At 71.5% G+C, this 55742-nt stretch carries 55 protein-coding genes (2 of these 55 only partly in view); 28 read left to right on the top strand and 27 right to left on the bottom strand.

Going from position 1 to position 55742, the window contains the following annotated elements; genetic code table 11:
* From ABD220_RS11815 to ABD220_RS11785, 7 genes are all read right to left on the bottom strand, one after another.
* Window positions 1-3401: the 5' portion of an Eco57I restriction-modification methylase domain-containing protein gene (locus tag ABD220_RS11815; protein ID WP_344122809.1), read on the bottom strand. 1369 nt of this gene lie to the left of the window's left edge; 3401 of the gene's 4770 nt are visible here — the first part of the coding sequence; the start codon lies at window positions 3399-3401; the stop codon falls past the left edge of the window.
* Between the two features lie 3 nt (window positions 3402-3404).
* Window positions 3405-6296: a helicase-related protein gene (locus ABD220_RS11810; RefSeq protein WP_344122807.1), complete on the bottom strand. Its 2892-nt coding sequence runs from the start codon at window positions 6294-6296 to the stop codon at window positions 3405-3407.
* A gap of 92 nt (window positions 6297-6388) precedes the next feature.
* Window positions 6389-8470 carry a GmrSD restriction endonuclease domain-containing protein gene (locus ABD220_RS11805; RefSeq protein ID WP_344122805.1) on the bottom strand — a complete coding sequence of 694 codons (2082 nt, stop codon included), beginning with the start codon at window positions 8468-8470 and terminating at the stop codon, window positions 6389-6391.
* A 422-nt stretch (window positions 8471-8892) separates the two neighbouring features.
* Window positions 8893-9609, bottom strand: coding sequence for a hypothetical protein (locus ABD220_RS11800; protein WP_344122804.1), 717 nt, complete (start codon window positions 9607-9609; stop codon window positions 8893-8895).
* A 50-nt stretch (window positions 9610-9659) separates the two neighbouring features.
* Window positions 9660-9947 carry a hypothetical protein gene (locus tag ABD220_RS11795; RefSeq protein ID WP_344122802.1) on the bottom strand — a complete coding sequence of 96 codons (288 nt, stop codon included), beginning with the start codon at window positions 9945-9947 and terminating at the stop codon, window positions 9660-9662.
* A gap of 8 nt (window positions 9948-9955) precedes the next feature.
* Window positions 9956-11416 (bottom strand): hypothetical protein, encoded by a 1461-nt coding sequence (locus ABD220_RS11790; RefSeq protein ID WP_344122799.1) that lies wholly within the window; start codon window positions 11414-11416, stop codon window positions 9956-9958.
* 153 nt (window positions 11417-11569) lie between these two features.
* Entirely contained in the window at window positions 11570-12742 is a 1173-nt protein-coding gene (locus ABD220_RS11785) for an OmpA family protein (RefSeq protein ID WP_344122798.1), read from the bottom strand.
* 308 nt (window positions 12743-13050) lie between these two features.
* Here ABD220_RS11785 and ABD220_RS11780 point away from each other — a divergent pair, with 308 nt between their 5' ends.
* Window positions 13051-13212 carry a hypothetical protein gene (locus ABD220_RS11780; RefSeq protein WP_344122797.1) on the top strand — a complete coding sequence of 54 codons (162 nt, stop codon included), beginning with the start codon at window positions 13051-13053 and terminating at the stop codon, window positions 13210-13212.
* 50 nt (window positions 13213-13262) lie between these two features.
* Here the strand turns inward: ABD220_RS11780 and ABD220_RS11775 are convergent, their stop codons facing one another.
* Window positions 13263-13532, bottom strand: a complete 270-nt coding sequence (locus tag ABD220_RS11775; protein ID WP_344122795.1) for a hypothetical protein — start codon at window positions 13530-13532, stop codon at window positions 13263-13265.
* A 155-nt stretch (window positions 13533-13687) separates the two neighbouring features.
* A complete protein-coding gene (locus ABD220_RS11770; RefSeq protein WP_344122793.1) occupies window positions 13688-14530 on the bottom strand; it encodes a hypothetical protein in 843 nt (280 codons plus the stop codon).
* A gap of 270 nt (window positions 14531-14800) precedes the next feature.
* Here ABD220_RS11770 and ABD220_RS11765 point away from each other — a divergent pair, with 270 nt between their 5' ends.
* Window positions 14801-15496, top strand: a complete 696-nt coding sequence (locus tag ABD220_RS11765) for a DNA alkylation repair protein (RefSeq protein ID WP_344122790.1) — start codon at window positions 14801-14803, stop codon at window positions 15494-15496.
* Between the two features lie 171 nt (window positions 15497-15667).
* A complete protein-coding gene (locus ABD220_RS11760; RefSeq protein WP_344122788.1) occupies window positions 15668-16882 on the top strand; it encodes an MFS transporter in 1215 nt (404 codons plus the stop codon).
* On the opposite strand, the gene ABD220_RS11755 is transcribed toward ABD220_RS11760, so the two are convergent.
* The 3 genes from ABD220_RS11755 to ABD220_RS11745 form a co-directional block, all read right to left on the bottom strand.
* Window positions 16877-17425 (bottom strand): hypothetical protein, encoded by a 549-nt coding sequence (locus tag ABD220_RS11755; protein ID WP_344122786.1) that lies wholly within the window; start codon window positions 17423-17425, stop codon window positions 16877-16879. The two genes, ABD220_RS11760 and ABD220_RS11755, sit on opposite strands and share 6 nt — an antisense overlap.
* A 139-nt stretch (window positions 17426-17564) precedes the next feature.
* The gene (locus tag ABD220_RS11750; protein WP_344122784.1) at window positions 17565-18470 is read right to left on the bottom strand and encodes a CPBP family intramembrane glutamic endopeptidase; all 906 of its coding nucleotides are present in this window, start codon (window positions 18468-18470) and stop codon (window positions 17565-17567) included.
* Window positions 18467-18667: a hypothetical protein gene (locus ABD220_RS11745; RefSeq protein ID WP_344122782.1), complete on the bottom strand. Its 201-nt coding sequence runs from the start codon at window positions 18665-18667 to the stop codon at window positions 18467-18469. Before ABD220_RS11745 ends, ABD220_RS11750 begins: the two co-directional genes overlap by 4 nt.
* A gap of 279 nt (window positions 18668-18946) precedes the next feature.
* Between ABD220_RS11745 and ABD220_RS11740 the strand changes: the two genes are divergently transcribed.
* Window positions 18947-19879, top strand: a complete 933-nt coding sequence (locus ABD220_RS11740) for a helix-turn-helix domain-containing protein (RefSeq protein WP_344122780.1) — start codon at window positions 18947-18949, stop codon at window positions 19877-19879.
* Window positions 19876-20445, top strand: coding sequence for a dihydrofolate reductase family protein (locus ABD220_RS11735; RefSeq protein ID WP_344122778.1), 570 nt, complete (start codon window positions 19876-19878; stop codon window positions 20443-20445). Before ABD220_RS11740 ends, ABD220_RS11735 begins: the two co-directional genes overlap by 4 nt.
* An 11-nt stretch (window positions 20446-20456) precedes the next feature.
* On the opposite strand, the gene ABD220_RS11730 is transcribed toward ABD220_RS11735, so the two are convergent.
* A complete protein-coding gene (locus tag ABD220_RS11730; RefSeq protein ID WP_344122776.1) occupies window positions 20457-23090 on the bottom strand; it encodes an AAA family ATPase in 2634 nt (877 codons plus the stop codon).
* Window positions 23087-24226, bottom strand: a complete 1140-nt coding sequence (locus ABD220_RS11725) for a metallophosphoesterase family protein (protein WP_344122774.1) — start codon at window positions 24224-24226, stop codon at window positions 23087-23089. The genes ABD220_RS11730 and ABD220_RS11725 overlap by 4 nt, the downstream gene beginning before the upstream one ends.
* A gap of 226 nt (window positions 24227-24452) precedes the next feature.
* Between ABD220_RS11725 and ABD220_RS11720 the strand changes: the two genes are divergently transcribed.
* Complete coding sequence (locus ABD220_RS11720; RefSeq protein WP_344122772.1) at window positions 24453-25097, top strand: maleylpyruvate isomerase family mycothiol-dependent enzyme; 645 nt, start codon at window positions 24453-24455, stop codon at window positions 25095-25097.
* Window positions 25098-25324: 227 nt separating this feature from the next.
* Here the strand turns inward: ABD220_RS11720 and ABD220_RS11715 are convergent, their stop codons facing one another.
* Window positions 25325-26176 (bottom strand): urea carboxylase-associated family protein, encoded by an 852-nt coding sequence (locus ABD220_RS11715; protein ID WP_344122771.1) that lies wholly within the window; start codon window positions 26174-26176, stop codon window positions 25325-25327.
* A gap of 38 nt (window positions 26177-26214) precedes the next feature.
* Window positions 26215-26889 carry a GntR family transcriptional regulator gene (locus ABD220_RS11710; RefSeq protein WP_344122770.1) on the bottom strand — a complete coding sequence of 225 codons (675 nt, stop codon included), beginning with the start codon at window positions 26887-26889 and terminating at the stop codon, window positions 26215-26217.
* A 194-nt stretch (window positions 26890-27083) separates the two neighbouring features.
* Here ABD220_RS11710 and ABD220_RS11705 point away from each other — a divergent pair, with 194 nt between their 5' ends.
* The 5 genes from ABD220_RS11705 to ABD220_RS11685 all read left to right on the top strand — a co-directional run bounded on the left by ABD220_RS11705 (window position 27084) and on the right by ABD220_RS11685 (window position 32082).
* Complete coding sequence (locus ABD220_RS11705; RefSeq protein WP_344122768.1) at window positions 27084-28385, top strand: Nramp family divalent metal transporter; 1302 nt, start codon at window positions 27084-27086, stop codon at window positions 28383-28385.
* Between the two features lie 73 nt (window positions 28386-28458).
* Window positions 28459-29298, top strand: coding sequence for a creatininase family protein (locus tag ABD220_RS11700; protein ID WP_344122766.1), 840 nt, complete (start codon window positions 28459-28461; stop codon window positions 29296-29298).
* Window positions 29299-29553: 255 nt separating this feature from the next.
* Window positions 29554-30192 (top strand): HD domain-containing protein, encoded by a 639-nt coding sequence (locus tag ABD220_RS11695; RefSeq protein ID WP_344122764.1) that lies wholly within the window; start codon window positions 29554-29556, stop codon window positions 30190-30192.
* A 192-nt stretch (window positions 30193-30384) separates the two neighbouring features.
* A complete protein-coding gene (locus ABD220_RS11690; protein WP_344122762.1) occupies window positions 30385-30795 on the top strand; it encodes a VOC family protein in 411 nt (136 codons plus the stop codon).
* Between the two features lie 192 nt (window positions 30796-30987).
* Window positions 30988-32082 (top strand): AAA family ATPase, encoded by a 1095-nt coding sequence (locus ABD220_RS11685; protein WP_344122760.1) that lies wholly within the window; start codon window positions 30988-30990, stop codon window positions 32080-32082.
* Between the two features lie 45 nt (window positions 32083-32127).
* Here ABD220_RS11685 and ABD220_RS11680 read toward each other — a convergent pair whose 3' ends face one another.
* Both ABD220_RS11680 and ABD220_RS11675 read right to left on the bottom strand, forming a co-directional pair.
* Complete coding sequence (locus ABD220_RS11680) at window positions 32128-32946, bottom strand: hypothetical protein (protein ID WP_344122758.1); 819 nt, start codon at window positions 32944-32946, stop codon at window positions 32128-32130.
* Window positions 32947-33110: 164 nt separating this feature from the next.
* Entirely contained in the window at window positions 33111-33683 is a 573-nt protein-coding gene (locus tag ABD220_RS11675; RefSeq protein WP_344122756.1) for a GIY-YIG nuclease family protein, read from the bottom strand.
* A 169-nt stretch (window positions 33684-33852) separates the two neighbouring features.
* On the opposite strand from ABD220_RS11675, the gene ABD220_RS11670 reads away from it, so the two are divergent.
* Window positions 33853-34215, top strand: a complete 363-nt coding sequence (locus tag ABD220_RS11670) for a PadR family transcriptional regulator (RefSeq protein WP_344122754.1) — start codon at window positions 33853-33855, stop codon at window positions 34213-34215.
* Complete coding sequence (locus tag ABD220_RS11665) at window positions 34215-35564, top strand: permease prefix domain 1-containing protein (RefSeq protein WP_344122752.1); 1350 nt, start codon at window positions 34215-34217, stop codon at window positions 35562-35564. The genes ABD220_RS11670 and ABD220_RS11665 overlap by 1 nt, the downstream gene beginning before the upstream one ends.
* Before the next feature lie 422 nt (window positions 35565-35986).
* On the opposite strand, the gene ABD220_RS11660 is transcribed toward ABD220_RS11665, so the two are convergent.
* Window positions 35987-36988: a LacI family DNA-binding transcriptional regulator gene (locus tag ABD220_RS11660; protein WP_344122750.1), complete on the bottom strand. Its 1002-nt coding sequence runs from the start codon at window positions 36986-36988 to the stop codon at window positions 35987-35989.
* A 179-nt stretch (window positions 36989-37167) separates the two neighbouring features.
* Between ABD220_RS11660 and ABD220_RS11655 the strand changes: the two genes are divergently transcribed.
* The 7 genes from ABD220_RS11655 (at window position 37168) to ABD220_RS11625 (ending at window position 43572) form a co-directional block, all read left to right on the top strand.
* Window positions 37168-38136 carry an asparaginase gene (locus ABD220_RS11655; protein ID WP_344122748.1) on the top strand — a complete coding sequence of 323 codons (969 nt, stop codon included), beginning with the start codon at window positions 37168-37170 and terminating at the stop codon, window positions 38134-38136.
* Window positions 38137-38165: 29 nt separating this feature from the next.
* On the top strand, window positions 38166-39053 hold the full coding sequence (locus tag ABD220_RS11650) for a polysaccharide deacetylase family protein (protein ID WP_344122746.1): 888 nt from the start codon (window positions 38166-38168) through the stop codon (window positions 39051-39053).
* A gap of 27 nt (window positions 39054-39080) precedes the next feature.
* Entirely contained in the window at window positions 39081-40418 is a 1338-nt protein-coding gene (locus ABD220_RS11645) for an MFS transporter (protein WP_344122744.1), read from the top strand.
* Window positions 40415-41194: an SDR family NAD(P)-dependent oxidoreductase gene (locus ABD220_RS11640; RefSeq protein ID WP_344122742.1), complete on the top strand. Its 780-nt coding sequence runs from the start codon at window positions 40415-40417 to the stop codon at window positions 41192-41194. Before ABD220_RS11645 ends, ABD220_RS11640 begins: the two co-directional genes overlap by 4 nt.
* Window positions 41195-41214: 20 nt before the next feature.
* Entirely contained in the window at window positions 41215-41967 is a 753-nt protein-coding gene (locus ABD220_RS11635; protein ID WP_344122740.1) for an SDR family NAD(P)-dependent oxidoreductase, read from the top strand.
* Between the two features lie 63 nt (window positions 41968-42030).
* Window positions 42031-42354, top strand: a complete 324-nt coding sequence (locus ABD220_RS11630; RefSeq protein WP_344122738.1) for a hypothetical protein — start codon at window positions 42031-42033, stop codon at window positions 42352-42354.
* A gap of 117 nt (window positions 42355-42471) precedes the next feature.
* Entirely contained in the window at window positions 42472-43572 is a 1101-nt protein-coding gene (locus ABD220_RS11625; RefSeq protein WP_344122736.1) for an oxidoreductase, read from the top strand.
* A gap of 121 nt (window positions 43573-43693) precedes the next feature.
* Here ABD220_RS11625 and ABD220_RS11620 read toward each other — a convergent pair whose 3' ends face one another.
* From ABD220_RS11620 to ABD220_RS11600, 5 genes are read right to left on the bottom strand one after another with little or no spacing between them, the layout of a single operon-like run.
* A complete protein-coding gene (locus ABD220_RS11620) occupies window positions 43694-44659 on the bottom strand; it encodes a 5-oxoprolinase subunit C family protein (protein ID WP_344122735.1) in 966 nt (321 codons plus the stop codon).
* Window positions 44643-45563 carry a 5-oxoprolinase subunit B family protein gene (locus tag ABD220_RS11615; RefSeq protein WP_344122734.1) on the bottom strand — a complete coding sequence of 307 codons (921 nt, stop codon included), beginning with the start codon at window positions 45561-45563 and terminating at the stop codon, window positions 44643-44645. The genes ABD220_RS11620 and ABD220_RS11615 overlap by 17 nt, the downstream gene beginning before the upstream one ends.
* The gene (locus ABD220_RS11610) at window positions 45560-46924 is read right to left on the bottom strand and encodes an acetyl-CoA carboxylase biotin carboxylase subunit (RefSeq protein WP_344122733.1); all 1365 of its coding nucleotides are present in this window, start codon (window positions 46922-46924) and stop codon (window positions 45560-45562) included. The genes ABD220_RS11615 and ABD220_RS11610 overlap by 4 nt, the downstream gene beginning before the upstream one ends.
* Before the next feature lie 3 nt (window positions 46925-46927).
* The gene (locus ABD220_RS11605) at window positions 46928-47167 is read right to left on the bottom strand and encodes an acetyl-CoA carboxylase (RefSeq protein ID WP_344122731.1); all 240 of its coding nucleotides are present in this window, start codon (window positions 47165-47167) and stop codon (window positions 46928-46930) included.
* A gap of 46 nt (window positions 47168-47213) precedes the next feature.
* The gene (locus ABD220_RS11600) at window positions 47214-47972 is read right to left on the bottom strand and encodes a 5-oxoprolinase subunit PxpA (RefSeq protein ID WP_344122729.1); all 759 of its coding nucleotides are present in this window, start codon (window positions 47970-47972) and stop codon (window positions 47214-47216) included.
* A gap of 294 nt (window positions 47973-48266) precedes the next feature.
* Between ABD220_RS11600 and cspE the strand changes: the two genes are divergently transcribed.
* Window positions 48267-48473, top strand: coding sequence for a transcription antiterminator/RNA stability regulator CspE (gene cspE / locus ABD220_RS11595; RefSeq protein WP_035923571.1), 207 nt, complete (start codon window positions 48267-48269; stop codon window positions 48471-48473).
* Between the two features lie 218 nt (window positions 48474-48691).
* Here cspE and ABD220_RS11590 read toward each other — a convergent pair whose 3' ends face one another.
* The gene (locus ABD220_RS11590) at window positions 48692-49048 is read right to left on the bottom strand and encodes a hypothetical protein (RefSeq protein ID WP_344122728.1); all 357 of its coding nucleotides are present in this window, start codon (window positions 49046-49048) and stop codon (window positions 48692-48694) included.
* 269 nt (window positions 49049-49317) lie between these two features.
* Here ABD220_RS11590 and ABD220_RS11585 point away from each other — a divergent pair, with 269 nt between their 5' ends.
* From ABD220_RS11585 to ABD220_RS11555, 7 genes are all read left to right on the top strand, one after another.
* The gene (locus ABD220_RS11585; protein WP_344122726.1) at window positions 49318-50235 is read left to right on the top strand and encodes an aminoglycoside phosphotransferase family protein; all 918 of its coding nucleotides are present in this window, start codon (window positions 49318-49320) and stop codon (window positions 50233-50235) included.
* A 34-nt stretch (window positions 50236-50269) separates the two neighbouring features.
* Window positions 50270-50416: a hypothetical protein gene (locus ABD220_RS11580; protein WP_344122725.1), complete on the top strand. Its 147-nt coding sequence runs from the start codon at window positions 50270-50272 to the stop codon at window positions 50414-50416.
* A gap of 338 nt (window positions 50417-50754) precedes the next feature.
* Window positions 50755-51210: a class F sortase gene (locus ABD220_RS11575; RefSeq protein WP_344122724.1), complete on the top strand. Its 456-nt coding sequence runs from the start codon at window positions 50755-50757 to the stop codon at window positions 51208-51210.
* A gap of 69 nt (window positions 51211-51279) precedes the next feature.
* Complete coding sequence (gene nagB / locus ABD220_RS11570) at window positions 51280-52092, top strand: glucosamine-6-phosphate deaminase (protein WP_344122723.1); 813 nt, start codon at window positions 51280-51282, stop codon at window positions 52090-52092.
* 176 nt (window positions 52093-52268) lie between these two features.
* Window positions 52269-52805 carry an excalibur calcium-binding domain-containing protein gene (locus ABD220_RS11565; protein WP_344122721.1) on the top strand — a complete coding sequence of 179 codons (537 nt, stop codon included), beginning with the start codon at window positions 52269-52271 and terminating at the stop codon, window positions 52803-52805.
* Window positions 52806-52833: 28 nt separating this feature from the next.
* Window positions 52834-53508, top strand: coding sequence for a class F sortase (locus tag ABD220_RS11560; RefSeq protein WP_344122719.1), 675 nt, complete (start codon window positions 52834-52836; stop codon window positions 53506-53508).
* A 217-nt stretch (window positions 53509-53725) separates the two neighbouring features.
* Window positions 53726-54292: a hypothetical protein gene (locus ABD220_RS11555; protein WP_344122717.1), complete on the top strand. Its 567-nt coding sequence runs from the start codon at window positions 53726-53728 to the stop codon at window positions 54290-54292.
* An 81-nt stretch (window positions 54293-54373) separates the two neighbouring features.
* Here ABD220_RS11555 and ABD220_RS11550 read toward each other — a convergent pair whose 3' ends face one another.
* Together ABD220_RS11550 and ABD220_RS11545 are read right to left on the bottom strand one after the other, a co-directional pair.
* Window positions 54374-55579 (bottom strand): MFS transporter, encoded by a 1206-nt coding sequence (locus ABD220_RS11550; protein ID WP_344122715.1) that lies wholly within the window; start codon window positions 55577-55579, stop codon window positions 54374-54376.
* Window positions 55580-55730: 151 nt separating this feature from the next.
* Window positions 55731-55742 carry the end of a GntP family permease gene (locus tag ABD220_RS11545; protein ID WP_344122713.1) on the bottom strand. The gene runs 1494 nt beyond the window's last position, so 12 of the gene's 1506 nt are visible here — the last part of the coding sequence; its start codon lies beyond the right edge, outside the window — the gene reads right to left on this strand; it ends in the stop codon at window positions 55731-55733.

Genomic DNA, 55742 nt, shown 5'->3' with positions numbered 1-55742 from the left:
TTGCCCTGCTCGTTCTTAAAACCGGGTTCTGGGCCATCGCCGTTGTGAGCCAGGGAGCCAGCGGCCGTGGACGGGTGGTACATCAAGACAGCGTTAAGAAATCGCGGTTCACGATCACTGCCGTAGATGTTCACGCTGTAGCCGACATGATTGTCGACCTCCTCGAACAGCTTGATGTCATTGATGAAGTTCCAATGCCGACGTAGATGGCGGTATGTCTGGCGGCGCAACGTGTAGCCCTTGGCGTCCGTCAAGTGCGTTGGGGGATGAATAAGGGCAGTGTGGCCTCGCCCTGAGGCGTGACGCCAGGTCTGACTCATGAAGGCACGGTAGAGGTCTGGCTGCGTTCCCTCGAGCTCCGGGTACTCGCTGACGGCCCCGACGTAGTCCGCCAGCGCCGCGACGTCACCAATGCCGAGAAGCAGTACCTCTGATGCCCCAAGCAACTCGAGGGACCAGGCCCGACGATTCCTTTTCGCGGTCTCGGACGGCTTGTCCGTCAGCGTCCACCAGGGATCGCTCTCGCCCAAGAGAGCTGCGGTGTCCGGCCGAGGCCGCACCCAGGGCGGGTTCCCGACCTGGAAGTCGAAGCCGCCGCGGGCGAAGACGGCTGCGAAGTCCAGTTCCCAGTGGAAGAAGCGCTGCTCCTTGGCGATCGCCTGCGCGGTGCGCAGCCACGGAGTCTCCACGAGCAGTTGGTCGATGCTCGCGGCGTTCTCCGCCGGGAACATGGCCTCGATGCCCTCGAGCGTCTCCCACTCGGAGTCGCTCTGCCCGAAGTGCTCGTCCTGCCGTCCGCGGCGCCCGGCGAACTTCTGCCCCACGATCCGGCGGAGCACCGCGAGCCACTCCTCGAACTCCGGCGGAGCCGGGTGATCGGGGTCCTGGGTGACCGGCCAGAACCACATGGCGCACCAGGCGTCCATCACCAGGCGCAGGCGGCGGTAGGCGGAGTTCGGGTCGCGCAGGGAAGCTTCGATCTCCTCGCGGGTCACCGCCCCGCCGGGCTCCAGCTCGGCGCCCCATACGTCGATCGAGCGGCGGGACTGCTTCTCGGCCTCGACCATGCGGCGGCGGGCCAGCTGCCACAGGTCGTCGATCCGCTCCGTCAGCGAGAGCAGCTCGTTGAGCTGTGTTTTGCTCGGCTTCTTCTGGACCCGGGCGGCCCAGTCGCGCAGCGCCTTGGCCTCCGCGGGGGCGACCTTCTTGATCTCGCTGTTGTCGCCGGCCGCGCCCCAGCTCTCGGCGGGCAGCAGGAAGTGGAAGATACCGCCCGAACCGGCCACGCCGCGCTCCAGCGGGACGTGTCGGGCGGGGGTCTGCATGCGGTGCTTCGGCAGCGACTTCTGCACCACCCCGGCGTCGTAGACCGCATGCCGGGCGCCGATCAGGGAGTTGCCGGCACGCAGGCGCAGACCGAACCACGGGGCCTTCAGGCCGCGGGCCATGGTGTCCAGCCACAGGGAGACCTCGGCCAGCTCCACGGCCGTGGGGTTCAGGTCCACGCCGTAGACGTTGTGCAGGGCGATGTACGCCTTGACCTTCTGCAGCTCGGCGGCGTAGTTCTCGGGATCGACCCTTTCACCCAGTTCCTCTTCGCGCTTGTCGAGGTAGGCCTTGGCCAGCTGCCGCACGGCCTCGATGGCGAACGCCCCGGAGCCCAGAGCCGGCTCGCACACGGACATGCTCAGGATCTCGTGGGCCGTCGGGTCGTCGGCCAGCAGCTCCGCCAAGCCTTGCTCGACCGTGAACTCGGTGAGCACGGCGGGGGAGTAGTAGGAGGCCGACTGCTGGCGCTGCCGCCCGGAGAGGCGGAAGACGAACTCGCCGTGGCGGTAGGTGCGGGGCACCTCGCGGCCCAGCTCGTCGTGGAGGAGCACCAGGTGCTCGCGCAGGTCCTCGTCCAGGCGGTCCTCCGGGACCACCCACGAACCGTCGGACGGGTCGCCGCGCCGGGCGACCTCGACCAGTGTGCCGTTGGCGAAGGAACCGGTGTAGCTCATCAGCGACTCGTAGACCGCGCCGAGCTGGTTGATGCCCAGCGCCACGTAGCTGATGAAGCCGCGGTCCCGTCCGCGGCGCTCCTTGGTCAGCAGCAGGCGCTGCAGCACCTGCTGGAGGGCCTTGTTGCCGAGCTGCACCTCGTTGATGAACCGCGTCCGGTTCGGGCGGAAGAGGTCCGAGCGCAGCGGCTCGAAGACCAGGCCCTCGCGCGCCGCCTCGTCAGTTTCCTCCTGCCCAGCTTCCTCGTGCGGGTGGCCGGTCTCCACCAGGTCGAAGAGCACCTGGAGGGACTCGTGGAAGTGTGTGCCGCCTTCGGAGCGGGAGGTCAGCGGCTTGAGGGTCAGCTCGCGCAGGCGGTCCACCGAGTAGCCGGCCGCGTACTCGGGATCGCCCGTGGGCACCACGCCGAGCTCCGGGCTGGCCTCCGCGTAGAGCAGGAACAGGATGCGGTAGAGGTAGCGCAACGACTGCACCGCGAGCGGCTGGGCCTGGTCGTCCGGCAGCGGCGGCAGGCCCTGGGCCTTGCGCCGGGACACCACCTCGTTGGCGATGATCTCGATGGACTCCCGCACGCCGTCGCGCAGGTCCTTGGACACGCCCACGGCGTTGCGCACGGACTCCCCGCGCCGGGCGTCCCACCAGATCGTGCCGGTCGGGTCCGGTGCCAGGGAGGACGCCGACAGGCACGCCAGCGCCCGCTGGATCTCCCCGCCGGAGCGGAAGTCTCCGCGGTCGGCCACGGTCTGCAGGTCGATCGCCAGGTACCGGCCCTGCGGCCAGGCGTCCTCGCTGGTCAGCACGGCCGTGCGGCCGGCCAGCACCAGCATGTAGCGCGGCGGCTGCTCTTCCGAGACCAGGGCGGACAGCAGCTCGGCAACGGAGGAGATGGGGTCGCCCGCCCCCGCGTCGTCGTCGGGGTGGAGAACCACGTCCTCGGTGAGCAGGCCGCGATCCTTGGCCAGCACTTCCTCCGGGGTCTCGGCGGCCACGGCGTCGATCAGCGCCACGGTGGGCTCGGCCATGTCCAGCGCGGAGCACCAGCGCAGCGCCCCGTCGCCGCGCTGAGGAACGGTGTCGAAGCCCAGGACCGCGCGGAGCCGCTCCGCGACCGCCGCCGACGGTCGGGCCAGCGCGTCACGACGCTGCCGGTCCGCGGCGCTCGGGTCCAACTCCGCGGCGCGGGCGTGGAGGTCGATCAGTTGGGAGAGGAGCGACTGCCGGGAACTGGTGAAGCGCTCGAGCGGGCTTTGCTCCGCCGGGGAGTTCTCGGCGTCCTCCCGCCACTGCTTGACGAGGTTCTTGGTCGCGGCCAGGAAGGTCCCGGAGGTCTCGTCCGCCGTGAAGTAGAACTCGCTGATCCAGTCGTTGACCACGACCAGGGCATCACTGGTGGGCATGGCTCACTCTCTTCCTGCGGGCACGACGACGAGCAGCGGACGCACGTAGGTTCGGTCGGGGAGCATCTCCCGGGCCAGGCGGCGCTCCGCCTCGACCGCGGAGCGGGAGCGGCGGAACAGCTGCGTCTGGGTCGCGACGCCCTCGGCGCCGTGCTCCCACCGGTCCATGCGGTCCACCCAGGCCTGCGCCCGCTCCTCCGCCTGCTGCCGGGCGCTGTGCGCCATCATCTCGTCGACAAAGGACTGGGCTTTCTCGACGACCTGTGGAATCAGCCGCTCGAACTGCTGCGGGTCCGGAACCGGCACACCGACGATTCTCGGGCCCAGGCCCAGATCATCGAACAGGTCCTCCGGGTCTTTGTAAGGCTGCGCCACGGGAACTGTGCCCATGAACTGCACGGTCAGGTACGCCACCGCGATGTTCTGGCCGCGGCGGTTGGTCACGATGCCCTGCACCACGACGGTCGGGGCGGCGACGTCGCCCTGCACCGCGAAGATCTCCTCCCGGCCCAGGTGGGCCAGCGACCGGTCGGCCACCCAGTCCAGCACGGGATGCATGGGGGAGAGGAAATGGGTGTCCGGCCAGGAGCTGCCGTTCGTGTCGTTGAGCGCCGCGCTCAGGCGGGCTTCCGCCGTGGCACGGTCCGGGGTCAGCTGCATCCGGTCCAGCACCCGCCGCTCCTTGAGGTAGGACTGGGGCAGTGCGGCCAGGCGCTGGCGCAGGTCCGCGCTCGGCTCGAACGAGACCAGCTGGATCTGTCCCGCGTTGTTGCGCTCGATGCGCAGACCCACACCGCCGCCTGCGCGTTCCCGTCCCGGCTCGCCGTACAGCTCGGCCAGTCCGGCCAGCAGGTAGTCCACGTCCGAGTCGAAGAGGGCGGTGCGCACCGGCGCTGCGCGTCCGCCGGTTGGTGCAGCCCGGAGGGCGCCGTCGTTCTTTGCCTCGTCCTGCTGGGCATCGGCCTGGAGCAGGAGAGAGAGCCAGTCCTCCTGCTGGGCGAGCGCCTGCTCCGGAGCGGGGACCGCCTCGTCGAAGTCCTTGGCGCCGCGCAGCACCTCGATGATGGCGGCCTCCTCCGCGGTGCCCGAGTACTCGCCCATCAGCGAGGCCGCGTCCCCGAGCTTCTCGTGGGCCTCCCGCTCGCGCTCGACCAGGCGGGTCAGGACGCGTACGTCGCCCGTGAAGCCCTCCACGCCCTCGAGGTCCAGGAGCAGCGTGGTGATCTGCGGCGGGTGCTCCTGCCCGTAGCGATCGATGCGGCCGTTGCGCTGCTCGATCCGGATCAGCGACCACGGGATGTCGAAGTGGACCAGCTCGTGGCATCGCTGGTGGAGATTCACGCCTTCGGAGGCCACGTCGCCGGTGACGAGGACGCGGATGGGGCTCGTGGACTGCTTGAAGGACTCCACGATCTCCTGCTGCTCCACGTCGGTCAGCGCGCCGTGCAGGATGCGGATCTGGTCGTTCTTGAGCTTCAGATCCCTCAGAAGGTTCTCGCGCAACCAGCGCAGAGTGGGCACGCGCTCGGCGAAGACCACCACGCGCTCGGGAGAGCGCGAGCCGACCTTCTTGTCCTGCAACTCTTTCAGCAGCTTCTGGTACTTGCCGGAGCGCGGGGCGCTGCCGTCCTGGGACAGGCAGGCGGCGTTGAGTTCGCGGAGGCGGGTGAGCGCCTCACACTCGCGGCCTGCGGCCACGTTGCCCTCGAGCGTTTTCAGCCGGGCGGCAATGGTGTCCTCCAGTGCCACCGGGGAGGAGAGGAAGGCCTTGGCCAGGGTCCACGGGAAGAGCCGGGAACCCGCGCCGGTGACCGGGGTCGAGCCCTTCGGGTGCGTCCACGTGGCGGCGATCTCGCGGGCGACCTCCAGCTCCTCCGGGCTCGGTTCCGCGAGGACGTGCCGCGGGGACCTTCGCTCGGCCCACTTGTCGCCGACCTCGTTCTTCACCGACTCCGAGTAGCGGTGGCGGCGGATCATGAGGTTGGCGACCGCGGCCGTGCTGATGCTGCCGTCCGCGCCCACGCTCGTGGGCTCCAGCAGGGTCAACAGCTGCGCGAAGGACTCGTTGCGGCCGTTGTGCGGGGTGGCCGAGGCCAGGATCAGCGCATCCGTGTTCGGCGCCAGCGTGTGGGCCAGCTGGTTGTTTTGCGTGGACTGGTTCGTCACGTTGTGCGACTCGTCGATGACCACCGCGTCCCAGTGGTGCCGCCGCAGGTCGTGGACGAAACGGTCCTGCTTGAGGGTGTCGATCGAGATGATGACCTTCTCGAAGTACGTGAACGGGTTCCGCGTGGCCGGCAACTTCTGCTTGACCTGCTGGACGCCCTCCGAGTCCAGGCGGACGAACGGAATGGCGAAGCGCGTCCACATCTCGTGCTGCATCTGCTCCAGGACGTGGCGCGGGGTGACGATGAGAATGCGGCGCCCGCGGCCGCGGCGCATCAGCTCGGAGAGGATCATGCCGATCTCGAGTGTTTTGCCCAGGCCCACGGCGTCGGCGATCAGCAGCCGGGATCGCAGCCGGTCCGGCTCCAGGGCCTTCGCGACGGCCTCGCGCTGGTAGGAGAGCGGATCGGCGAGCGCCTGCGGGGCCATTACCGGCCGCGGGTCGGAGATCGGCAGGGAGGTCTTGCGCAGCGTGGACTCCAGCCACAGGCGGGACCGCACGTAGTGCGAGCTCTCGTCGGCGACCACGCGGGTGTTTGCCGGATCCGTCGTCGTCACCGTGTCGATGCTCGTGTAGAACTGCGCAGTCGTGCCCTCGACCAGTTCGCTCACGCCCCGGACCGTCAGCAGGTCGCCGTCCGCCGTCTGCTCCACCGAGGAGACCAGCCACTGCTCATCCCGGACGACGACAATCGCGCCGGGGGCAACGTCCAGTACTTGGTCGGGCATGACGATCTCCAGGGGTGGGGGGGCGGCTACATGCAGTCTATGGAGTGAAGCTCCTTGTTTGGATCTGCAACTCCATGGACTGTTGGGCGCGCCTACAAGAGTTCAGAGGTGGATGGTTTGGAGGTGCCCATCTCGTTGTCGACCTCTTCGTCGTCCGTCACCAGCCGCACGAGGTCGGCCGAGAACAGTCGCTTCTCAGGATCTGCGCGCCCTGCCTTGTCGAAGACCACGCCTTCCTGTTTCAACATCTCGGTAGGATCGTCCGCCCGGTCCTCGTCACTCCAGCGGAAGTCAGGGGAGGGCTTCGCGGAGGAGGTGAGTACCCGGTGTGGGTTCGGGACAGGGGTGTCTCGAAGTCGGTTTCCGATGGGCTGAGCGGCCGTGCCCAGAGCCTTCGCCAGATCACCGTAGGTGGTCCACCGGCCGGCGGGGATCTCCGTGAGCATCTGGTCCAGGCGATGCCACAGGTTGTTGGGGCCGCTTTCCTTGACTGCGGTGTTCGGGCCAGGCCACGCCTCGACGATCAATTCGGTGAGCTGTTGGCCACGCTGCCGGATTTGTTCGGGGCCCCACTCGTCCGCGGCGGCGATGACCTGATTCATGCGAAGCCCACTCCGACCCAGCTCGGTCTTCTTGTCCTCGAACGGGCGGTTGCCCATGGGTGAGTTGTATCCGGTCAGCGTGAGGTTGCCGAGGGTGTGGACGATGTCCTGGTGTACCTCGTCCACCCGGTGCTCGCCCACCGCGGCGGCGAGACTCTGACGCCACGACGAGGAGAGGGTCTGCGGAAGAACGTGCTCGATGCTCAGCTTCGCCGGGTCTACGGGCTCGCGGCTCTCGAAAAGCTCCTCGATCCAGGTCAGCAACAGTTTGCGCTGGTTACTGCGGCCGACGACATAGAACGGAACATTGGCCACAGCCACCCTGATTTCTTCGTTGGTGGCGTAATGGCGCTGACCCACGGAGAAATAGTCCTGCAACTCACGCATAATGTCCGGTCCGTGGCCGATATCCTGCACTGCCAGGGCGAACAGACGATTCAATCCCATGGATGTGCGGCCCACGAGGAGTCGCCGGACCAGCAATGACTCAATGATGAGGAGGGCTCCGGCGAGTGATTCGTCTTTCAGCAACCTTCGCGCACGCAAGAGCAAGAGGTGAAGGACAAGAGGAGCCACGGTGGCCGAGGCCCAGGCCTGGAGGCGCTGGAGGCGGCGCCGCACAAGTGCCGACGCCTCCTCCTCGGGCCGCGCGATGAGGCGGTAGAGACGAGCGAGCTCCAGGAACCGCCCCACCTCCGCGGCGATCTCGTCCTCCGTGTTGAAGGACTCGAAGCGCTTCTTCTGCTCCTGGTAGGTGTCGCCCATCTTCACCGTGGGTTTGCGCTGGACCAGGTCGAGCCAAAAAAGAGTGTCAAGCTCCTCCCGCGTCAGGAGATCCTGGAGCGGCTTCCACATGGTGCGGTAGACGTGATCGCCCTGCTCGGGCAACCGCATGAAGATGTGGTTCCGCAGAAGGTCTCCCTGCGAGAGCTTGAGCCCGGTGTTGTTGAGCGACTCGAAGATGCGGTGCACGTTGTCAGACTCGGCCGTGCTGATCGAGACCAGAGAGAGTCGACTGGTGGTCGCTTTCTCGATCTCCTTCACCGGCAGTTCCGTGTCGAGCAGGGCGGTGCGGAACCAGCGGTAGGCGGAGCCGATGTGCCCCTCCCCGTCCGCGCCGGGCACCCCGTCGATGACAGCCGAGTAGGCGTCACGGTCGGCCTGAGTGGGGACAAGCTTGATGCGGTACGGATCCTCCAAGTACTGATTGGTGAGAAACGTGTTCTTGATCCGCTCAGCGCCCCGCCGGGCAGTGGGGTCGTGACTCAAGACGTGATCGTGGATGGCGACCAGAAGGATCGTGAGGGTGGTCAAGCGCTGCTGGCCGTCAACTACAAGGTGACGGGTCAATCCGCCGGCAACATTGCCTGAATAGGGCGCGAGGACCAAGGAGCCGATGAAGTGGTTCGAGGACGGATCCTCCTTCATGTCCTCTGTGAGCTGGATGATGTCTTGCCACAAGACGCTCCATTGCGCTCTCCCCCATTGGTACGGCCTTTGATAGAGGGGCACGATATATTGATTCTCGCCTTCGAGAATCTTCTGCAGGGTCGTTTCCTGTGCGGCAACCATGGTTCCATCTATACCTTGTCATGCGTGGGACAGTAGCGCTGGAGGTGGCATGTTTGCCCACGGCGGGGGTCGGATAGGTTCCAGACGCCGCCCCACTGTTAGGCAGTCACTGCGGCATTCACCAGCTTGGCGCCCTCCAACGCCACGCGACCTCGCTGCTGAGCGACGGGCACCGCTCGCTTGAGACGGGCATCGGCGGGCTTGCTGGTCTTGGTTCTACCGAACAACTCCAGCACCGTCTGCTCGGCCTCGCCGAGGGAGCAACATGTCCTTGCGCGACACGATCACCTCCCGAGTTCTTGCTGGTCTAGTCGGCTCCGACGGGCGGGAAACCAGCGGTCGACGTACACATCGACATCGGAGTGGACGCATGTAACCAGGGCCGGGTCTCAGCCTCGCGCGGAACTCCGCCATCGCTTCGTTCAGCGGTTCCTGGAAACTGACAGGTTCAAGCGGTCCAGGTTCCAGGGCAGGTGGGCCCACCGCAGAGTGGGTTGCTGATCGGGGTGGACCTCGGTGACTGTCACGGGCAGTTGCTCGCCGGTGAACCAGATGTGCGTGGGCCGGTAGAAGGGCATCGGCAAGTTGGCCGGATCCTCGACCTCGAGGCGTGGCGCGAAGAACCGACGGGTCAATGCCCGGACGAAACCTGCGCGGTGGTACGCGGCCAGCCGGTCGAAGCGCGCGATCCAGGAGGAGAGGACGCCGGCCGCGGTCGAGTGCAGATGCTCGCGCTGTTGGCTCAGCTCGGCGACTTCCCTCTGGAGCCGATTCAGCTCCTCGAGGGAGGCTGCGCGGCGCTCCTTCTGCCGGCGCAGCAGGCTCTCCTGCTCGCGTAGGTTCTCCTGCTCGGCGGCGGTCATCGGAGCGCGGGCCACGGGGGGCTCGGCAGGAGGCTCGGGCGGGAGGTCGTCCGTGAGCAGGCGGATCTGCGCCTCGGCGGGGGCGATCCGACGGTCGAGTCCTTCCACCGCCTTGATGAGCGAGGTGTGGATCCACGCCTCGATCTCGGCGATCTCCGCTGCCATCGCGCGGGTGGCCGGGTGGTGGCCTTCGGTATCGGGCACGGTCGTCGCCGCGCTGCGCTTGCCTGCGCGCACAGCGGAACGGCGCTGCCAGAAGCTCACACGGGAGGCCATGGGCGGAGCACCTGCCAGCAGATGACCGGACGGCACCAGGAATCGACCCATCACGCTGTCCTTTCGTTCTTGAGGTAGTAGGCCCACGACAGGTTGCAGTGGGTGCAGGTCTGACCCAGCCGGCACTCGACGCACAGCCGTTCCCGCCACTGGCCCCCGCAGTGCGAGCAGTCGACGAGGTTGCCGGAGCAAGCGGGGCAGGGAGAGGTCTCGGTGTCGGGCCCATTGCCGCCGCGGGCGGCCAGCCAGCGCACGAGGAGGGCGATCAACGCCAGGAGGAGGAGTGCTGTGAGCACCAGGATCGCGGTGCCCACGCCGGACGAGAGGACATCGTTCATGGCGGCGCTCAGCGGTTCCCGGCCATGGCGGGCGGCGCCAGCGGGTTCTCGTCAAGGTAGGTCAGGTACTCGGCCACCTTGGCAGTTGCGACCTTCTCATAGCGGGCCATGTAGGTTTCCGTTGCCTCGTGCAGGTGGGCGGTCACCGTGGGATCGGCCATGGCTTGCTCCAGGCCCTGGAGATAGCGCAGGAACCCCTCCCGGATCATTTCCGGCAACGACTGCAGGTGGGCCCGGGTGCGCTGATCGATGGCCAGTTCGTTCAGCAGAACGTTCTCCCGGGTGGCCCTGGCCTGCGCCTCCTCGGCTCGGAGCGCGACGACCGACTCCTGGAGGACCTGTCGGCGCAACCGTAGCCCCCTGAGGTGGCTGATGAGCTGCCCACGCTGGTGCTGCAACTGGTGCTCGGCCTCCGAGGCCTTCTTCTCAGCCTCGGCCCGCTCCGTGCTCTGGGCCTGAAGGCGGTTCAGTTCGGTTTCGTTCAGGTGCTTCCTCGAGGACGCTTTCGTTGGCCAGCGTGTCTCGAGGAGGGCGATGGCGAGGGTCAGTGCCAGGGGCAGGGCGGTCCACATCGAGTACAGCAGCGCATCGCCGAACCAGGGCAGGATGACTTCCACGACGGAACGGTCGGCAGCGTCCTCCGCCAGTTCCAGCACGTCGGGTAGGGAGGTGAGATAACGCAACCATCCCAGGGCCACGATCGTGACCACGTAGAGGGTCACCGCGATCCAGCCGAGCGTTTTCCGGGAGGGTGCGGCGTTGCGGTCCAGCAGCGGGGGAATGGCGAACGAGGCGATCGCCACCGAGAGCCCGGCGACGGACAGGGCCAGCAGCTGCCCGGTCAGCTGGTCGTCACCGAGACGCTGGGTGATCCCGTAGATGAGTCCGACTTCGCCACCCACCAGGGCGAGCCACAGGAGCGTGTACAGGTACGGGCGGCTCCAGAACCACAGCGCGACGCGGCGCACCGTGTGGAACGCCGGCCGCAGGCTCTTCCGCGACTTCTTGGCGGCCTTCTGGTCCACCGGTTCGGTGGAGGACAGCATCTCGGCGAGCGGCTCGTAGAGGGGATGACCGGGGTCGTCGAGGATCGCCCGGGTCTCGTCCATCCTGCCCTCGACCTCGGCGAGTTCCTCCTCGGCGTGACGGAGTCGGCCCTGCGCACGCACGAGATCGGCCTCGGTCCGGGCGGTGATGTCCCGAGCCGTGTACAGGTCCTCGTGCCGCTGGTCGATCGCCTTGCCGAGGGCGAAGCCCAGCCAGCTGGAGCAGCGGTGCTCGAAGGTGGTGGGAGCCTGCGACGTGAAGGAGTGCTTGTCGAAGATGCCGCGGGCGGCGTCCGTGAGACCGTCCTGGAAACAGGCGTCGGCGAACTGGGCGTGGTTGGGCCGTTCCGGGATGTCCGGCCCCGGGACGGTGTGGGACCCGGCTGAGTCGGTGCGCAACTCGTCAGGGGGAGCAATGCTCATCGTGGGGATCCTTTCCCGATCAGGGGTCGCCGGGTCGTTGCCGAGGGCTGTCGTGGGTGTGGCTCACCGGCGCAGCCTGATCGAGCCGAAGGTCGCTCATGGCTCCGCCGCAGGGTGTTCCCTGTCCGGTGTGTGGTGGAAGGAGGTGTTCCGTCAGCCCTGGAGGGCCGCGGCGGAGAGTTCGGTGGAGGTGATCAGCACCCGGCGGTTCTTGGCCTGCGCCGCCTCCAGCCCCGCGCTTCCGGCGACCTCCGGTGTGCGCCCGGGGCAGTCGGGGCCCAGGCCCTGCACGTGCAGCTCCGTGCTCAGCCCGGCGCTCTTCAACGACTCGGCGATCGTGCGCGCCCGCTGCTCGGACAGCCGCTGCATCTGCTCGGCGGAGACACCCTCGGGGTTCGCCGTGCATCCTGTCACCCACAGGGACTTTGCCGAGGACGACTCCAGGGAGGAGACCAGCTCGGTGAGCGTCTGCTCCGCGGCCGCGCGGTCGGCGAAGTCCGCGGTGTCCGGCTGGAAGGAGACCTGGGACTCCGGGAGAGTCACGGACACCGGCTTCGCCACCACGTCGCTGAACGTCACCGGGGTGACCTCCGGTAGATCCCCGGTCGGGGCGGTGGCCTGCACCGTGTCGTCGTGGAAGACGGCCGACCCCCCGCCGGCCTCGACGACAGCCGTCCACAGCTCCTGCAGCTTGGTCCGGGCCCACACCGGCACGGTGGCCTGCGGGTCGAGGACCTGGCCCATGCCCCACCAGTGCACCTCCACGCCGTCCAGGTGCGGAACGTTGCCGGCGTCCTGAAGCTGTTCCACGATCTCGGCGACGTCGGTCTGCGGTCCGAGCAGGCCGTTCTGCATGGCCAGGGGCCCGGCGGTGGACACTCCGCTGTCGTAGACGTAGAGGATCTTGCGCTCGGAATCCGCGGTGGGCCGGCCGCCGAGGTCGAGAGCGCTCAGGACGTCGGACTCACCGGACGAGGCCTGCAGGTCCGCCAGGTTCTCGCTGAGGTCCTCCAGCCGCTTCTCCGGGGACTCCGCTCGCTGGGTCGGGTTGTCGGTGTCGAGCTCATACATCTCGGTCTGCGCCGTCCGCGGATCACCGTCGGCCGGGATGACGGACACCGTCATGTCGCGGTCGAAACGGTTCATCAACTGATCGCGCAGCGAGGCGATGATGATCTCCGGATCGCGGCCCGACTCGTCCACGATGGATGCCATTCCCTGCCGGTCTCCGGCGATCAGCACCATCTGCCCCGCCGGAGGCACTGCCTCGGCCTCGCCACACCCTGCGACCAGCGCCGCCGTCATCAGCAGTGCCGAAGCGGCCATCAGCCGCCTGTTCCCCATATCCATTGCCCCTCGCTTTCGTACTACCGAATAGTAGATTGCATTCGCAACTACATGTATTTGGTGAGCGAAAAGCAGTTCCGTGCGTTGTCACAAACCGGCACACTCGGCCTCGCCGACGTCCCATCTGCGGCGATGCCCCTACCGCGCCGCCCTTCGTCGGCTCGTGAGGCATCAGGGCGGTGGTGTCGCTGCTCGATTCACACGGCTGATGCTCTGGTGGCGTCTTCCGCTCCCGGGACGCTGGCGTCGAGGGGGCCGGGCAAGACGCGGCCACGGACGGTCTGATCATGTGGCTGACGCTCGCAGAAGGACCGTCAACATCCGAGCGGTCCTTCGACGAACCGGTGCTTGCGCTCGGCGAGTTCGCCTCTGTGTTCGGGGCCATCAGTGTTGAACGCCGGCTGGTGCTCATTGATTCATTGGCCTTCGAGCCCAGGGCGGAGCGATGACGGGGACGTCAAGCCCGGGACAGGGGCTCCCCCCGCAGGCTCAGCGCACATCAGCGCGAGCCGGGCTCCTCGCTTGGCGACGACGTCCGCTCGCTGCTCGTCTTGGTCTGCTCCGCGGCGTGCCGCCGCCCCAGCGCCCGCCGCAGCAGGAATCCGCCGCCGGCCATGAGGGCCAGTGGCCACAAGGAGTCGAACGCGCTCAGCAGCGCCGTGGCCTCCAGGGCGATCAGCACGGTGAGCACCGACAGCGCCGTCCATCGGTTCTGCTGGCCAGTGGCGAACAGGTACCAGAAGACGGCGGCGGCCGCGAGGAACAGCACGCCTCAGAACTACCCGGAGGCTACCGAGAACCCAGGGCGGGCCGAAGGAGGCGGCGATCACGCGTACGTCCTCAGGAGGGCAGACCGCCTGAGCGGAGGGACCGGCATTCCCTCGAGGCTCCGCGTACTGAGCGCCGCCCTCCCGAAACGTGGAGCTACTTCCCGAGCTCGGCCAGCCGGTCGGCGACGATGGCGGGGATGTCGTAGTCGGTGTGCGCCCCGGCGGTCGTGATCCGCTGCGCCTGGTCGTAGCCGGCCTCCCGGAACTCGGTCTCGGCCTGGGCGGCAGCGTGCAGGGCCGACCAGGCCCCGGAACCGGAGGCGTAGGCGCCGTCCCGGTTGCCCACAACCCAAGTGAGGTCGAGGTCGTCGGTGGCCGCGGTGGCCTCGGCGATGGGCTGACCGTAGGTGCCGCCGCCGCCGATGAAGGCCGCCCCCGAACCGGCCGGCAGCCAGTCCATGCCCTCGCGCAGCAGGTGCCGGGAGAGAAACTCCGCGCCCCCGGAGTAGCCGGCCATCAGCACCCCGGCGTCGGTGGTGGGGGTGATGTTGGTGGTGGCGAACTGGCGGACCGCCGCGGCGGTGGCCGCGGTGTCCCCGGCGCGCCAGCTGCGGGTGCCGTTCGGGGCCTCGACGAACACGAAGGCCCGGTTCGTCTCGGCGGCGACCTCGGCCAGGCGGGTGGCGAAGCGCCCCTCGGGCTGCTCGGCGCGGGCGGTGCCGTCCCCGTCGAAGTAGAAGACCGCCCCGGCCGGGCGGTCCCAGTCCACGCCGTCGGCGTAGTAGTGGTAGGTCAATGCGATGCCGTTGTCCGCGCGGAACGTCCGGTCGGTGCCGCTGACGGGGTGCCAGCCCGTGGAGCTGGTGGTCACGGCGTGGGCCGGGGCGGCGGTGAGGGCGAGCGCCGCGACGGCGAGGAGGCCGGCACCGGCCCGGAGCAACGGCGTGCGGACGCAGCGGGCCGAGGTGGTGGCGAGTGCTGAGCGGGGGGAGGTCATCGTGGTCGCTTTCATCGTCGGTGATGGGGCGGAGGCTCCGCAGGGCTCGCCCGCGGGCACGGCGCGGCGGAGTCCTGGGGGAGGGAGTCCCGGCCACCCGGGACAGCCTAGGGGCGCACGTACCGGTGACGGCGGATATCGCGCCTGGTGGGAGGGGTGTGCCGCTCAGGATCTAGCCTTTGGGTGCCCGGCCGGCGCGTCGTGCACGCAGGGAAGGCCGACGACGACGCATCCCGCCGCGGGCCCGCCGCACCTCCTAGGCTGGCTCTCATGCGCGAGGAACAGGAGGCCGGAACGGCCGGGACGACGGTGGACGACGTGCTGGCCGAGCTGGCCGCGCTCGAGGACCCCAGGGTGCGCACGGTGAACGAGCGGTACGGCGACGACCACGGGGTGAACCTGACCAAGCTGCGGGCCGTCGCAAAGCGGTTGGGAACGCAGCAGGATCTCGCGCTCGGGCTCTGGGGGACCGGGGACACCGCGGCGAGACTGCTGGCGCTGCTGATCTGCCGCCCGAAGGCGTTCGCACGGGAGGACCTGGATGCCATGGTGCGCGAGACGCGCACCCCCAAGGTGCACGACTGGTTCGTGAACTACGTGGTGAAGAAGAGCTCGCACGCCGAGGATCTGCGGGCGGCGTGGCTGGCCGATCCGGACCCCGTCGTCGCGAGCGCGGGCTGGGCGCTGACCGCTGACCGCGTGGTGAAGAAGCCCAAGGGTCTCGACCTCACCGGGCTGCTCGACGTCGTCGAGGCGGAGATGGGAGACGCCCCGGAGCGCCTGCAGTGGGCGATGAACACCTGCCTGGCGCGGATCGGGATCGAACATCCCGTCCACCGGGCCCGTGCGATCGAGATCGGGGAGCGCCTGGCGGTGCTCAAGGACTATCCGACGCCGCCGAACTGCACGTCCCCGTACGCCCCCGTGTGGATCGCCGAGATGGTGCAGCGGCAGAACGTGCCGTAGGCAGGACCGCGCGCACCCCTGCCGCTACTCCCTCGGGGGCCCTGTGCCCCCAGGGCAGGCAGGGGCCAGACGGTCCCTCCGACCGTGACTGAGCTCCGGTGGTCAGCCTGACGGCTACCGTGAGGTTGACGCGACGACATCGCGTTCTCTGACCCGCCCCGAAAGGTCCGCATGCCCTCCGCCTCCGGTGCCGCTCCGCGCCGCTCCGTGCTGCCCGCCCGCGCGGCGTTCTGGGTGCAGGCGTCCGTGCTGGTGGTGGTCATGGCCGCCTCCAGCGCGCCCAGCCCGCTGTATCCGCTCTACCAGGACCGGTGGGGCTTCCCGCCGGTCGTGCTGACCGTCATCTTCGCCGCCTACGTGGTGGCCCTGCTCGCCGCGCTGCTCACGGTGGGGTCGCTGTCGGACCACCTGGGGCGCCGCCCGGTGCTGCTGGTCGCCCTGGTCCTGGAGATCGCCGCGATGGCCGTGTTCGTGCTGGCCGACAGCGAGACGACCCTGGTGGTGGCCCGGCTGGTCCAGGGCGTGGCGACCGGCACCGCCACCGGCGCTCTCGGCGCCTACGTGATCGAGCTCGAGCCGGTGGGCCGCCGGGGGCTGGGGACCGTGATCACCGGGGCGGGGCCGGTCCTGGGCCTGGCCGGCGGGGCGGTGGCCTCGAGCCTCATCGTCGCCGCCGCCCCGGGGTTGATCGACCTCATCTTCCTCGTGCTGCTGGGCCTGCTGGTGCTGCAGACCGTGGGCACGGCCCTCGGCCCCGAGACCGCGCAGCGTGCTCCCGGGGCGCTGGCCTCGCTGCGCCCGCGGGTCTCCTTCCCGCCGCAGGTGCGCCGCTCGGCGGTGTGGGTGCTGCCCGCCGCGGCCGCGTGCTGGTCCCTGGGCGGGCTGATCATTGCCCTTGGCCCCAACCTCGTCCGATCACTGACCGGCGCGGACTCCGTGGTCCTCACCGGTCTCGTGGTCGCGGCACTGACGGGCACCGGCGGGGTCGCGATCCTCGTCGTCGGCTCGCGCGCCCCCGAGCGGGTGCTCGCGGTGGGCATGAGCCTGCTCATGGCGGGCATGGCCGCCACCGTCGGGGCCCTCGTCGTCGGATCCGTCGGCCTGTACTTCGCCGCCACGGTGGTGGCCGGCGTCGGCTTCGGCGCCGGCTTCCTCGGGGTGCTGCGCACGCTTCTGCCCCAGGCAACACCACGCGAGCGGGCGGGGCTGCTCTCGGCGATCTACGTGGTCAGCTACCTCTCCCACAGCATCCCCGCCGTGGCGGCCGGTGCGGTGGCGGGCCGGATCGGTCTGGTGCCCACGGCGGTCGGCTACGCCGGCATGGTCCTGCTGCTGGCCGTGGTCGTGCTCCTCGGCCTGCTCCGGAACCGCTCGCGACGCTCATGAGCTCCGTCGGTGGTGGAGGATGAGCAGCCGGGCGTAACCGTCCATCAGGCGGTCGATGAGGTCCACCTTCAGGCACTCGTTCTCGGAGATCCTCCGCAGGGTGTGCAGGGAGGTCCCGTCGAACTGCACGGGCGGGGGCAGCCGGAGTCCGTCGCGTGGTGGCTCGACGTCCAGCCGCCACGCGCCCAGGTCCTGCTGCGGCAAGGGGTCGTGGGCCGTTGCGCGCGCCCACAGCCGGCCGTCCGTGCCCACGACCACACCGCGGACGACGTGCCACCCGTCGCCGCACGCGACCCGGGAGAAGGCGTGGCCGACCAGGGGATAGGACCGGGCGCCGTCCGGGACGTATGCGAGCTTGGCCGGCTTCAGGCCCTCGCGGCGCAGCAGCTCGCTCGCCTCGATTCCGACCTTCCGGACCTCGTCCAGGGCCCGTTCCAGGGCGGCCTCGCGCGTACCGCGCTCGTACGGGGCCGACCGGCTCGGGACCTGCTCGTTCCCTGCCATGGCGGCAGCCCGGGAACGCCGCTCGTCCTCGATGCTCATGCCGCCCCCTTGCCTCGGTGACCACGATTCTATGTGCGCCATCTCACTCAGGGCGTGATCTCGACGAGGCGGTGCGCGCGGTGCTCCGCCGGAGTCTGCGGGGGTTGCCGCCGGCGCCGAGGGCGAAGGCCCTGTCCGGTCACCCCGGGCCGTCGGCCGAGGTCCCCGGGCCGCGACGGCGCGGTGCTGTCCACTCGGCCGCTGCCCGACGCTCGGCGTCCCGGCCCAGCGGCCGGGTTCCCCGGCCCCGGACGCGCCGCTCGAGAGCCACCAGGAGCGTGAGCAGGACCACCGCCACCACCACCTGCCACTCGCCCTCCACCGCCCCGAGGCTCCCGGCGGCGTTCCAGGAGGCGTGCTGGACGCCGATGGCCAGGACGCTGCCGCCCGTGTCCAGCAGGTGCATGCCCACCAGGTACCGGTAGACGGGGACGAGGAGGAAGAGCAGCGCGAGGTTCCTGGCGGCCTCCGCGTTCCACCCCTCGGCCAGGTACAGCGGCAGGTGGATCCCCGCGAAGGGCAGCCCGGTGAGCAGCGCGGCGACCGGCAGCCCGTGACGGGCGGTGAGCCGGGACTGCAGGAACCCGCCCCACGCGGTCTCCTCCCACAGGTTGAGCACCAGCGCCCCGTAGATGAGGGTGCTGAACAGATACCACCCCGCCTCGGCCGCCCAGCCGCTCGGTGGACTGCGCAGGGAGCCGGTGGCCGCGGCCAGGGCCAGGGTGAGCACCGGCATGCCCAGCAGCACCACCGCCCAGCGGCCTGCGCCGAAGCGCCAGGCGAAGGCCCGCCCCAACATCCGGCGGATCCCGCCCGGCCCGTCCGCCAGACGGGTCACCAGCAGGGCCGAGCCCAGCAGCGCGACGAAGTTCATGAAGAGCAGGAACGGTTCCATCGGGGCCCCGATGAGCACGGGGACCGTCAACGCCACCCAGCCCAGGCCCAGGGCCAGGAGGAGGAAGACCGTCACGGGCCGGCGCCGGGCCAGGGAACCGCTCCGGGCGTGGCGGTCGGTGTCCCGGGGGCCCGGGGTGGACGTGGTCATGGTGTTCCTCCCGCCCGGTGTCTGTCGTCCGCACCCGGGGACGGGAGACGCAGTCGTCCCCGGGTGCGGACGACGACGACGACCATCAGCGCGCCGAAGACCAGCGCCGAGATCAGGTAGTGCACGGCGCCGGCCTGCGCCTCGGGATCCCGCGCGGCGCCGGCCGACCGACGGGGCGCATCGGAATGGTGGGCCATGGGCTGATCTCCTCCGGCCTGGCTCCAGGGCCTGATCCGTCGTGGTGCGCCCTGGTGCGTGCCTCTCACAGTGCGCGCCTGAGGAGGCCGGGACAAGGGCGGACGGCCCAGCAGCGCTTGTGTGTCATCGGCCGCCGATGACGGAGGACGAGCACCCGCGCGCGGCCCGTCTGCAGCGCGGACCTTTGCGTTCCGGAAGTTTGTGCCGTCCGGAAGGCGACGCTGCAGAGAGCAAGGACGGTCGGGCGCTGCCGGACCCGATCCCGTCAGACTGGGGACATGCCGGATCAGGAGCGTGACCGACTTCGCGAGCTGCTCGACGCGGTGCTCGATGAGAACAACCGCACTCTTGAGGACATGGCCGGTGGTGCCTGGTCCTCGCCCTACCACTTCAGCCGCCGGCTGACCCGCGGCACCGGGGAGCCGCCGGTGACGATGCGGCGCCGGGTCCTGCTGGAGCGGGCGGCGTGGGAACTGGGCACGGGCCGATCGGTGACCGAGGCGGCGTGGTCTGCGGGGTACGAGTCCGTCGACGGTTTCGCCCGCGCCTTCACCAGGGCGTTCGGCCATCCCCCCAGCACCGCCGCCGAGCGCAGCACGAGCCACTGGCTGCCGGCTCCCAACGGCATCCACTTCCACCCTCCGACCTCGCTGTGGGTCGACACCCACGAAGCCGCAACGGCCCGGCCGGCGGCGGCTGACGTGACGGAGCTGATGCTGCACCACGACGTCGAGGACGTCGGCGACCTGCTGGCGCTGGCACAAGGGGTGTCCGAGGAGGAGTACCGCAGGGTGCACGTGCCCGGCAGCGCGCCCCTGGGCTGGGACGGCCCCGACGAGTCGCTCGCCCAGGTGCTGCGCCACCTCGTCGTGACCAAGGAGATCTGGCTGGCGGCCATCGAGGGGCACGACACCCCGGACACCGGTGACGACGATCCCGCGGCACTGGCCGATCGCCACCGGGAGATCGCCCCCCGGTGGCTGGCCATGGTCCGGGACATCGACCGGAGAGCTGCGTGGGGCGACCGGATCATCGACGCGCTGTGCGACCCGCCGGAGAGCTTCGTCGTCAGCAGCGTGATCGCCCACGTGCTCACGTTCTCCGCGCACCGGCGCCAGCTGGCCCGGCTGATGTTGCGCCGGGCCGGAGTCACCCCCGATGCCGGGGACCCGATCGAATGGTTGCAACGACGTACCGGAGGCCTCCGATGACCCGCACCGTCTTCTACACCGCCACCACCCTGGACGGCTACCTCGCCGACGAACAGGACTCCCTGGAGTGGTTGTTCCGGCAGGACTCCGACCCTGAGGGACCGTTCCGCTACGACGAGTTCATCGCCGGGATCGGGGCGGTCGTGATGGGACGCACCACCTACGAGTGGGTCCGCGAGCACCTGCACGCCTCCGGCGAGGGGTGGCCCTACGACATGCCCAGCTGGGTGGTCTCCCACGCGGACCTGCCGGGGATCCCCGGGGCGGACATCCGCTTCGCCCAGGGGGAGGTGGCGCCGATCCACGCCGCTCTCACGGACGCCGCCGGCGGGAAGAACATCTGGGTCGTCGGCGGCGGGGATCTGGCCGCGCAGTTCGCCGAGGCCGGACTGCTGGACCGGCTGATGGTCTCCATCGCGCCGGTGACCCTCGGGGCGGGCCGCCCCCTGTTCCCCCGCAGGTTCGATCTGGAGCTGAAGGACGTGGCCCGCAACCGCGCGTTCGTCTGCGCGACCTACGACGTGGTGGGCCCGATGGCGCCCTCGGGCGGAGGACCGACTCCCTGAACTCGCGGGGCTCACATCTCGATCCGGTGGGCCTCCCGCAGGTTGACGAAGCGCTCGGGGTTCGAGGTCAGCACGATCACCTGGGTCCGCTTCCCGGCGGTGGTGATGGCCGACGCCAGCCGGCGGAGGCGCTGCGGGTCGGAGTGGCCCAGGGCGTCGTCGAGCAGCACCGGCACCCCGTCCTCCGGGTCCACGAGCAGGGCGGTGGCGAGCCGGATGAGGATCACCAGCTGCTCCTTGGCCCCGGTGGAGAGAGCGTGGAACGGCAGCCAGTCGCCGTCGAGCTTGCGCTGCTCGACCTCCAAAGACCCGCTCACCCGGACCTCGAAATCCGGACCGTAGACCGACCTGCCGAGATGCTCCACCTCGGTGCGGAACGGCTGGACGTACTGGGCGTGGGCGCGCTCGCGGTGCTCCAGCAGCGTCCGCTCCAGGAGCAGCGCGGCCTCGGCCCGCCGCTCGATCCCGGCGAGGTGGCGCCGGGCCGCCTCGAGCCGCGTCCCGGCCTGGTCGTGGGCCAGCTGCACCCGGTCGCGGCCCATGCCCTCGAGCCGACCCTGCAGGGAGTGGTGGCGGCCCCGCCGCTCGGCCAGCAGCGTCTCGAGCCCCTCGATCTCGTCCGCGACGTGCTGCTGGTCCCCGAGCACCCGATCGGCGTCGAGGCCGGCGAGGGCCGCCTCGTGCCCGTCGATCTCCTCCTGGACCGCCGCCAGCGCCTCGGCCGCTTCGGTGGCGGCGCGGTCGAGCTCCTCGTCCGGCACTTCACGGCGGGCGTCCTCGAGCCGGGCGCTGCTGCCGGTGAGGGCGCGCTCCTGCTCGAGCGCGGCGCCCTGCAGGGAGTGCAGCGTCGTCTGCGCGGACTCCAGGGCGGACCGGGCGGCCTGGCCGGCGGCCTCGGCCCGGAGCGCGGCGTCCTCGGCCTCGGTGAGGGCGGCCTCGGCCGCATCGGCCGTCTCCTGGGCGGCGCCGACGGTCTCCGGCAGGGGGGCGTCGTCGTCGCGTCGCTCGCCGTACTGCTCGATCGCGGCGGCGAGGCGGTCCCGGTCGTCGCGCAGACCGCTCTCGTCCTCGCCGCCGAGCAAGCGGTCGCGCTGGGCCTCGGCCTCGCGCACCTGCTGCGCCAGCTCCTGCGCTGCGCGCCACTCGCTGCGGGCCTCGGCGACCGAGCCCACCTCGTGCCGCGCCAGCAGCGCGGTGAACTTCTCGCGTGCTGTGCGGGCGGCGTCCCGGCGGGCCGCGATGCCCTGCTCCGGGAAGACCCGCAGCCGCCACTCGCCGGGAATCTCGACCTCGACCTCGTCCGTCACCGGGACGGACCACGGCTCCTGCGGGCCGACCTCCTCGGGGGTGCCGCCGCGCAGGATCGAGCGCGCGCGGCCCAGTGCGGTCAGCTCCACCCGGGCGCTGCCGGCCGCCAGCTCCGCCTCGGCCTTCTCCGCCGCCCGCTCGGCCCGCTCGAGCTCGTCCAGGACGTCCTGGTCGAGCTCCGTGGCCGGGCGGGACCGCAGCTCGGCCAGCTGCGCCCGGACCGCCTCGAGCGAGCCCAGGATCTCCAGCACGCGGCGGTGGCGCTCGACGTCGTCGAGGTGCTTCCGGTCCTCCCGGGCGGACCGGTGGGCGGCCCGGGCGGCCTGCACCGCGGCCTGGGCCGCGGCCCGGCGCTCCTCGGCCTCCTCCGCGTGCTCGCGCACCGGGGTGAGCTCCTGCTCGCAGGACCGCAGGTCCTCGGCGAGCGCCGCGCTGCGCTCCTCGTCGGCGGCCAGCGCGGCCACGAGCTCCGCGCGGCGGGCCGTGCGCTCCCGGGCGCGGTCGAGCTCGGCCTGGGCGGAGTCGCGGCGGCGCTGCGCCTCCTGCCGCTGCCGCTGGACGGCCTCGATCTGCCCGGCGGCACGGTCCAGTTCCGCCTTCTCCGCGCGGGCAGCACCGAGCTTCCGGCCGGTGGTGGCGATCTCCTCCGCGAGCTCCGCCAGGTCCTCTTCGACCTCGGTGATGCCCCGCAGCTCCTGCGCGGCCTCCGCGGCCGCGGTCCCGGCCTGCTGGCGGTCCGTCTCGGCCTGGAGGTACTTGGCGTTCTTCTTCCGCGTGGAGGTCCAGTACTTGTCGCCCTCGGCGCGCACGCGCTCCAGCAGGGAGGCGACCTCGCGGTCGTCGCCCTGGGCCTGGCCGGCGTGGCACTCCAGGGCCCGGCGCAGCGCTGCGCTGTCGGTGAGGGCGTTCTGGGTCAGCCCGCCGGCCTGCATGAAGCGCAGGGCCTTCCACAGCGCGGTGTCGGCCCCGGCCCACAGCTGCTCGGCGGCGTCGTGGGCCTCGCGGCCGGTGAGCGTGCGGCCGTCCCCGGAACCGATGTGACGGAGGGTCGTGGACGGCCGCTTCAGCCACTGCTTGGTGTAGATCACGCGGGTGGACCCGATCGAGAACTCGGCCTCCACGAGGACGGGCACGTCCCGGCCGGCGGGCTTCGCCTCGGAGATCTTCTTGTGCCGGCTGCTGTCCGGGAGCTCGATCAGCGCGTCCAGGGCGTCGATCATCGAGGTCTTGCCGATCTCGTTGCGCCCGGTCAGCACGACGACCCCCGCGTCGGGGAACTCGACCTCGCGCGCGGCCACGCCGCGGAAGTTCTCCAGCTTGAGGCGGTGCAGCTTCATCGGGCAGATCCTCCCACGAGGCGGTACAGGAGCCGGAGCGCGTCCCCGGCGGCGGGCGCGTCCTCGCCCTCGGAGCCGGCGCGTTCGCGGAGCTCGGCCACGGCGTCGGCGGCGTATCCGCCGACGTCCAGGTCCTCGAACTCGTGCTGGTCCGGGACGACCGCGAGATCGGTGTGCCGCTCCCAGGCGTTGAGGCTCGCGAAGACCTCGGCCTGCTGCTCCAGCAGCTGGTCCAGCTGCGCGGACTCCGAGAGGTTCAGGGTGCCGGTGAAGACGGTCTTGAGGATGATCCGCTCCTTCGGCGTGAGCGCGGCGAGCTCCGCCCGCAGCGTCTCGACGTCGTCGGACCCGTCGAGCTGCCGTTCGAGGACGCGGTGCTCCCATTGCCCCACCTCGTGGGAGGTCACGTCCACGGAGCCGCCGTCCAGCGCCACCTCGAGGACGTGGCCGCGGCCGGGTTCGCGGAAGCCCGTGGACTCGTGGGTGCCGGAGTAGTGGATCGCGCCGCGGTCGTCCTCGGGCCAGCGGATGTGCCGGTCGCCCAGCGCCACGTAGTGGACCGCCCCGCGGGCCAGCGCCTCGTCCAGGGGCGCGCGGCGCACGGTGACCTGGGAGCTGCGGTCGGGGTCCAGCTCGTCGAGCATCCCGTGGCCGACGACGACGCGCAGCGTTCCGTCCGGCTCCAGCCCCTCCAGGGCCGGGGCGACCGGGTCCGCGTCGGGCCGCTTGCTGCGCCAGGGCGCGGCCACCAGCTCCACGCCCTCGGCGACGGGCCACGGGCCCACCTCGTCCAGGAGCACGACGTTGTCCGGCTTCGAGCCGAGGAACGCGTCCTGGGCGTAGATCGACCCCGGTCCGAGCGGGTCGTGGTTGCCGGGCAGCAGGTACACCGGCAGCTGCACCGAGCCCATGGCGTCCAGGGCGCGCCCGACGTCCCGGCGGCTGAGGTTCGCGTGCTCGAAGACGTCGCCGGCCACCACCACGAACGCGCATCCCCGGGCGCGGGCCAGCTCCCCGATGCGGCGGATCGTCTCGACCCGGTCGCCCGTGTAGCGGGACTGGGCCTCTCCCTCGAGGTAGTGCCGGGTCATGCCCAGCTGCCAGTCGCTCGTGTGGAGGAAACGGGTGCTCGTCATCGAGGCTCCTCGGTCCGTGGCGGGTGGTGCTCTCCCCGTAGGGGGTCCTCTGCCACGCTATCGGGAGCGGCGGACACCGGAGGCTCCGGCACCCCGGACCGCTCCACCTCTTCGCCGGACGCACCGCCGGCGCCCGAGCTGCCGAGCGCAGTGCGCCCGGCGCGGTGGACGTGGTGAATCCGCGAAGAAGGGGTCGTTCCGCGCCGGCGTGTGCTTGAGTGGACGCATGGAACCGACCAGCCCGGGAGAGCTGTGGGCGGCCGTCCACGCCGAGCGTGCGCGGCTGGCCGAGGACCTGGCCGGCCTGGACGACGCGCAGTGGGCGGAGCCGTCCCTGTGCGAGCGGTGGACCGTGGAGGACGTCGTGGCCCACCTGACCGCGGCCGCGAGCACCGGCCGGGTCCGCTGGCTCCGGAGCGTGCTGGGCGCCCGCTTCGACTTCGACCGGCACAACCAGCGCCGCCTCGAGGAGCACCGGGGAGCCACCCCGGCCGAGACGCTCCGGCGGTTCCGCGCCGTGGCCGGGAGCACCGTGGCGCCCTCCAAGGACACCGCGGCGTGGCTGGGGGAGGTCGTGGTGCACGGCCAGGACGTCCGCCGCCCGCTCGGGCTGCCGCGCACGCCGCCGACCGAGGCCGTGACCGCGGTGGCGCGGTTCTTCGCCGGCCGGGACTTCGCGGTGCCCAGCCGCAGCGCCGCCGCGGGCCTGCGCCTGGTGGCCACCGACGGTCCGTTCGCGTCCGGCTCCGGACCCCTGGTCAGCGGGACCACGCTGGCGCTCACCATGGCGCTGGCCGGCCGCGCGGCGTACTGCGACGACCTGACGGGTGAGGGCGTGCCGATCCTGCGGTCCCGCTGCTCACCCGCCTGAGCGCGTCTGCCCGAGCGCCGGACCGGTGCGCCGACCGGGCGTGGCCCGGCACGGCGCGGATCACCCGCCGCTCCGCGGACGCGTGGCCGGGGACACCGGCTGCCCTCGCGATCGCATCCGTGCAGCGCTGCTCCCGGGCGGAACCGGTGCGTGCACCGAGGGGATGCGGCTCGGCGACGAGCCGATCCCGTACGCCAACACACCCGGCCGGCCACCGCGGCGTCGGCTCAGGAGGCGCCCCAGGGCCGGTGGGCGAGCCCGTGGGCGCCCCGGTAGTCCGGGGAGGTCGGCTCGGACCAGCCCTGCAGCAGCTCCTCGTCGAGGGCGTGGACGCTCACGCCCAGGGGGTGGCAGATCTCGACCGGGTCGGTGACGCCGGGGCCGAACATCGGCTTGGACAGGTCACCGCCCGGGCAGGTGGAGAGGGCCACGAGCAGGTCCTGCTCGGCGAAGAACTCGAAGTGGTCGCCGGGGGCGGCCGGGCAGGTCTTCATGAAGTACTGGTCCTCGGCGTTGAGCCCGGTGCACTGGAAGACGTTGAGCACGTCGTGGACGTCGAACTCGGTGAGCCCGAAGGGCAGCACGGCGCGCACGAGGTTGGAGTGGCAGTGGTAGTCGAAGTCCACGCCGTTGAGCATGGCTGAGACGTAGGGGTCGCAGCGGGTGCCCAGGGTGTCGTGGATGCGTCCGCCCTCGGCGTCGACCCCGTAGCCGGCCAGGGTGTCGCCGACGATCGTGGCCATCGGGCGCAGGAAGGGCAGGGTGGACCACAGCCGGTCGAAGGTGCTCACGTGGGCGGCCTGCAGCTGGCGGGTGCGGGAGGCCCAGAAGCGTTCGCGGGGGTCGTGCCGGTTCCAGAGGTTGAGGTCCCCGACCTGGGGGCCCTCCACGGTGGAGATGCGGCAGACGTGCCCGGCGGGCACCTCCCAGGCCATGCCGGAGCGGATGGGCACGGTGAACTCCTGGACCAGGGTGCGCCGGTGCGTCTCGGCGCCGATGCGCCCGTAGAAGTCCCGGTCGACCTGCAGGGCGGGGCCCTGGTAGGCGGCCTCGGTCAGACGCGGATCGGGGTGCGGCACGGTGTCTCCTTCTCGTGGGGGACGGGTGGGGTGAGGTCTCAGGGGGTGAGGACGGAACGCTGTGCCGCTCGCACCGCGTCGATCACAGCGGCCTCCGAGGCGGCGAGGTAGGCCAGCAGCTCGACCTCTGCCGCGTCGCGGCGCCCCGACAGCAGCAGGTCGGCGATGGTGCGGTCCCGGTCCAGCCACTGCGACTGGAACGCGGCCTCGTCCGGCATGACGGCGAAGGCCAACCGCAGCTGCGCGGCGAGGTCGGTGAAGAACTGGTCCAGCCGGGCCGAGCCGGCCAGGGCGACCAGCGTCGAGTGGAAGACGAGGCTCGCGGTGCCCGCGCCGCGCCAGTCCTCGAGGTTTCGCTCCTGCAGGCCCGCGGTGGCGGCCTCGTCGACCTCGGTGAGCATCCGGTCCGGGGCGCGGGAGCTGGCCCGGACCCCGCCGATCTCGAGGACGCGCCGCGCGGCATAGATGTCGGCGACGTCCGAGGGGGTCAGCACGCGCACCGAGCTGCCGGCGTTGAGCGCCGAGACGACGAGCCCGTCGCTCTCCAGCAGCCGCAGCGCCTCTCGGACGCTGTTGCGCGAGACGCCGTGCTGCAGGGCCAGGGCACGGTCCATGAGGCGGGTCCCGGGTGGCAGCCCGCCCCGGAGGATCTGGGTGCGCAACGCGTCCCGGACCCTGCCCGAGGCCGTGCAGGCGTCGTCGCTGGTCGTCACCCTTCGACGCTATCAGTGTTGAACCATCCTGTCTTCAACTCGAGATCCGCTCGGGACCGCAGGGACGGCCTCTGAGGTGAAGATTGCGTAAATTTGCGTCGTCGGGGTTCTCGACTCCCCTCAAGGGTGGTCAAATGGTTCAACCATCCATGGTGTGAGGGATCACATCTCGTCGTCCACCGAAGGAGCGGGCCATGCCCGAGAGCAGGCGTCCAGAGGGTCCCGCCGACCGGCCGGAAGCCCCCGCGCACCAGCACGGTCCCGGAGCTGCCGGCCGCCGCCGGCAATCGCCGTTCGGCCCGGGACTGATCATCGCCGCGTCGTTCATCGGACCGGGCACGATCACCACCTCGATCGTGACCGGTGCGTCCTACGGGTTCACCCTCGCGTGGGCGGTGGTCTTCTCGATCATCGCGACGATCATCCTGCAGGAGATGACCGGGCGCCTCGGCCTGGCCACGCGCCTGAGCCTCGGCGAGGCCCTGCGGGTGGTGTTCGAGTCGACCATCGCTCGCGCCGTCATGGTGGTGCTCGTCGTCGCGGCGATCGGCATCGGCGGGGCCAGCTACGCCGGCGGGGACACCACCGGCACCGCCCTCGCCCTGACCACCGTCACCGGCCTGGACGTGCGCATCGTCGTCGTGGCCATCCTCCTGCTGATCGGCCTGCTGCTGTGGACCGGCAGCTACAAGGCCATCGAGGTCGTCCTGACGATCATGGTGTTCGTGCTCGGAGTGATCTTCCTGATCACGGCGATCGTGGTCCGCCCGCCGCTCGGCGAGATGCTGCGCGGCATGGTGGTCCCGACCGTTCCCGCCGGCGCCCTGCTGACCACCATCGCCCTCATCGGGACCACCGTGGTGCCGTACAACCTCTTCCTGCAGTCGAGCCTGGTGCAGGAGAAGTGGGGCGAGGACCTCGACCCGGACGTGTCGATGCGGCAGTCGCGCACCGACACGGTCCTGTCCATCTCGGTCGGCGGCCTGATCACGCTGGTCGTCATGGCCACGGCCTTCGGCGCGATGTTCCTGCGCGGCATGACCGCCGAGACCGGGCAGGACCTGACCCGCGCCCTGGAGCCCTTGCTCGGTCCCGCCGCCCCGTGGGTGTTCGCCGTGGGACTGTTCGCCGCCGGGTTCACCTCCGCCGTGGCCGGACCGCTGGGTGCGGCCTACGCCATCAGCGGCACGATCGGGCGCAGCACCGACCTGCGGAGCACCCCCGCGCGGGTCATCTGGATCAGCGTGCTCCTCGTGGGCGGCGTCATCGCCCTGACCGGGTTCAACCCCGTCCAGATCATCATCGTGGCCCAGGCGGCCAACGGCCTGCTGCTGCCGGTCATCGCGATCTTCCTGATGATCGTCATGAACAACTCCCGGCTGATGGGCCGGTACCGCAACGGAACGGTGGCCAACGTCCTGGGCGTGCTCATCTGCCTCGTCGTCACGGGCCTGGCCGCCTACCAGCTCACGGACCTGTTCGGGGTCTGGGACTGATCGCCGGTTCCGGCGGACACTGGAGCACGGGCACCGCTCACCGCGGGCGGATGCCGTGACAGGAGGAGGAGCCATGACCGATCCGGCCGAGACCACCGGCGGACTGCCGTCCGTCTGGATGCAGGACCTCACGTGGGAGGAGGTCGCCGGGTACCTGGAGCGGGAGCGCATCGCCGTCGTCCCCGTGGGCAGCACCGAGCAGCACGGTCCTGCGGGAGTGCTGGGGGTCGACGCCTACGTGGCGATCACCCTGGCCGAGGACCTCGCCCAGCGCACCGGCGTCCTGTGCACGCCTCCGATCTGGTTCGGCGACTCGAGCCACCACGGGGCCTTTCCCGGAACCCTCAGCATCCAGGCGTCGACCCTGTCCCTGCTCGTGCGCGACGTCTGCCGCAGCCTCGCCCGCCACGGCTTCGACCGGATCGTGCTCATCAACGGGCACAAGGGCTCCAACCTGCCGGCGCTGACCACCTCGCTGCGGCAGCTGCACGACGAGGAGCTGCCCGGAGTGCTCTTCGCCGTGGCGGACCCGCTGCACCTGGCGCGTTCCGCGGCCCCGGGGCTGAAGGAGGTCAACGAGCATCACGGCGGGGAGCTGGAGCTCTCCCACGTCCACCACCGGATCCCCGGCTCGGTGCGCACCGATCGGCTCACCGACGCCGGGGTGGACTTCCAGGAGGTCTTCGGCGGCTTCGTGGGCGACGACCTGTTCGGCCCGGCACCCGACGGCGTGGACATCATCTGGTCGGGGGAGGAGCAGCGGCGGTTCGCCCCGACCGGCAGCTTCAGCTCCTCGAAGGGGCTCAGCGAGGAGAAGGGGCGGCGTTACCACGACCACATCGTCGAGCGGCTGCGCGAGCTCGTCGACTGGCTGCGGACCTACGAGGGACCCGTCGGCGCCGCGCAGGGCTAAGCGGAGCCCGTGGGGAGCGGGTGGCCCGGACCGGGCGGACCGACGAGGCCGTGCCGGGCCACCCGATCGTCGACCAGGCGCGCCGGAAGGACCTGCCCTCGTCATCGGGAGAGATCCGGATCCGCGGGCAGGTCGTCCGTCCCGGCGCTGGGCATTCGGCCACCGGCGGGAGAGGGTGGAGGGGGACCGGTCACGGGCCGGTCCCGCACGCCACCACGTGCCCGAGCAGACACGTACCCGAGCAGAGGAGACACCATGCCCGAGACCATCGCCGGCATCACCGTTCCGGACTCCGCCCTCGTCCGAGAGACCACCGAGCTGGTCCGGCGGGCCGCCGACGAGAGCCTGTTCAACCACTCCCGCCGGGTCTTCCTCTTCGGCATGCTCAAGTCCGCCGCGCGCGGGCTCGAGGTGGACCCGGAGCTCGCCTACGTCGGGGCGATGTTCCACGACCTCGGCCTCACCGACGAGTACCGCACGAAGGACCAGCGCTTCGAGATCGACGGCGCCGCGGCGGCGCAGGCGTTCCTGCGCGACCACGGCTGCTCCGCGCAGGACGCGCGCAACGTGTGGCTGGCGATCGCCCTGCACACCACCCCGGAGATCCCGCTGCACCTGGAGCCCGAGGTCGCCGTGGTCACCCTGGGCGTCGAGACCGACGTGCTGGGCCTCGACCTGGACGAGATCCCTGAGGAGCACCGCGCCGAGGTCGTCGCCGCGCACCCCCGGCCGGACTTCAAGAACAAGATCCTCCGCGCGTTCTACGACGGCATGGCAGACCGCCCCGAGACCACCTTCGGCACCATGAACGACGACGTGCTCGCCCACTTCGACCCGGACTTCCACCGCGAGGACTTCGTGCGCGTCATCCAGGAGAACGCCTGGCCCGAGTGATCCCGGGGACCGGTGGCGCGGGGGAACGGGACGGCGTGCGCTCGCGTCGGACGGGCCCCGGCGCCCCGTGGCCGACGCCGCGGCACGGCCCGCGCGCACCCCGGTGACCCCGGCAGGGCCATTGCACCGTTGTGCCGTCCGTGGGGTCGGAGGAGCATGGAACCCCGGCCCGTCGATGCTCCAGGAGTTCCCGTGGCGTACAAGCTCTTTCCCCACGTCCCCGTCGCCGACCTGGAGCGCTCGCGGTCCTTCTACCAGGCCCTGGGCTGGCGGACGGCTCCCGGCATGGCCGAGGGGCACAGCATGGTCCTGGATCTCGGGGAGGACTTCGGGGTCACGCTCGTCGAGCGGCGGTTCATGCAGCAGGCCATCGGCGAGGACCAGGAGCTCGCAGACCCCCGCCGCACGGTGAGCGGCAGCTTCGTGCTGATCGTCGACATCCCCGAGGAGGTCGATGCCCTGGTCGAGCGGGCGGTCACCGCCGGCGCCACCGCGGGGCACCGGAAGGACGACGGCTACACGAGCCACCGGGTGTTCGCCGACCCGGACGGCCACCGGTGGAACATCGTGTGGGCGGACCCGATCGTGCTGACCCGGGACTGAGCCGCGCTCCGGACGGAGCCCCCCGACGTCCGGTTGCCGCAACGCCGAGGCGTCCGCCGGCGGACGCACCACTCGTCGCTCCCGTTGGTCTGCACGTCCCGAGCACCGTGGGTCTCCCGGGGCCCGGAGCAGTACGCTGGAAATCTCAGATTCACAAGATTCACAAGATTCACCGACATTCACAGGGGCGACGTGCAGAATCCCTTCCGTCCCACCGCAGGGGCCTCCCCGCCGGAGATCATCGGCCGGGCCGGCGTCCTGGACGAGTTCGCCTACGGGCTGCGCCTCCGTTCGGGAGCGCCCGGGCTGCTCACCATCTTCACGGGGGCCCGGGGCGTGGGCAAGACCGTGATGCTCGGCGCGGCCGAGGACCTGGCCCGCGCCCAGGGCTGGGCCGTCGTGTCCGAGACGGCGACACGAGGCTTCACGGGCCGCATCGGCAACGGCATGCGCCGGCTGGCCGACGAGCTCGGCAGCGGACCCCGGGGCCGGCGGCTCACCGCGGTCACGGCGGCGGGCTTCGGCTTCACCACTCAGCTGCCGCCCGAGCAGCAGCTGCAGTGGCGCGAAGAGGGCCTGCGGCTCCTGCGCCTGCTGGAGGAGCAGCGGACCGGTCTGCTCATCACCGTGGACGAGATCCATGCCGCGGACCGGCAGGAGATCGCCCAGCTGGCCGCGGACGTGCAGCACTTCATCCGGGCGGACCTGCCCGTCGGCCTGCTCTTCGCCGGCCTGCCGGCGGCCGTGTCTGACCTGCTGAACGAGGGGGTGGCCACGTTCCTCCGCCGCGCCGACCGGATCGACCTGCATGCGGCCGCGGTCGGCGAGGTCCAGCGGTCCTACGTGGAGACCTTCGCGGCGGGCGGCTTCACCCTGGAGGAGGACCAGGCCCGCCGTGCCGCCGAGGCCACCGGCGGCTATCCGTTCCTGATCCAGCTGGTGGGGTACTTCCTGTGGCAGGAGGCGGAGAAGGTCTCCGCCGCGCTCACGGGCGAGACGGTGGACCGGGCGGTGGCCGCCGCGCACCGCCGCAACGAGCGCGTGGTCATCGAAGCAGCGCTCTCGACCGCCTCCCCGCGCGACCTCGACTTCCTCAGGGCCATGGCGGAGGACGACGGACCGTCCGCCGCCGGGGACATCGGCACCCGGATCGGGGCCCGGCCGAACACCGTCGGCAACTACCGGACCCGGCTGATCGACGCCGGGCTGATCGAGCCGGCCGGGTACGGGCTGGTCCGCTTCGCCATCCCCGGGCTGCGCGAGCACCTGCGGCGGAACCGCCGATAGCGTCGAGGGCATCGGCGTCCCGGCCCCTGTCCGGATCCGGCCGGTTCACTCCTCGAGCTTCCCGGCCTGCTCGTCCCAGGCGGTGCGGGCGTCCCGGCCCTCGGCGGGGTGGTAGGTCTCCCGCAGGGCGCGCAGCGCGGCGGTGCGCTGCCGGGCCAGGGCTTCCGCGGCGGCCTTCGTGGCGGCGTCCTCCCGGGCCTGGGCCCGGGCGGCGGTCACGGCGTCCATGATCAGCTCCACGCCCAGCGCGCCGCCCTCCAGGTAGGCGGTGCGGACCTGCCGGTCCGGGTGGTACAGGTACTGGTCGTTGACCTGGCCGAGGCCGGTGTCGAACTCGTCGTCGGTCAGGTCGGAGATCATGGCGACCACGCGGTCCAGGCGGGCGTCCAGCTGGTCGAGCAGGTCGTGCCGCCGGGCGGCGCGGCGCAGGGACCACAGGGCCCGGCCGTGCGTGCGGAGCCGGTCCACGTCCCAGTCCGCCTGGGGCACCACGGACAGGGTGCCCGTGAGGAGCCGGGGATCCCTGCTGTCCTCCGGCGGGGGCAGGGAACGGAGGTGCCACGAGATCCAGGCCGTGCGCATGTTGGACGCCCCGGCCGCCCGGGCCTCCTCCGCGGACGTCTGCCCGAACCGCCGGGCGGGGAGCGGCTGCTCGGCGTCGTCGTCGTCCGGGGGCGCGGTCTGCCGGGTCGCGCGGGTCTGGCTGGTGATGAAGCCGGCGCTGAGCCAGACCAGGAGGCCGAGCAGGGCCAGGCCGAGGAGGGTCACGCCGCCGAGGATCAGGAACCGGAACAGGCCGACGAAGACCACCGCGCCGATGACTGCCAGCCAGACGACGGCGCCGCTGCTCTCGGTGTTCCTCATGGTGGGCCCCCGAAGACCGTGGTTCCTGAGCCCCAATTGTAGTCACCGTCCGTGGGATTTCCCCGTGCGCCGATCCCCCGGATGGCCCGCTCCCGGTGCCTCCGCGTGGGCTGCTCTGCCCCCGCGGAGCCCGGCGGCGCCGAGGAGGAACGCCCGGGGCGGGATCAGGACCGGGCGGGCAGGCCCTGGCGGTAGACCCGCTTGAGCTCGGTCAGCTCCCGGCCGTGCCCGGTGCCCTCGGTGTTGAGCACCGGCTGGTGCGCGGCGACCCACCGCTGCTCGAGGGCGTCGACGTCGTCCTTCGTCCCGCACCCCGCCCAGCCGAGCAGCAGGTGCTCCTGCATCCATGCGGTCAGCCGCTGCTCGTGCGCCTCGTCGAGCACCACCCGGTCCCGCCCGTCCAGGGCCGCGCCGTCCCGCCAGGACGGGTCCCCGGGCAGGAGTACGGCCAGCAGCGTGCGCCGCAGCGCCGAGGAGCGGGTGCGCTGCAGGTGCTGGCCGGCGATCCGCCGGCGGAGGTCGCGCCGGGCCCGGCCCACGTAGAGCAGCTCGGCCGTCCCCGAGCTGTGGCGGAGCCGCGGCACCGCGGGCAGCTGCAGCCCTGCCGCCTCCGGGGTGGGCGAGCGGGCCGTGTCCAGCCACCAGGAGTAGACGCCGCGGGAGTGGTGGATCCCCGCCTGCAGCGGGGTGCTGAGCGGGAGCTCGGCGAGTGCGGGCGCAGTGGGCGACGTGCTCATGGGTCACCGCCTTCCACAGTCGTTCTCTTCTGCAACTCCTGCTCGACTGTAGGCGCAGCACGCGGCGGTGCCCAGCCCCGGCGGTCCTCGTCGTCGTTCTGCGGCGCCTCTTGCCATACCTAGCACCGCTAGGGTTCAATGCATAGCACCACTAGGTATAGGAGGCGCGGTGCGCATCGACAAGGACCTGGTCGCCGCCTCGGCCACCCCGCTCGTGCTGGGGATCCTGGCGGACGGAGACCTGTACGGCTACGCGATCCTCAAGCGCGTCAGCGAACTCTCCGGCGGCTCCATGCAGTGGACCGACGGCATGCTCTACCCGCTGCTGCATCGGCTCGAGCGGCTCGGCCACGTGTCGTCCTCGTGGGGCACGTCGGAGGCCGGGCGCCGGCGCAAGCACTACGCGATCACCCCGGCGGGCCGGGCCGCGCTCGCCGACCGGCAGGAGCAGTGGGCCGTGGTGGCCGACGCCCTGCGGCAGGTGTGGCAGGCCGCCCAGCAGCCGCCCGCCACGACCGAGCGGTGGGCGTGATGGAACTGCGCGCGGAGCAGGAGGCCCAGATCGGGCGGTGGCGCGGCTACGTCCAGCGCCGTCAGGCGATCTCCCCGGCCGATGTCGACGAGCTCGAGGACCACCTGCGCGAACAGGTCGCCGACCTGCGGGCCACCGGGCTCGACGACGACGAGGCCTTCCTGGTCGCGATCAAGCGCATGGGCAATCTCGACGCCGTCTCCCACGAGTTCGCCCGCGAGCACTCCGAGCGGCTGTGGAAGCAGCTCGTGCTCGTCCCCGAGGACGCCGAGGCCGCCGGCGCGCCGCCGTGGCGGGAGCTGGGCGTCGTCCTGGCGCTCGCGGTCGGCGCGGGGGTGGCCGTCAGGGCCGGCATCGCCTGGCTGGGGGACGAGGCCGCGCTGGCGCGCAACCTCGGCCTGCTCGTCACGCCCTTCCTCGCCGCGTACTTCGCGTGGAAGCGCCGGCTCACTGCCCGCGTGGTGGCGGGGCTGCTCGTGCCCTTCGCGGTGCTGGCGGTCGTGCTCAACGCCTATCCGTTCGTTCCCGGCGGCTCCACCGAGCTGCTGGCGGCTCTGCACGCCCCGGTGGTGCTGTGGCTGCTGGCCGGAATCGCCTACATGGGCGGGAGGTGGCGCTCCGACGGCCGGCGGATGGACTTCGTCCGGTTCACCGGCGAGCTCGTGATCTACTACACGCTCCTGGCCCTGGGCGGGGCGGTGCTGGTCGGGCTCACGTTCGGGGCCCTGCAGGTCGTCGGCGCCGACCTGGAGCCGGTGCTGGAGGACTGGATCCTGCCGTTCGCCGTGCCCGGGGCGCTCGTGGTGGCCGCGTGGCTGGTCGAGGCCAAGCAGAACGTCGTCGAGAACATCGCCCCGGTGCTCACGCGCGTCTTCACGCCCCTGACGATCGTGATGCTGCTGGCCCTCCTGGCCGTGCTCGCGGCGGCCGGCGGGCTCGTCGACGTCGACCGCGGGCTGCTGATCCTGATGGACGCGATCCTCGTGCTCGTCCTGGCGCTGCTGCTGTACGCGCTCTCCGCCCGGGACCCGCTCGAGCCGCCCGGTCTCTTCGACGGCCTGCAGCTGGTGCTCGTCGTCGCGGCGCTGGCGGTGGACGCGGTGATGCTGAGCGCGATGCTCACCAGGATCGCCGAGTTCGGCTTCAGCCCCAACAAGATCGCCGCGCTCGGGCTGAACCTGCTGCTGCTGGTGCACCTGGTCCGGGCCGGCTGGCTGAGCGCCGGGTGCCTGCGGGGGCGGCGGCCGTTCGCCGAGCTCGAGCGCTGGCAGACGCGCTACCTGCCGGTCTACGGCGTGTGGGCCGCGATGGTGGTGGTGGTCTTCCCGCTCGTCTTCGCCTTCGGCTGATCGACGGGGTGTCCGGACGGGCGGCTGCCGGCGGGGGCCTGCGCGTCCTGGTGACAGGGGAGTCGCCCCCCGACGACTGACCAGCTGGTCCGTGGCCCGCTGCCACCAGGACGGCGGCGTCATGATCGACGTCGTGCCGGCGGCAATGCGGCCGGTCGTTCTGACGCGATCCTCACGCGGCGGCTCAGCCCCCCGGCTGATCACCTGCGTGATGCATCAACACTAACACCGGGTGATTACTCGATCGATTCGCATTCTGTCCACAGTTGCACCGACTTGCCGCGGGCCCTCGCCCCGGTTCAGGGGGCACCCCACGGCCGGTGGCCGAGCCCGTGGGCGCCCCGGTGGTCCGGGGAGGTCGGCTCGGGCCAGCCCTGCAGCAGCTCCTCGACGGGGGCACGGTCGCAGGAGGTGCCGAAAGGCTAAGCGCTCGTGCGCACGATGAGCTCCGGGGGGAGCTGGATGCTCTCGGCGTCCCGGCCGTCCAGGACGTCCATCAGCATCTCGAAGCCCTGCCGCCCGATGCGGTGCATGGGGGAGCGCACGGTGGTGAGCCCCACGCTGCCGGCCAGCGGGGTGTCGTTGAACCCGACGAGAGCCGTGTCCTCCGGGACCGTGATCCCCTCCCGGGCGAAGACGCCCAGGGCGCCGATGGCCGCGAAGTCGTTGACCGCGAACACTGCCTCGGGGAGCGGCCCCGCGGCGAGGATCTGCTCCGCGGCCAGGCTGCCGGCCGGGGCGTCGAAGCCGCCGGGGGCCATTCGCGCCGGGTCCACGCCCAGGCCGTGCTCGGCGAGCGCGTCCAGGAACCCGGCGCACCGGTCGATCGAGGTCGAGGCCCGCGGATTGCCGGCGATGAGGCCGAAGGTCCTCCGGCCTGAGGCGACGAGGTGCTCGGCGACCATGCGCCCCCCGGTGTAGTCGTCGCAGGTCACGGAACGGTGCCCGGGGGAGCGCCGGCTCACCAGCGTGAAGGCGACACCGCGCTTGGCCAGCTCGTCCAGGAAGGGGTCCTCGAACAGCGCGTCCCCGAAGATCAGCCCGTCGGCCCGGCGGTCCAGCAGCTTCTCGGCCTTGGCGCGGTGGGCCGCGGGGGCGTCCAGGGAGTTGGAGACCACCGTGAAGTAGCCGTGCTCGGAGGCGGCCTCGTCGATGCCCTCGTACATCGTGGCCAGGACGTAGTCCTGCAGGCGGGGCACCACCACCCCGATCATGTGCGATTTCGCCGTGCGGAGCGAGGCGGCATAGGGGTTCTTGCGGTAGCCGCGCTCCTCGGCGAGCGCGAAGATGCGCTCCTTCGTGTCCCGGGAGGCCCACTTGGAGTCCAGGCCCTTGGGGTCGTTGAGCACCCGGGAGACCGTGGAGGCGTTGAGGCCCAGCTCACCCGCGAGGGCCTTGAGCGTGACCGCCGGCCGTGCGCCCATGTTCACCTCCTCGTCCCTGTTGCCACACAGTAACGGACGTTAAATCTGCGTAAATGTGTTGCGCATCACTCTAGATCCGCCCTAGGGTCTACCCCAAGACTTTACGCAATCGATTGCGGCATTCGATTGCATGAACTGCCCGGTCGCTCGGGCGGACCCTTCGAGAGAGGAGACGGGCAGTGGCCCATGTCCAACTGCTCGGCACCGGCGGGACCATCGCCTCCCGCGGCAGCGGCGCGCAGGGCGCGGTGGCCACGGACACCGCGGCCGAGCTGGCCCGTGGCCAGTACGGTGAGCTGACCGTCTCGTCCCGCGACGTCCTAACCACGGGCAGCTACCGGCTGAGCCTCGCCGAGCTGCGGCTGATCGCCGAGGCGGCCCAGGAGGCGCTGGCGGATCCGGGCACCGACGGGGTGGTGGTCACGCACGGGACCGACACCCTGGAGGAGACGGCGTTCCTGCTGGAGCTGGTGCACTCCTCCCCGAAGAGCGTGGTGCTCACCGGGGCCCAGCAGCCGGCCGACAGCCCGGCCCCGGACGGCCCGCGCAACGTCGAGGAGGCGGTGCTGGCCGCCGCGTCCCCCGGGCTGCGGGGCAGCGGCGTGCTGATCTCCTTCGACGGGACGGTCCGCTCGGCGCGTGGGGCGCGGAAGGCGCACACCACCGCGAGCAATCCCTTCCAGGGCGGGGCCGAGGTGGCCCACATGGCGGGGTCCGAGCTCGTCGTCACGGCCAGGCCGGTCCGGCGCCCCGCGCTGTCGCTGCCGCCCGAGTCCTTCGACAGCACGCGCATCGAGATCATCACGGCCCACACCGGCGCCACCCCGGACCTGTTCGACTTCGCGGTGCGCTCCGGCGCGCGAGCCGTGGTCCTCGCCGGATCGGGCGTCGGCAACGCCGGTCCCGGCTTCGCGGAGTCCGTCGCCCGGGCGGTCGAGGCCGGCTGCGTCGTGGTGCTCAGCACGCGGGCCCCGTGGGGACCCGTGGTGCCGGTCTACGGCAATGGCGGGGGCACCGACCTCGTCGCCGCGGGCGCCGTTCCTTCCGGGGATCTCAATCCTCTGCAGGCGCGCATCCTGGCCGCTCTCCTGCTCTCTCTCGGGACCTCGCCCGCCGGGTTCCCCGAGGCCTTCACGGCCCACCTCTAGAACATCCACCCACCACCAGAGGAGACAACATGTCCAAGAAGATCTACGTGTCCGTCGGCATCGACGTCGACGCCGTCGGCGGCTGGCTCGGCTCCTACGGCGGGGAGGACTCCCCGGGGGACATCTCCCGCGGTCTCTTCGCCGGAGAGGTCGGCGTGCCCCGGCTGCTCCAGCTCGCTCAGCGCCGGGAGATGCCCGTGACCTGGTTCTGGCCGGGGCACTCCATCGAGACGTTCCCGAGGGAGTTCGACGCGGTCGTCGCCGCCGGTCACGAGATCGGCGTGCACGGCTACTCCCACGAGAACCCCATCGCGATGACCCGCCAGCAGGAGACCGAGATCCTCGACTACTGCACCGACCTCATCGAGCGCCGCTCCGGGAAGAAGCCGGTGGGCTACGTGGCGCCGTGGTGGGAGTTCTCCGGGGTGACCAACGAGATCCTGCTCGAGCGCGGCTTCCTCTACGACCACTCGCTCATGCACGACGACCACACCCCGTACTACGTCCGGGTCGGGGACAGCTGGACCAAGATCGACTACGAGGCGGCCTCCGCGAAGGAGTGGATGAAGCCGCTGGTCCGGGGCGAGGAGACCGACCTCATCGAGATCCCGGCCTCGTGGTACCTGGACGACCTGCCGCCGATGATGTTCATCAAGTCCAGCCCCAACAGCCACGGCTTCGTGTCCCCGCGGGACATCGAGCAGCTGTGGAAGGACCAGTTCGACTGGGTGTACCGGGAGATGGACTACGCGGTCTTCCCGCTCACCATCCACCCGGACGTCTGCGGCCGGCCGCAGAACCTGCTGATGCTCGAGCGGCTCTTCGACCACATCGCCGGCCACGACGGGGTGGAGTTCGCCTTCATGGAGGACGTCGCCCGCGACTTCGCCGCCCGCAATCCCCGCAACGTCGGCTGAGCCGGCTCGTCCGAAGGACCCACCACCATGTCCGCACCCCGTTCCCACCAGACTCCCGACGTCGCGCCCTGGGACGTCACGATCACCCCGCAGATGGTGCGGAAGGTCTCCATCGTCTGCTTCATCGCCTGGGTCGTGTCCGTCTACGACTTCACGCTGTTCGGCACGCTGCTGCCCGTCATCGCGGAGGACTTCGGGTGGAGCCCGGCCGAGGCCACCGCGGTCAACACCGTCGCCCACGTCGGCATCTTCATCGTCGCCCTGGCGGTGGGCACGATCATCGACCGCATGGGCCGCAAGAACGCGCTCGTGGTGCTCATGCTGGGCGGCGCGGCCGCGGCGGGCTTCACCGGCCTGGCCGCCGGCGCCGTCAGCCTGATCCTCATCCGGTCCTTCTCCGGGTTCTCCATGTCCGAGGAGGTCGTCAACGCGGTCTACCTCAACGAGATGTACAAGGAGGCCAAGAACCGCGGCCTCATGTACTCCCTCGTCCAGGGCGGCTGGCCCGTGGGCGCGCTCGTCGCGGCGGGCATGTCCGCCCTGCTGCTGCCGGTCATCGGCTGGCGCTGGAGCTTCGTCGTCGCGGCCGTCCTGGCCCTGCTCGTCGCCCTCCTCGCCTCACGCCTGCCGGAGTCCCCGACGTTCGCCGCCATCCAAGAAGTGCAGCGGCGCCGTGCGGCCGGAGACATCGAGGGCGCCCACCGGCTGGCCGCCGAGCACGACCTGGAGGAGGGCAGCCACCACAAGACCGGCTTCAAGGACGTCTTCACCCCGGAGCTGCGCAAGCACACCACCCTGCTGGCCCTGGCGTGGTTCTTCAACTGGTTCGCCATCCAGGTCTTCGGCGTGCTCGGCACCACAGTGCTGGTCGAGGCCAAGGACGTCACCTTCGAGAACGCGCTCTTCATCCTGGTGCTGGCCAACGCCGTCGGCTTCGTGGGCTACGTCTTCCACGGCTGGCTGGGTGACCGCATCACCCGCAAGCGCGCCGTCGTCCTCGGCTGGTTCGCCGGCAGCATCGTGAGCCTGGCCATGCTGCTCGGCCCCGGCACCCCGTGGTTCATCTACACGATGTACGCGCTGACGCTGTTCTTCCTCACCGGTCCCTACGCGGCCCTGCTGTTCTACATGGGCGAGTCCTTCCCCGCCCACGTGCGCGGCATGGGCACCAACGTCGCCCACGTCATGGCCCCCCTCGGCGGCATCGCCGGGTCCGGCGTGCTGAGCCTGCTGCTCTTCCTCGAGATCGACATGCAGTGGGCGGCCATCGTCGCCGGCACCGGCGGCCTGCTGGTCTCCGCGCTGTGCATGGCCGGCACCCGCACCATCGACGACGCCCACAAGAAGTCGACGGTGTTCGCATGATCCGCGACGACGGTCTCGAGGGAAAGGTCGCCGTCATCTCCGGCGGCGGCAGCGGGATCGGCCGGGCGCTGGCGGTCGCCTACGCACGGGCCGGTGCGCACAGCGTGATCGGCTACCTCCCGGCGGACCCCCACGACGCCACCGACACGGTGCGCGCCGTGGAGGCCGCGGGCGGACGCTGCACGGCCGTCCCCATGGACGTGCGCAGCTTCGAGGACACCGAGACGCTCGCCCAGACCGCGCTCGACGAGCACGGCCGGCTGGACATCTCGGTGGCCGCGGCCGGCATCCTGCGCCGGGCGTCACTGGCGGAGATGACCGACCAGGCGTGGGACGACATGATGGCCGTCGACCTCTCCGGCGTGATGCGCGTCTTCCGCTCCTGCAGCACGCGGATGAGCCGGGGCGGGGCCATGGTCGCGACGTCGTCGATCGCCGGGGGCGTCTACGGGTGGGAGGAGCACAGCCACTATGCGGCGGCGAAGTCCGGGCTCATCGGCCTGTGCCGCTCGCTGGCCGTCGAGCTGGCCCCCCGCAAGATCCGGGTCAACGCCGTCATCCCGGGGCTGATCGAGAGCCCGCAGTCCCTGGACCCGGTGAACTCCCTGGGCCGTGAGGGCCTCGACGCCGCCGGCTCGATCATCCCGTGGGGCCGGGTCGGCAACGTCGACGAGGCCGCGCGCACCATCCGTTTCCTCACCAGCGACGACTCTGCCTACGTCACGGGGCAGCAGCTCATCGTCGACGGCGGGCTCACCGTCCGCTGGCCGAGCTGAGCTCCCCAGGAAAGGCAGACATGGAACAGCAACTGACGGGCAAGGTCGCGGTCGTCACCGGCGGCGGCAGCGGGATCGGAGCGGCGATCGCGGTGCTCTTCGCCCGGGAGGGCGCGGACGTCGCCGTGCTGGACCGCGACGAACAGCACGCCCAGGCGGTCGCGGAGGAGACCGGGGCCTTCGGCCGCCGGACCGCGGCGCTCGCCGTGGACGTCACCGACGGCGAGGCCGTGCGGGCTGCGATGGACCGGGTGGCCGAGGAGCTCGGCGGGATCGACGTCCTCGTCAGCGCCGCCGGCATCCTCGACGAGACGCCGCTGCTGGAGATGACCGAGGCGGCGTTCGACAAGGTCCTGGCCGTGGACCTCAAAGGGGTGTTCCTGGCCGCGCGCTGGGCCGCGCCCCACATGGTGGAGCGCGGCGGCGGGCGGATCATCAACATCGCCTCGCAGCTGGGCATCAAGGGCGGGACCGGCCTGACGCACTACGTGGCGGCCAAGGCCGGGGTGATCGGGATGACGAAGGCCATGGCGCTGGAGCTCGCCGAGCACAACATCCTCGTCAACTCGATCGCGCCCGGCCCCATCGTGACGCCGCTGATCGAGGGGCTGTCCGAGGACTGGAAGGCCGCCAAGCAGGCGGAGCTGCCCATCGGCCGCTTCGGCCAGGCCCACGAGGTGGCGCCCACCGCGCTGCTGCTGGCCTCCTCGCCGGGCGGCGACCTGTACACCGGCCAGACGCTGGGGCCCAACAGCGGCGACGTGATGCCGTAGCCGGCAGGAGAGGAGACGCTCACGATGTGCGCAGGATGCCCCGGAGGACGTGCGGTCTCGAAGGTGACGGCCTACATCAACCTCCACGGGATGAAGCCGGCCGTCCTGGCGGAGCTGCGGCGCAGCGTGGGGCGCCGCGCGAGGATCACCGTGCTCGGTGACCAGTGGGTGCTGGGCTCCCGGACCGGAGCGCAGACGGTCTTCCCCGACGTCGAGACGCTGACCGACGCCCTGGTCGACCAGCGCCTGGCCGACCGGCGTGCCCTGCCGGTCGACGAGGACGCGGGTCTCGAGCGGATCCTCGAGGCCGGAACCCACCACAGCGCGCCGCCCATGGACGCGGAACGGCTCGTGCGGGCACTGCTCCTCGGCGCCGGCACCGTGTGACCCTGTCAGGGCCCCGCCGACGGCGCGGGTCCACGGCCGGTCCGGGGCGGCTCCACTCTCAGGAGGCCGCCCCGGGGCCGGCCCAGCCACCCCGAAGCACTACCGAAGGAGATGCTCATGACGGACCTCGACGCACTCTGGTCCCCCCTGCAGATCGGTCCCACCCGACTGGAGAACCGTGTGGCACTGGCTCCGATGACCCGGATCAGCGCCACGGAGGAAGGCCATGCCACCGACCGCATGGTCTCCTACTACGAGGCCTTCGCCCGCGGAGGCTTCGGGCTGTTGATCACCGAGGGGATCTACCCCGACGCAGCCCACGGGCAGGGCTACCTGTTCCAGCCGGGGATCGCCACCGACGACCAGGCGCAGGCGTGGGCCCAGGTGGTCGGGGCCGTCCACGCGGCCGGCGCGAAGATCTTCGCCCAGCTCATGCACGCGGGGGCCCAGGCCCAGGGCAACCGGTTCGTGGACTCCACGATCGGCCCCTCCGCGGTGGCCCCCAAGGGCGAGCAGCTGGGCTTCTACCGCGGTGAGGGCCCGTACCCCGTCCCCGCGCAGATCACGGCCGAGCAGATGCAAGAGGTCCGTCAGGCCTTCGTGGACGCCGCGCTCCGTGCCGAGGGCGCCGGGTTCGACGGCGTCGAGATCCACGGTGCCAACGGCTACCTGCTCGACCAGTTCCTCACCGACTACCTCAACCTCAGGACCGACGAGTACGGAGGGTCGCCCGAGAACCGGGTACGGTTCGCCGCCGAGATCTGCCGGGCCGTGCGCGACGCCGTGGGGCCGGGCACGACGGTGGGCATCCGGATCTCGCAGGCCAAGGTCAGCGACCACGACCACCGGTGGAGCGGCGGGCCCGACGAGGCGGAGGTGATCTTCTCGGCCCTGGCCGCCACCGGGATCGACTTCATCCACACCACCGAGTACCGCGCCACCGCCCCGGCCTTCGGCGACGACGGGCCGTCGCTCGCGGCGCTGGCGAAGCAGCACTCGGGCCTGCCGGTGATCGCCAACGGGCACCTGGACGATCCGGACACGGCCGTGTCCGTGCTGGAGAGCGGCGCGGCCGACGTCGTGGCTCTCGGCAAGGCGGCTCTGGCCAACCGGGACTGGCCCCAGCGCGTGCGCCAGGGCCTGCCCCTCGACGCACTCGACGCGAATCTGCTCGCACCCGTGGCCGACGTCAAGGACTGGGAACTGGAACTCTCCTAGCAAGGGCGTCACGCCGCCCGGGCCCGGGGAGACCGCGGCCCGTGCCCGGGCGGCGGGCAGGACGACGGGCGGGGCGGTGCCGCCGTGGCACCGCCCCGTGTCGTCCGGGACCCTCAGCCGATCACAGCGCCCAGATCTCCTCCAGCCGCTCGGCCCGCTCCCGGCGCGCCTGCAGCGCCTCCTCCATGGACACGGCGCGGAACCGGGTGACCGTTCCGGGGGTGGCCCGGGCCAGCAGGTCCATGTCCGCGGAGATCACGGTGCCCACCATGGCGTAGCCCCCGCCGGAGACCGCGTCCCGGTGCAGCACGATCGGCTGGGTGCCGCCGGGCACCTGGATGGAGCCCACGGCGTAGCCGGCGTCCACGATGTTGGAGGGGTCCGAGCCCGCCCCGAACGGCTGCTCCCGCTCGATCCATTCCACGCCGGGGCCCTCGAAGCGCAGCCCCATGCGGTCGGCCACGGGGGTGAGCCTCCACTCCTCCTCGATCAGCCGGCGCCGGCCCTCGTCGGTCAGCAGATGGTCGTAGAGGCCCCACACGATGCGCAGCTCCAGCGACTTCCCGAAGGCCGGCCGGAGGCGCTCCGGGATCTCCTGCACCTCGGGCAGCAGGCCGGTGGGCTCGCCCACGGGCACCACGTCACCGGACTCCAGCTTCCGGCCGTCCAGCCCGCCCAGCCGCCCGATGGCGTAGGTGGAGCGCGAGCCCAGCACCTCCGGCACGGCGATGCCGCCGCGCACGGCCAGGTAGAACCGGGCCCCGCCGCGGAGCACGCCGAACTTCACGGCGTCTCCTGCGGCCAGCTCGATCCGCCGCCACGCCGGGTGCTCCTCCCCGTTGACCAGCACGGGGAGGTCCGCGCCGGTCACGGCGACCGTCGTCGGGGCGTCCACGGTGAAGGCGGGGCCCGTGTAGGTGCACTCGAGCACGGCCTCGCCGGTGGTGTTGCCGACCAGCTTGTTCGCCGCCTGCGCGGACTCCTGGTCCATGGCCCCGCCCTGCGGGATGCCCACGTTGTAGTACCCGATCCGTCCCCGGTCCTGGACGGTGGTCAGCAGTCCGGGCTGCTCAATTGTCAGCGCCATCGAGGGCCTCCAGGAGGGTGCGGTTGTAGGTGACGGGATCGGCGAGCGCGGCTTCGACGTCGAGGGTCACGGGCGCCTGCTTGTACCGCCAGGTGCCGCCCTCGACCTGCTGCTGGATGGAGCGGTACTCGGCCTCGTCGACGGGCCGGAACTTCACGAGGTCACCGGGCTTGAACAGGATCAGGAAGTCCCGGAAGTCGTGCAGGAGCTGTGCGGGGTCGTAGATGGGGGCGGCGGCGACGCCGAACATCTGGTAGCCGCCGGCGCCGCGCACCGAGTAGATGCACGCGAAGCACCCGCCGTGGCCGACGGTCAGCGGGGGAGTGTCGGTGCGGGGACTGAGGTACTTGGGCACCTGGAGCTGACGCTCGCGAGGCACGAGCTGGTACATGAACGGCAGCCCGGCCACGAACCCCACCATGGACACCAGCCACGGGGACTCGTGGTGGCGCCGGATGAACTCGGCGGCGTCCTCGAGGCCGTTGACCTTCGCGGCGTAGTCGAGGTCGGTGCCGGAGGGGTCCTGGTGGTAGCCCTCGCGGAACCGGGCGACCACCTCGGCGGTGTAGGGGTCCTGGTACCAGACCGGGACCTCGATGATCCGCGTGTCCACCGTGTGCTGGGCGGAGCTGCGGGCCTGGCTCTCGAGCTCCTGGGTGCGGCGCTCGAGCTCTGCAGGACCGAGCACGTCGGGGTCGAAGCGCACGAGCAGGGACGCGTTCGCGGGGCAGATGTCCACGACGCCCTCGAGCTGGAGCCCGGTGAGGCCCTGGGCCACCGTGGTGGACAGGTAGTTGGCGGTCAGGTTCATGGCCTCGTCGAACTCCACGAACAGGAACTCATCCCCGCCCCAGGTGTACCGGGCGCTGGGCAGCTGCAGGATCTCGGTGGTCTGATCGGTCATCGTGTGCCCCCCGTGGTCGGCATCTCGGTCTCGATGTAGGTGGTCCAGTGCTCCACGTCCGCGAACTTCGGGTCCGCGACCAGCCTCGCCAGCAGCGGCACCGTGGTCCTGATGCCCTCGATGTGCGTGGCTGCCAGGCCCTCGCCCATCCGCCGCACGGCTTCCTGCCGGTCGTGGCCGTGGACGACGAGCTTGGCCAGCAACGAGTCGTAGAACGGGGCGACCGTGTCGCCCTCGCGCACACCCGCGTCCACCCGGTAGTCCTCGCCCTCGGGCCACTCCAGACGGGTCAGGGTTCCGGGGCTGGGCAGGAAGTTGCGGTCCGGGTCCTCGGCGTTGATCCGGCACTCGATGGAGTGCCCCTCGAAGGTGATGTCCTCCTGCCGCAGCTCGGTCCTGCCGGTGGAGGCGATGCGCAGCTGCTCGGCGACGAGGTCCACGCCCGTGACGAACTCCGTGACCGGGTGCTCCACCTGCAGGCGGGTGTTCATCTCGATGAACGCCGCCTCGTGCCGAGCGGGATCGTAGAGGTACTCGACCGTGCCCACCCCGGTGTAGGAGCACAGCCGGGCGAGGTTCACGGCGGAGTCCCGGATGCGCTCGCGCACCTCCTCCGGCAGGTCCGGGGCGGGGGCCTCCTCCACGATCTTCTGCGAGCGGCGCTGCAGGGAGCAGTCGCGGTCGCCCAGGTGCAGGAACGTGTGCCCGTCGCCGAGGACCTGCACCTCCACATGCCGGGCGTGCTCGACGAAGCGTTCCAGGTAGACGGTCGGATCCCCGAAACTCGCGGAAGCCTCCGCGCGGGCGACATCGATGGTCTTCAGCAGGTCCGCCTCGGCGCGCACCAGACGGATGCCGCGCCCGCCGCCACCGGCCGAGGCCTTGATGACGAGCGGGTAGCCGACCTCGCGGGCCAGCGCGAGGATGTCGTCGTCCCCGCCCGTGAGGGGGCCGTCGGAACCCGGCAGGACGGGCACGTCCGCGGCGATGGCGGCCTCCAGGGCCCGGGTCTTGTGGCCCATCAGGTCGATGACGTCGGGGGAGGGACCCACCCACGTCAGCCCCGCCTCCTGGACGCGCCGGGCGAACGCGGCGTTCTCGGAGAGGAACCCGTAGCCGGGGTGCACGGCGTCGCAGCCGGCCTCCTGGCCGGCGGCGACGATGGCCTCGGCGTTGAGATAGGACGCCTGGGCCGGGGCGGGGCCGACGACGGCGACCTCGTCGGCGAGTTCGGCCGCCAGGGACTGCTGGTCGATCTCACTGACGGCCAGCACGGTGCGGATGCCCATGTCCTTGGCGGAGCGCAGGATGCGCACCGCGATCTCGCCGCGATTGGCGACCAGGAGGGTGGAGATCGCCACGGTTCAGCCCTCGGCGACGACGGCGATGGTGTCCCCCGGGTTGACCATCGCCGAGTCCTCGACGACGAAGCGCTCCAGGGTGCCCGAGGAGTCGGCGTGGACCTCGGTGAACTGCTTCATGATCTCGACCATGCCGATGACCTGTCCGGCTTCGACGCGGTCGCCCTCCTGGACGTACGGATCCTTGTCGGGACCGGGCTTGCGGTAGAAGACGCCTGGGAGAGGGGACTGGATCTCGGCCATGGTCGGGAGTCCTTTCGGTGGTTTCTCGGGGCTGACGAGGGGCAGGTCAATGGGCCACGGACGCCGGGTGGGCGTCGATGGCCTCGCGGACGGCGCGGGCGACGGCCGGAGCGCCCGGGGCGTCCGAGTGCACGCACACGGAGTCGAAGCGCATCGGCAGCTCCGTGCCGTCCGCGGCCTCGATCGCACCGGTGGTGAGAGCCCGGGAGACGCGGTCGGCGGCGGACCGGGGGTCGGTGGCGTGCGGGGTGCGCTGGATGATCAGTCCGCCCTCGGCGGTGTAGTCCAGATCGACGTAGAGCTCGGCCACGAAGGGCACGCCGCGCTCGGCGCACACGCTCTCGTGGGCGGTGCCGGCCATGCCGAGCACGGCCACGCCGTAGTCGGCGGCAACGGCCGCCACCGGTTCCATGAGGGCGGGGTCCTTGGCCACCATGCCGTAGAGCGAGCCGTGCGGCTTGATGTGGTGGAGCTCGGCGCCGTGCTGGAGCAGGAAGCCGGTGAGGGCGCCGACCTGGTAGCGGAGCAGGGACTCCACCTCCGCGGGGGCGAGGACCATGGCGCGGCGGCCGAAGCCCCACTGGTCCGGCAGGGAGGGATGGGCCCCGATGCCCACGTCGTGGCCCACGGCCGCGGCGACGGTCTCGGACATGATGTCCGGGTCCCCGGCGTGGAAGCCGCAGGCGACGTTGGCGAGATCGACGATCTGCAGCAGCTCCGGGTCGTTGCCGAAGCGGTGCAGGCCGATGCCCTCGCCCATGTCGGAGTTGACGGTGGGCCGGGTGCGGGTCTCAGGTGTGGCCATGATCACAGCCTATGGACGCGATGGGCCCGAGGGAACGATCCTGGCGCGATCCCTCGGGCGCTGCCTCGGGCGATCGCGGGGCTGTCCCGGGGCGAGTGGGGCCCGTCACTGTGCTTTTTCCCGAACACCTGTAGAGTCATCCCCAGTTGTTGAAGTTTCGTTTTTCGCATTTCAAGCAGTTCGCCCGAAGACCGGGCGCAGCAGTTTTTCTGAGAAGACGTTTTGGCAGGCATCGCAACGCCCGAGCACCCCGATCGCCGGGGACGCTCCGTTTCCCAGAAAGACAGGTTCACCATGACTACTGGCACCGTGAAGTGGTTCAACGCCGACAAGGGCTTCGGCTTCATCACCCCCGAGGACGGCTCCAAGGACGTGTTCGCGCACTTCTCCGCGATCAACTCCGGCGGGTTCCGCTCCCTCGAGGAGAACCAGCGCGTCGAGTTCGAGACCCAGGACGGCCCCAAGGGCCCCCAGGCCGCGAACATCACCGTGCTTGCGTGAGAACGCTCTGATCTCCTCGTGAGATCTCCGGCGCGGGGCTGAACCCCTGGCGTCGACCTGAAATCGCCACCCGGCAATAGCCGGGTGGCGATTTCTCTGTCCGCGGACTTGTCGGGGCGTCGAGCTCCCGCACCGACTTGTTGCGCGGGGGTGGTGCCGTGTCGTCGGGCCGCATGGTCGTCGGGCCGCATGCGGCGCACGGCGGCGCCCGGCACGGATCAGACCGGCATGCCGCCACCGCCGAAGACCACGAACAGGCCCAGCACGCCGAAGACGAGGTCGATCCAGCCGAGGACCTTCCCCGCCGTGGCCTTGACCCCGAGGGTCTCCGCCTTGCTCGCCTGCCAGATCGCCAGCGGGCCGAGCACGATCCCGAGGAGGAACAGCCCGATGACGCCCATGATGATGGAGTTGCGCTTGTGGCTCTCACCCTGCGCCGACCCGGGGCCGGGTCCCTGCTGGTAGCCGTTCTGGTAGCCGGGCTGGTGTCCCTCCTGGTGGTCCGGTCGTTGCTGGGCGTAGGGCGAATCGGGGTCGTTGTCGCCGGGACTGCGTTCGTAGCGAGGAGTGTCCATGGTGTGCGCTTCCTCCGTGTCGGATCCGTCCCCGGGTGCTTCCACCACCGGCGTGGGACCAGGAACAACTGAGGGCACCGTATCGCGCGGTCTCCCGCACGAGGACCGTGGTGGGGTGTTTCGGCCGCGCCGGCTCCATTTTCGGCGGACCGGCTCGGAGGGTCCCGGAAGATTGCTCCGAGAACTCCGGGCCCCGACGGCAGCTGCCCCTGGGCACGCACGGCACCGTCGGCGATGCTGGGGCAGGATCAGGGGAAGGAGGGCGGACGATGCCCGAGATCGAGGTGCAGCCGACGGTGGCCCAGGTGCGCCGCCTGCTCCAGGAGCAGCTTCCCGAGGAGTTCCGCGGGCTCGTGGAGCGGCCGCTGTCCCCGGGGGCGCAGGGCTGGGACAACGCGCTGTTCCGGCTCGGTCCCGCCCACGCGGTGCGCCTGCCGGTGCGCCGCGCCGCCGTCCCGTGCCTGCTCCACGAGGCCCGGTGGACGGCCGTGGCGGGCGCGCCGCTGGCCGCGCTGGGGATCGCCGTGCCCCGGCCGGTGTTCCGCGGCCGGCCGGCCGCCGGGTACCCGTGGCCCTGGACGGTGGTCCCGTGGATCGAGGGCGAGGCCGTCGCAACCCTGCCGCTCGGCCGCCGCGGCCGGCTCGCGGAAGACCTGGCGCGGGCGCTGACCTCGCTGCACCGGCCGGCACCGGGGAACGCCCCGCGCAACCCCTACCGCGGTGTTCCGATCGATGCCCGGCTCCGCGCGGCGCCTCCGTCCTGGCCGGCCACGGCCGCGGTGTTCGGCGCGCGGCGGACCGGGCGGCTCCGGGGCATCGTCGAGGACGGTCTGCGCGCCGCCCCCTGGTCACGTCCGCCGGTCTGGCTGCACGGCGATCCGCACCCGTGGAACCTCCTGCACCGGGGCGGACGGCTGGCCGGCCTGATCGACTTCGGGGACGTCTGCGCCGGGGACCCCGCGTCCGACCTCGCCGGCGCCTGGCTGGCCTTCGACGCGGACCAGCGCTCCGGCTTCCGCGCGCTGGTCGAGAGCACCGGCCGCTACGACGACGACGTGTGGCCCCGCGCCGCCGCCTGGGCCGCCCTGTACGTCGCGGCGCTGGCGGCGAACCCCGGCGCCGGCCCGGACTTCGACGCCGTGGTCCGGCACGCCGTGGCCCAGCTGGATCCCTCCGCCGGCGCCTGAGCATGCGCACCCGCTGCCTCCGGAGGCTGTTGGCATGTCCCCCTTCCGCGACGCCGCGGACACCGGCGTCGCCGTCGGGAACGGCTCCGCCGCGGGCGGACCGGTCCTGGGCGGCGAGACGGAGCTCCCCGCCGCCGGTGCAGCTCCCGTCCTGCGCCGCCGCAGCGCCGCCCGGTCCTGATCCGGGCGCCTCCCTCGAGCCGATCGGATAGATTACCCTCCGTGATGAGCTCATGGTGCGACCGTCGCAGGGGCCTCCTGGCCGCTGCGACGGTCGCGGCACTTCTGCTGACCGGATGCGCCGGGAGCACCCCGGCGCCACCTGCGTCGACCTCCGCGCCGTCGGCGGCGCCCTCCTCCGCCCCGGCGTCGTCGCCCGTCCCGACCCCGCCGGCTGCGTCTCCGTCGAGCACCGCGTCTCCGGCGAGCACCGCGTCTCCGGCGAGCACGGCGTCGCCCGCGAGCACCGCGTCTCCGGCGAGCACCGCGTCTCCGGCGCCGAGCGCGCAGGGGCCGGCCATGACGGCCTCCGAACCCGTCTCCGTCCGCATCCCCCGCACCGGCACGGAGTCCGAACTGCTGCGGCTCGGCCTCCGGGAGAACGGGTCCCTCGAGGTGCCACCGGGTGATCCCGGCGCCCCGGCCGCCTGGTACAACGGCTCGCCCACCCCGGGCGAGGTGGGACCGGCTGTCCTGCTCGGCCACGTCAACGCCACGGACGGCGGTCCCGGCGTCTTCGCGGGCCTGCGCGCTCTCGCCCCGGGCGACACCGTCGAGGTGGCGCGCGAGGACGGCAGCACGGCGGTCTTCGTGGTGGAGCGTGGGGAACAGTACGACAAGGACGCCTTCCCCACGCTGGCCGTGTACGGGAACACCGAGGGCCCCGAGCTGCGGCTCATCACGTGCGACGGCTACGACCCGGCCACCGGGGAGTTCGACGACAACTACGTCGTCTACGCGCGGCTCGCCGGCTGACCGCCCCGCTGGAGCGCCCTCCACCGGACCGAGGACAATGGGCATCCCAGCGCACGGGAGGAGCAGCTGATGGACATCGTCATCGTGCCGAACGCCTCGGACGTCGCCACGTACGCGGCCGACGTCGTCGCGGCCCGGATCGCCGGGACACCGGACACCGTGCTGGGGGTGGCCACCGGGTCGTCGCCGGTCGGCATCTACCGGGAGCTGGCCCGGCGCCGGGCCGAGGGCGCGCTCGACCTCGCGCACCTCACGTGCTTCGCCCTCGACGAGTACGTCGGCCTCGCACCCGAGCACCCGCGCAGCTACGCCGCCTACCTGGACCGGGAGATCGTCCGGCCCTTCGGCCTGGACCGGGAGCAGGTCCGGGTGCCAGACGCCTCCCGGGCGGACCTGGACGAGGCCGCCGAGGAGTACGAGCAGGCGATCGCCGCGGCCGGCGGCATCGACCTCCAGATCCTGGGCATCGGCACGAACGGCCACATCGGCTTCAACGAACCGATCTCGTCACTGTCCTCTCGCACCCGGGTCACTGCCCTGTCCGCGCAGACGCGCGCCGACAACGCACGCTTCTTCGACCGGCCCGACGACGTGCCCACCCACTGCCTCACCCAGGGACTGGGCACGATCCTCGAGGCCGGCCGGCTGCTCCTGGTCGCGCAGGGGGAGCGGAAGGCGGCGGCCGTCGCCGCAGCAGTGGAGGGCCCGGTGGCCGCTCGGTGCCCGGCGTCGGTGCTGCAGTTCCATCCCCGGGCCACGCTGGTGCTGGACGAGGCCGCCGCGAGCGGGCTGACGCTCGAGATCGGTCGCCGTCCTGTCCCGGACCGGGGGGATGGAGAGGCGCCGGCCGGTCCGGGCTCCTCGCCACACCCCGCGTCATGAAACGACCACGATGTGTTCCGATGCACCTGGTCACAGCGGAAAGGCCGCAGTTTCCGCGGGAATCCGCCCCGTCGCGCCCCGCCCCGGGGTTCATCACGATTTGACACGTGACGTTGCTGTTGCGAACTGCCTACGATGCGCTTGCAAATCAGCATTCCCGGAATCGAGGGGACACCATGAAGAACAGTGCAGCGGGCGTGGCAACGGCGGCGGCGATCGGGTTCGCGGCCCTGACGGCCGCACCCGCGGCGGCCGCACCGGGTGATCCGATGGTCTTCACCGACTGCGCCACGGCCAACCAGTACGGCGTCTACAACATCCCCGTCGGCTCGGTGAGCTACAGCTCGAGCCTCGTCGACGACGACGGGGACGGCATCGTGTGCGAGAGCGCCGAGTGGACCTACGACCCCACCCGCATCCCCGTGGAGAACGAATCGGGGGGGTACACCCACACCATCATCGACTGGGTCCCGGGCGCCGGCCCCGGACCGGACGCCCAGCCCGGCCAGGTGCCCGGGGTGGACACCCAGCCCGGTGGGATGCCCGCGGCGGACCCGTACACCCAGGTGGGAGAGGTGCCCGTGGGCGGTGCGGACACCGGCGCCGCCGTGGACGCCGGCTCCGGGGGCCTCGCGGCCGCCGGAGCCGTCCTGGCCCTGGCGGTCGCCGGCGCCGCGGTGGCGGTGCGCCGGCGCGTCGCCGGCCGGGCGTAGACCGGGCCGAGCGCAGGAATCGGTCGCCGTGACGGATCCGACCGCCGAGCGCCGCAGGGGCCGCCTGGTCCCTGCGGCGCTCGCCCTCCTGCTGCTCAGCGGCTGCGCGGGCGAGTCCCCCGCGCAGCCCACCGCTCCGTCATCGGCGGTGTCCGCCGCGCCGACGACGACGGCGCCCTCCCCGGCACCCGCGCCCAGCACGCCGGCGCCGGCCGACGCCCCGGCGCCCGAGGTGCTGCCGCCGGTGCTCCCGGCGTCCGCGCCCGTGTCGGTGCGGATCCCCGCGGTGGGGGCCTCCTCCGAGCTGCTGCACCTGGGCCTGCGCCCCGACGGGTCGTTGGAGGTGCCGCCGACCCATCCCGGGGCCCCGGCCTCCTGGTACACGTCCTCGCCCACACCGGGGGAGCGGGGCCCGGCCATCCTGCTCGGCCACGTCAACGCCACCGACGGCGGACCAGGCGTCTTCGCGGGCCTGCGCGGCCTGGCCCCCGGCGACACCGTCGAGATCGTGCGGGCCGACGGCAGCACGGCGGTGTTCGTCGTCGACCGCGGGGAGCAGTACGCCAAGGACGCCTTCCCCACGCGGGCCGTCTACGGCAACACCGCCGGAGCGGAACTCCGCCTGATCACGTGCGACGGCTACGACCCCGCCACCGGCCTGTTCGACGACAACTACGTGGTCTACGCGACGCTCGCCGCCTGAGCCTGCTCTCCTCCCGCGAGGCCGCACCCGGCGGCGGCCACGGGCGCCGACGCCGCCGTCACCGGCCATCTCGCGACCACAGCACCGACGCGGCGCGGGACACGCCTCGTCCTGCAGACGGAGGTGCGATCGCACACGGCGGGGGAGGATGAGAGGGCGCTCCACCGTGCCGTTCCCGTTCCACCGTGCTGTTCCCGTTCCACCGAAGGAGATCCTCATGAGCAATCCGTATCCCCAGCAGCCCGAGGGCGCCCGCGGCGGCCTGCCGCAGTACCAGGCCACCGGTGACCAGTACGGGGCCGGCGCCGGACACCCCGGCGCCGCGCCCCCGGAGGTCAAGCGGCTCCTGACCCTGACCCTCGTCTCGGCGGCGGTCTACCTGCTCAACGACATCGTGGGGCTGGTCGTCGCGGCCACCGCGGACACCGCCGCGATGTACCGGGAGATGGGCCTGTCCGCCGACCAGATCGCGGCGGCCGAACAGACCGGGGGCATCGCGACGGTCACCGGCATCGTGATGCTCGTGATCGCCCTGGGCCTGTACGCCCTGGTCTACGTGTTCCTGAAGAAGGGCAAGAACTGGGCTCGTGTCCTGGGCATCGTCCTGTCCGTCCTCAGCGTGATCGGGACGCTGATCGGGCTCCTCGGGGCGATGGCCTACGGCGGGCTCGGGATCGTTCTGCTGGTGCTCGGGCTGGTGCTGGTCGTGGTGAACGTGCTGTGGCTCGTGACCGCGTTCAAGGCCCCGGTCAAGCAGTGGTACGCCCCGCGCCACATGGTCTGATCCGCTCCGGCAGTCCCCGTGGAACGCCACCCGGCCGTCGAGGCCGGGTGGCGTTCCGCCGCGGCGGGCGATCCCGCCCGCTCAGGAGCCCTGCCCGATGACGCGGTTGCGGCCGGCGAAGAGGGCGACGACGCACAGCAGCGCCATGAGACCCGCCATGAGCAGCAGCGGCGGCTCCCACCGCCCCCCGGCGTCGTAGAGGGCGCCGAAGACGGCGGGCGCGATCGCGGCCAGCGCGTAGCCCACGGACTGGGCCATCCCGGACAGGGCCGCCGCCTGGCGGTGGTCGGTGGACCGGAGGCTGAACAGGGACAGCGCGACGACGATGAGGCTGCCGCAGCCGATCGACCCGAGCACGATCCACAGCAGCGCCAGCTCCGGTGCGACGGCGAGCCCGGCGAACGTGATCAGGGCCAGGGCGCTGCCCGCGAAAGCCACGGGCCGCTGATCGCCCTGCCGCTGCAGAAGCGCGCCGGTGCCCAGGCTGGCGCCCATCCCGATCAGCAGGAACAGCGCCATGTGCGTGCCGGCCGCGGTCGCCGAGACGCCGTGGCTGCGCTCGATGCTCGGCAGCCACGCCATGAGCACGTAGAACGCGACCGACTGCAGGCCCATGAACAGGGTGACCTGCCAGCCCAGCGCCGAGCGCCACGGCGACCGGTAGGGGCCCGGCTCCGCCGCGGCAGCCGGCGCCCCGGAGTTCCCGGACCGCAGCCCGGAGGAGAGCATCAGCAGCGCCACCACCGCCGGCACCGCCCACACCGCCAGGGCCAGGCGCCACCCGGCCGGGCCGGCGTGGGCGATCGGGACCACCAGGGCGGAACCGGCCGCGGCCAGCGCGCCCTGGATCGAGGTGTACACACCGGTCACCTGGCTCACGCGCAGCGGGAACTCCCGCTTCACGAGCGAGGGCAGCAGCACGTTGAGGAACGCGATGCCGATGCCGACCACCGCGGTGCCCACCCACACCGCGCCCTCGACCGGCGCGGAACGGCCGGCGATCCCGGCCGCGAGCAGCAGCAGCGACAGCCACAGGGCCCGGTCCAGGCCCGTCCGGGCCGCCACCGCCGGGGCCACGGGGGAGAACAGGGCGAACATGGCCAGCGGCAGCCCGGTCAGCAGCCCGGCCTGGCCCGCCGAGATGCCGAGGTCGCGGCTGATCTCCTCGAGCAGCGGGCCCACGGTCACGAAGCCGACGCGCAGATTGACCGCGATCAGCACCACACTGAGGAAGCCGAAGCCGAGGCGGGCCCGCCGGCCCGTGGCGGAAGTCGCGTTGGTGAGCACGGCGCACCCTTTCGGAGAGCGGGACGGAGGATCTCCGGACAGCGTAGACGGGGCGGCGCGCTCCGGCACGCCGCCCCGTCCCGGTCGGTCTCCTCCCACGCGGTCCTGCTGCGGTTCCGTTGCGGTCAGGCTGCGTGGGACGTGCCCACCGTCAGCCGAGGAT

Origin of the sequence: Kocuria aegyptia (genome assembly GCF_039530085.1) — a bacterium.
GTDB classification, from domain to species: domain Bacteria; phylum Actinomycetota; class Actinomycetes; order Actinomycetales; family Micrococcaceae; genus Kocuria; species Kocuria aegyptia.
Note: the sequence above shows the minus strand (reverse complement) of the source record. Positions and strands in the feature narration are given on the sequence as shown.

Bases quoted from the DNA above. Each gene is read 5' to 3' on its own strand.
- ABD220_RS11720 (WP_344122772.1), top strand. From the start codon at position 24,453: ATGGAACCGACCAGCCCGGGAGAGCTGTGGGCGGCCGTCCACGCCGAG.
- ABD220_RS11645 (WP_344122744.1), top strand. From the start codon at position 39,081: ATGTCCGCACCCCGTTCCCACCAGACTCCCGACGTCGCGCCCTGGGAC.
- ABD220_RS11755 (WP_344122786.1), bottom strand. From the start codon at position 17,425: ATGAGCATCGAGGACGAGCGGCGTTCCCGGGCTGCCGCCATGGCAGGG.
- ABD220_RS11725 (WP_344122774.1), bottom strand. From the start codon at position 24,226: ATGACGAGCACCCGTTTCCTCCACACGAGCGACTGGCAGCTGGGCATG.
- ABD220_RS11740 (WP_344122780.1), top strand. From the start codon at position 18,947: ATGCCGGATCAGGAGCGTGACCGACTTCGCGAGCTGCTCGACGCGGTG.
- ABD220_RS11800 (WP_344122804.1), bottom strand. From the start codon at position 9,609: ATGGCCTCCCGTGTGAGCTTCTGGCAGCGCCGTTCCGCTGTGCGCGCA.
- ABD220_RS11660 (WP_344122750.1), bottom strand. From the start codon at position 36,988: ATGGGCGCACGGCCGGCGGTCACGCTCAAGGCCCTCGCGGGTGAGCTG.
- ABD220_RS11605 (WP_344122731.1), bottom strand. From the start codon at position 47,167: ATGGCCGAGATCCAGTCCCCTCTCCCAGGCGTCTTCTACCGCAAGCCC.
- ABD220_RS11770 (WP_344122793.1), bottom strand. From the start codon at position 14,530: ATGACCTCCCCCCGCTCAGCACTCGCCACCACCTCGGCCCGCTGCGTC.
- ABD220_RS11795 (WP_344122802.1), bottom strand. From the start codon at position 9,947: ATGAACGATGTCCTCTCGTCCGGCGTGGGCACCGCGATCCTGGTGCTC.
- ABD220_RS11650 (WP_344122746.1), top strand. From the start codon at position 38,166: ATGTCCAAGAAGATCTACGTGTCCGTCGGCATCGACGTCGACGCCGTC.
- ABD220_RS11585 (WP_344122726.1), top strand. From the start codon at position 49,318: ATGCCCGAGATCGAGGTGCAGCCGACGGTGGCCCAGGTGCGCCGCCTG.
- ABD220_RS11600 (WP_344122729.1), bottom strand. From the start codon at position 47,972: ATGGCCACACCTGAGACCCGCACCCGGCCCACCGTCAACTCCGACATG.
- ABD220_RS11760 (WP_344122788.1), top strand. From the start codon at position 15,668: ATGCCCTCCGCCTCCGGTGCCGCTCCGCGCCGCTCCGTGCTGCCCGCC.
- ABD220_RS11590 (WP_344122728.1), bottom strand. From the start codon at position 49,048: ATGGACACTCCTCGCTACGAACGCAGTCCCGGCGACAACGACCCCGAT.
- ABD220_RS11735 (WP_344122778.1), top strand. From the start codon at position 19,876: ATGACCCGCACCGTCTTCTACACCGCCACCACCCTGGACGGCTACCTC.
- ABD220_RS11750 (WP_344122784.1), bottom strand. From the start codon at position 18,470: ATGACCACGTCCACCCCGGGCCCCCGGGACACCGACCGCCACGCCCGG.
- ABD220_RS11730 (WP_344122776.1), bottom strand. From the start codon at position 23,090: ATGAAGCTGCACCGCCTCAAGCTGGAGAACTTCCGCGGCGTGGCCGCG.
- ABD220_RS11635 (WP_344122740.1), top strand. From the start codon at position 41,215: ATGGAACAGCAACTGACGGGCAAGGTCGCGGTCGTCACCGGCGGCGGC.
- nagB (WP_344122723.1), top strand. From the start codon at position 51,280: ATGGACATCGTCATCGTGCCGAACGCCTCGGACGTCGCCACGTACGCG.
- ABD220_RS11695 (WP_344122764.1), top strand. From the start codon at position 29,554: ATGCCCGAGACCATCGCCGGCATCACCGTTCCGGACTCCGCCCTCGTC.
- ABD220_RS11665 (WP_344122752.1), top strand. From the start codon at position 34,215: ATGGAACTGCGCGCGGAGCAGGAGGCCCAGATCGGGCGGTGGCGCGGC.
- ABD220_RS11700 (WP_344122766.1), top strand. From the start codon at position 28,459: ATGACCGATCCGGCCGAGACCACCGGCGGACTGCCGTCCGTCTGGATG.
- ABD220_RS11675 (WP_344122756.1), bottom strand. From the start codon at position 33,683: ATGAGCACGTCGCCCACTGCGCCCGCACTCGCCGAGCTCCCGCTCAGC.
- ABD220_RS11625 (WP_344122736.1), top strand. From the start codon at position 42,472: ATGACGGACCTCGACGCACTCTGGTCCCCCCTGCAGATCGGTCCCACC.
- ABD220_RS11565 (WP_344122721.1), top strand. From the start codon at position 52,269: ATGAAGAACAGTGCAGCGGGCGTGGCAACGGCGGCGGCGATCGGGTTC.
- ABD220_RS11805 (WP_344122805.1), bottom strand. From the start codon at position 8,470: ATGGTTGCCGCACAGGAAACGACCCTGCAGAAGATTCTCGAAGGCGAG.
- ABD220_RS11790 (WP_344122799.1), bottom strand. From the start codon at position 11,416: ATGAGCATTGCTCCCCCTGACGAGTTGCGCACCGACTCAGCCGGGTCC.
- ABD220_RS11765 (WP_344122790.1), top strand. From the start codon at position 14,801: ATGCGCGAGGAACAGGAGGCCGGAACGGCCGGGACGACGGTGGACGAC.
- ABD220_RS11680 (WP_344122758.1), bottom strand. From the start codon at position 32,946: ATGAGGAACACCGAGAGCAGCGGCGCCGTCGTCTGGCTGGCAGTCATC.
- ABD220_RS11615 (WP_344122734.1), bottom strand. From the start codon at position 45,563: ATGACCGATCAGACCACCGAGATCCTGCAGCTGCCCAGCGCCCGGTAC.
- ABD220_RS11785 (WP_344122798.1), bottom strand. From the start codon at position 12,742: ATGGCCGCTTCGGCACTGCTGATGACGGCGGCGCTGGTCGCAGGGTGT.
- ABD220_RS11620 (WP_344122735.1), bottom strand. From the start codon at position 44,659: ATGGCGCTGACAATTGAGCAGCCCGGACTGCTGACCACCGTCCAGGAC.
- ABD220_RS11810 (WP_344122807.1), bottom strand. From the start codon at position 6,296: ATGCCCGACCAAGTACTGGACGTTGCCCCCGGCGCGATTGTCGTCGTC.
- ABD220_RS11640 (WP_344122742.1), top strand. From the start codon at position 40,415: ATGATCCGCGACGACGGTCTCGAGGGAAAGGTCGCCGTCATCTCCGGC.
- ABD220_RS11745 (WP_344122782.1), bottom strand. From the start codon at position 18,667: ATGGCCCACCATTCCGATGCGCCCCGTCGGTCGGCCGGCGCCGCGCGG.
- ABD220_RS11575 (WP_344122724.1), top strand. From the start codon at position 50,755: ATGACGGCCTCCGAACCCGTCTCCGTCCGCATCCCCCGCACCGGCACG.
- ABD220_RS11555 (WP_344122717.1), top strand. From the start codon at position 53,726: ATGAGCAATCCGTATCCCCAGCAGCCCGAGGGCGCCCGCGGCGGCCTG.
- ABD220_RS11705 (WP_344122768.1), top strand. From the start codon at position 27,084: ATGCCCGAGAGCAGGCGTCCAGAGGGTCCCGCCGACCGGCCGGAAGCC.
- ABD220_RS11580 (WP_344122725.1), top strand. From the start codon at position 50,270: ATGTCCCCCTTCCGCGACGCCGCGGACACCGGCGTCGCCGTCGGGAAC.
- ABD220_RS11780 (WP_344122797.1), top strand. From the start codon at position 13,051: ATGTGGCTGACGCTCGCAGAAGGACCGTCAACATCCGAGCGGTCCTTC.
- cspE (WP_035923571.1), top strand. From the start codon at position 48,267: ATGACTACTGGCACCGTGAAGTGGTTCAACGCCGACAAGGGCTTCGGC.